Raw genomic sequence first — 57,671 nt, forward strand, 5'->3', positions numbered from 1 at the left:
TCGTCGCTGGTTGCAGTACCGACAAGGACAGAACGACCACCGCGCAATCGAGAACGACCACCGCCGCGAACGCCGTTGACGTGCAGGCCATTCCGAGATCCCCGTTGCCGCAGGCCCCCGCGGCCAACTCCCCCGCGGCGGTGGCAGCCCGGCACGCGGGTGCCCAACCGACGCGGTGGGGCATGGAGATGGACGGCATCACAAGCACTTTCGCGGCGGCCGGCAAACAGATGGCGGTCACCTTCGACGCGTGCGGCGGGCCCGGAAATAACGATATCGATGAGACATTGCTGAATCTGCTCATCTCCCAGCAGATTCCGGCCACGCTCTTCCTGAATAAACGCTGGATCGACGCGAATCCCGGTCGCGCCGCGCAATTGGCCGCCAATCCGCTGTTCGAGCTGGCTAATCACGGTGTGGCGCACAAGCCGCTGTCGGTGACCGGCCGGGCCGCCTACGAAATCCCGGGCACCGGCTCGCCGCAGGAGGCCGCCGACGAGGTCTGGGCCAATCACCAACGGCTCACTACCCTGCTCGGCAAACCGCCGCGGTTCTTCCGCGCGGGTACCGCGCACTATGACGATGTCGCGGTCGCGATCGTCAACGAATTAGGTGAGCGGCCGGTCGGTTTCAGCATCAATGCCGACTACGGCGCCACCGCGAGCGCGACGCAGGTGCAGAATGCGATGAAAGCCGCCGCACCCGGTGCCATCTCGCTGGCGCATATGCACCGGCCGAATTCCGGAACGGCCGCAGGCATGACGGCGGCGCTGCCCGCGCTGCGATCGGCGGGGTTCACCTTTGTCCATCTCTGAGCACCGTTGCCACCCGTAGCCGGGCTCGGCACGCCATCGTGCCGGTGAGCCGCGGGGTGCAATTATTACGGTATGGAGTGCACGCCCCCGGGATCGCGCCAATAACGCGAAACCCCGGCGGCAAGCCAGTATGGTACCGATGCTGACCGGTGTCCCGATGTCAGCCGACCGCCTGCCGGTCGCTCGAAAAAACAAAGGTGAGACGGATTGCGGCCGTGCACCGGGCATTTCGCCAGCGCGAGGTGACCGGATCGGCCCGATCCGAGCGGAAGGCGGTATGTAGGGTGGCGCAGGGAATCTTCGCGCACACTCGATGGCGGAATCTCGAGCAATGGCGAGTCCGCTGGAAAGTCGGCGCGGCCGTTGCACTTCCGCTGGCCGCGGCCATTCTGCTCGGCGGTCTGCGCCTGACGGTCTTCTTCCGCGATTACTCCGAATACGACAGTGCGGCCGATCGCATCTCCGATATTCCGGTGATCACCGCACTCGAATCGGCGGCCTCGACCGTCGCAGGCGGGCAGGTCTACGGCACCACCACCGACCAGGACCTGGTCGAATTGTCAACGGCTATTACCGAAGCGACGGTTCGTGCGGGACGCAAGGGCATCGATGCGACGGTCGCCAGGGCGCTGAAGCAGATGACCGCGACCAGCGAGGTCATCCGCTCGGGCGGTAAGGGCGGCGGCGATCCGGTGAAGGCCATCGAGCTCAACAACGCGATTGTCGCCGATGCCATCGGCACCGTGGACAAACTGCTCACCCCGATCGGTGTCGGCTCGGTCGTGGCCGCCAAGGCGCAAATCTCCGATGTGCTGGCCGGCAAGGTCGAGGGCTTCAACTGGCTGATGGCAGCCATGTCGGCCGTCCAACAGCCGTCTCAGGCCGAGAGTTTTCACACCGCGCAGGGACGCATCCTGGCCATGGGCGATGCTATCGAGCGGGTAATGCCCTCGGCGAAGCCCGACCTCGACCGGGTGGTGCGGCCAAATAATGCCGTGCTCAAGGACATGATCGAGTCCGCGATGCACACGCACGTCGTCGACTTGGTCGAATTGCGGCGGCTGGCCATCGAATCCCGCGATGTCTTCACCGGATTGACGCGCCAGATCGTGCAGGGCGTCATCCACGATGTCGACGACAAGGTCGCCGAGGCCCGATCCGCGGCCGTGCAGGCCTCGCTGGTGGTGCTCGGGACCGTGGTCGCGGCGCTCGCACTCGCGCTATGGGTCGCCCACTCACTGCTACAGCCGCTACGCAGGCTGCGGGCCGGTGCCAGCGAACTCGCCGAGATCGACCTCCCGAGCGAGGTCGAACGGATCATGCGCGGCGCCCAGCTCGAGGACATCGAGGTGAAACCGGTGCCGGTGCACACCGGTGAGGAGATCGGCGAAATCGCCCGCACCGTCGACGGTTTGCACACCCAGGCACTCAAACTCGCCGCACAGCAGCAACTGCTGCGCGATCAGGTCAACGACATGTTCGAGACCATGGCGCGGCGCAGCCAGACGCTGGTGGATCGCCAGCTCAGCATGATCGAGGCGCTCGAATTCGAGGAGAAGGACCCTGATCGGCTCGGCCAGCTCTTCCGGCTCGACCACCTGGCCGCGCGCATGCGGCGCAACAGCGCGAATCTGCTGGTGCTGGCCGGAACGCGGTCGCGCCACGATCGGTCCGGACCGGTCGAGGTGCGCGATATTCTGCGCGCCGCGGTCTCCGAGGTCGAGGACTATCAGCGGGTCAAATCCGGTGCCACACCGGACGGTTGGGTCGCGGGCATCGCGGCCACCGATGTGGTGCATCTGATCGCGGAGATGCTGGAGAACGCGCTGCGGGCCTCACCGCCCGACAGCGATGTCACCTTCGCCTACAGCCGGACCTCTGAGGGCGGCCTGCTCATCGAGGTCATCGACGAGGGCATCGGCATCACGGCGAGCGAACTGAACGAGATCAACGAGCGGTTGGCGACGCCGACGGTGGTCACCGTCGCGACGACCCGGCAGATGGGCATGTTCGTGGTCGGCAAACTCGCCGAGCGGCATGGCATCACGGTTCGACTGCGCCGGACCCACGATCGCGCGCTCAGTCCGGGAATCACCGCGAGCCTGCACATTCCGCCCGCGCTGATCGAGGTGCCGTCGCAGGATGCGGAGGATCCGTCGACGCTGAAGCCGGTCATTCCGGTGCATCGGGACACGCTCGGCACCAAGGCGACCGCCGAGGCGGGCGCGGGTGTTGCCGAACCCGCGGCCAAGGCGGTCACACCTGTTGCCAAGACCGAACCCCCGGCACGTCGGATCGGTGCGCCGCCGTCGGCCGCACCCAAGCCGGCCGAACCTGCGGCGGATGCGCCCGCGGCAGCGCCGGTGATCACCAGTTATGGTCTGCCGAAACGGGTTCCGGGAGTCAACCGCAAAGGTCGGCGCAAAGCGGGTGGGGCGGCTACGAAGCCGTCGAGCACCACCGCGGCGGCCGGCGCGCCACCGCGGTCGGCTAGCGTGGCCGATTCGGGTCCCCCGACCGGGCCGCAGGAGCGGGTGGCGAAGACGACCTCGTTCTTCCAATCCGAAGAGGGGGATTCGGCGGAGACAGCCGAATCCGCTTCGAACGGGTCTGCTTCGAATGGATCGACGCAACCCATCGAGGGGGAAGCGGCAACGCCGATTTTCGCCGGCATGATGTCGGCGTGGTTGGCGGATCCGACTACGGGGGAGCTACCGGTTTTGACGAATTGGCATTCGGCGGCGGATGAAGGCTGGTCTGCGGCAGAGCGGGCAGCGGATCCGACAATCACGGAAAGGACAACGTCCGGGCTACCGAAACGAGATCCAGGGAATCAGTTGGTGCCGGGTGGGGCCGAATCGGGGTCGGCGGCAACGGAATCTGCGGCGAGCACACGCCGCGACCCGGAAACGATCCGCTCAGGATTGAACCGGTATCAGCGGGGGGTACGTGACGGAAGAGCCACTGGTAAGTTGAAACCCCTTGCAGCCGAGGATGTTCGATGACCGCACCTGAACAAGCACCACCCGAGACCACATCCCGCGCGGTCTCGGCGAAAATCGTGATAGCCGGCGAAATGGGGGTCGGCAAAACTACGCTGGTCGGCGCGGTTTCGGATATCGTTCCGCTGAAAACCGAAGCGCTGATGACCGATCTGAGCTCCGAAATCGACGACACCTCGGCGGTCCCGGACAAGACGACCACCACGGTCGCCATGGATTTCGGTCGGATCACCCTGTCCGACGATCTGGTGCTGTACCTGTTCGGCACGCCCGGACAGCACCGGTTCTGGTTCATGTGGGACGACCTCAGCCTCGGCGCGATCGGCGCGATCCTGCTGGTCGACACCCGTCGAGTGGACGAAAGTTTCGCCGCGGTCGACTATTTCGAAGAACTCGGACTGCCGTTCCTGGTCGCGGTCAACGAATTCGAAGGCGCCCCCAAGTTTCCCGAGGAGGCCATCCGCGATGCCCTCTCGCTATCCGCCGATGTTCCGGTGATGATGATCGACGCCAGGGACCGGGAATCGGCCAAGACCGCGCTCATCGCCCTGACCGGACATGCGCTGGCGCGGGTGAAAGCCAAGAGTTAGCGAAACGGCGGCTCGAATACCGAGCCGCCGCCTAATCCTCATCGAGGGAGGCAAGCCAGTCGACCGCGACGGATTCGCCGCGGTCGACGGTGAAGAAGGCGACCTCCAGATGTTGGCCCAGATCGACGAGGCCGATCGCGGCCAGCGGTACCGGTTGGATCAGGCGCACGCGCCACGGTTTCGCCTCGTCCCAAGCGCGCAGTTCGAGGTCCAGGCGCAGCACCGGGTCGTCGCGACCGGCGTAGTCGGCGGCGACCGGCGCGGCGGCAAGCACAGTGGCATCGGCGCGGCGGCCGTCGGAGAGGATCTTCGAAATGCTCGCCCGGCCGGTCTCGGCGATATCGGGCACATAGAGCACCAGTCGGTCGCGATCGCCCGGATCGACCCGGCAGCCGACCACGTCACCGGGCTGCATCCACTCCAGGTCGTCCTCGCGCATCCGCTGCCGCACCCGGGTTTCGTATGGCAGCGCGCCTTCGGCCTGCACTCGAATCCAGAAAACGTGTCCGGGTTCACTGCGCTGCGGCCGCACACCGAGGATGGTCGCCGAGCCGATCGCGCCGTGCATGAGCAACTCGCGCCGCTGCGCATCCGATAGCGCGCCCGTGCGCAATCCGAAGTTCCGCGGCCCCCTGCTGCGCTCTCGCCACCCCGTGTTAGCCGACGCAAGGTTCATGGGCGATAACGTTAGCCGGAGTGTGGTCAGAGTCACAGCATTACCACCGTCTACCCTGATGGCCATGACCGCTGAGTTCCCGATCATTCCCGACGATCTCAAGCCCGCCGACGGACGGTTCGGCTGTGGCCCCTCCAAGGTGCGCCCGGAGCAGTTGCAGTCTCTGGTATCCGTCGGCGCCTCGGTGTTCGGAACCAGTCACCGGCAGAAGCCGGTCAAGGATGTGGTCGCACGCGTGCGCAGCGGCCTGCGCGAGCTCTTCGCGCTGCCCGACGGCTACGAGGTGGTGCTGGGCAACGGTGGCACCACGGCGTTCTGGGATGCCGCCGCCTTCGGTCTGATCCGTGAGCGCTCGCTGCACCTGACCAACGGTGAGTTCAGCTCGAAGTTCGCCGCGGTGGCCAAGGGCAACCCGTTCATCGGCGATCCGATCGTGGTCTCGGCGGAGCCGGGCAGTGCGCCCGAGCCGGTTTCGGACCCGTCGGCCGACCTCATCGGCTGGGCACACAACGAAACCTCCACCGGTGTTTCGATCCCGGTGCAGCGTCCGGCGGGTTCGGAGAACGCGCTGATCGCCATCGACGCCACCTCCGGTGCGGGCGGTCTGCCGGTCAACATCACCGATGCCGATGTCTACTACTTCGCACCGCAGAAGTGCTTCGCCTCCGACGGCGGCCTGTGGGTCGCGCTGATGAGCCCGGCCGCGCTGGCCCGGGTCGAGGAGATCAAGGCTTCGGGTCGCTGGACCCCGGAATTCCTTTCGCTGCCGATCGCGATCGACAACAGCACCAAGGATCAGACCTACAACACCCCCGCACTCGGCACCCTGCTGCTGTTCGCCGACCAGATCGAGTGGATCAACGGCAACGGCGGACTGGACTGGGCGGTCAAGCGGACGCTGGATTCGTCGTCGCGGCTGTACTCCTGGGCCGAGTCGAGCTCCTTCGCCACCCCGTACGTCGCGGATCCGGCGCACCGCTCACAGGTCGTCGGCACCATCGACTTCGCCGAATCGGTCGATGCGGCCGCCGTCGCCAAGGTGCTGCGCGCCAACGGAATCGTGGACACCGAGCCCTACCGCAAGCTCGGCCGCAACCAGCTGCGCGTCGGCATGTTCCCCGCCATCGACCCCGAGGATGTTTCGCAGCTGACGCGTAGCATCGACTGGGTCGTCGAAAAGCTGGGGTAAATCGAGCTCGGTCATTGCGACACGCCCACTTTCGACACGCTGTAACTTGTAGCGCAGCGAGTTGAATAGAGCAGATTAGCGGGGCGCGGAGGGTCTTTCGCAGATTTCCGCCCAGCGTGTCTTGCCTCGAGATCATCAGTAGTGCACTACTGTTTCGGAAAGTGGGCGGTGTCGCGAGCCGACGCGATAAGGAGGTAACGGTGCGTGAACTTCGAGTGATCGGGGTGACGCCCGACTCCACGCACATCGTGTGCATCGACACCGAGACCGGCACCAAGTACCGGCTGCCCGCCGACGACAAGCTTCGAGCCGCGGCACGCGGAGACCTTGCCCGATTCGGCCAGATTGAGATCGAGATGGAAGCAACTATGCGTCCCCGCGATATTCAAGCTCGTATCCGTGCCGGGGCATCCGTTGAACAGGTCACCGAAGAATCCGGTATGCCGCTGAGTCGCGTGGAGCGGTTCGCCTATCCGGTGCTGCTGGAGCGGGCCCGCGCCGCCGAACTCGCGCAGAAGGCGCATCCGGTGCGCGCCGACGGTCCGGCCGTGGAAATCCTCATCGATATCGTCACCGCCGCGTTCACCGAGCGCGGGCACACACTCGAGAATGCCGAGTGGGATGCCTGGAAGGACGAAAAGGGCTTCTGGGTCGCGCAATTGCAGTGGCAGAACGGCCGTTCCGAGATCGCCGCGCATTGGCGCTACCAGCCCGACGCGCACGGCGGCTCGGTTTCCCCGCTCGACGATCCGGCCTCGGATCTGATCGATCCCGACTTCGGCCGTGCCCTACGCGGACTCGCCACCATCCTGCCGCCGCAGGCGGAGATCGAGGCGCCGGCGGCGCCCGAACCGCCGGTTGAGACCCGGCCGGTGGAACCTCGTCCGGCCGAGGCACGTCCGGCGCGCGAGGCCGCGGCGGCACCGGCGCGTCCGGCGGCCCGGACCCAGCCGACGTTGGACGAGTACTACGAGCAGCGTTCCGTCGCGGCCGGCGGTAGCAGTACGCCGGTCAGCGCGGGTGGCGCGGCAGCCGCGATTCCACCCGCCGCGAGCACGAATGCCATTCCGGCCGCGAGCGGTTCCGCTTCGGTCACCGCTGGGACGAATACGGCTCCGGCGGCCGGTGGTGCTCCGGCCGGTGCGGGCACCCCGGCTGCGCCCGCCGCTGCCGCCCCGGCCAAGGCGTCGAAGCCTGCCCCCAAGCCCGCTGCTACCGAGGAAGCGCCGAAGAAGGCGCCTGCGAAGGCAGCTCGGAACAAGCGGGGGAAGGCGCCGATGCCGTCCTGGGAGGACGTGTTGCTCGGGGTGCGTAGCTCGGGCCACTGAGTTTCGTTCCTGCGCCGCGGTTTCGAGCTGAATCTCGGAGCGCAGGGATCGGCGCTCCGAAAGCGATGGATTCCCACAGTCTCGGCCACTTCAGGTTCGGAGCCAGCCGTGGGCGCCCGCCCCGACCAAGATCAGGTGGACATGGTGGCGGGGGCTTCTCGGGGCGATGTCGCCCTGGAGTCCACCTGATCTTGATTCCGGGCGCTGTCTACTGTGAATTCTGGGGGCTGCTGGCGTGTTCGAATGCGGAAGGGCCGATGTCGGGGCCGGAGTACGGGTAGATTTTTCGGTGTGTTGTCGACTTGATGAGTCGACGTCGGGCGGTTCACGGTAGCGGGAGTTGCTAGAGGACGCCGTGGGTTGCTCAAAGTTTGCGGAGCTGTTTGGTGCAACCATCGGGAGGTGCCGGAAATGCTGTCCAAGGCTTCGTCTCTCTGGTACGTCGACGCACAGGATCCGTTGGCGGTACTCCGCGCGAACCACGATCCGGACCCCGAAGCGGCGCTCGCGCTGGCGAAACAGTTGCACACGGACCGTGATGTCAGGCCGATCATGGTCGGCACGCTGGCCGGTTGCGCCGGACCCGATGCCGACGAGGTGTACATCGGCTGCTATCCCGGGGTCACGGTGGTGTGCTCGGCACAGGCCGCACGTGCGCATCCGACGGCGCTGGCGGAGTTGCTGGTTCGCCCGCTCGCCTCGGAGCACACCTATCTGATCTCGTTCGACGCGCATCGCGGCTGGGGCGCGTTCGCGCATTGGGAGCGTGGCGAATTCCGGCGCTCGTTCAGCTCGACGCGGGTGAACATCCTGGAGGACGAGGGCCTCCCGCTGGTGTGGGAGCGTTCGTATTGGGCCGGTGATCATCCCGTGCGGTGGCAGGCCGGGGAACTGCCCGACCCGCAAACCCTCCCCTTCGACCCACCCGATTTCGCCGACGCCGCCAATAACGAATGGCTCGGCTTCCACTACCGCGCCCCAGCCCCCGAAGGCGCACTGGTGCCAGGCGATATCGCGGTCTGCGGATTCACCCTCTACCCGAAGGGCCAGGCCCCCGACCCCGCCGACCTGATCCCGCTGGAGCAGCACAACGGCGACACGAAACCGAGACGAGGTCTGCTCGACTGGCTGCGCGGCAAGGACCGCGTCTCGTAAGGGGCTGCTAACTCGACAGGCCGCCGATGATCAGGACCAGCCAGCCGAGCAACACACCGGCGGTGCCGCCACCGATGACCCACCGGGTCACCGGTGCCAGGCGCCAGCGCCAGGCAGTGGGTGCGGCGCCACCGACCGCCACCAGGTTGACCAGGATCGCCAGCAGCGGATGGACCTCCGCCAAGGCCGAGCCGAATGCGTACACCGCGACGGCCGTCAGCAGTGCGACCATGGTCGCGACGGTGAGCCCGGCGGCCCACGGGGTCGGATCCTGGTACGGCTGGTATGGCCGGTACGCCCCGTTCGGGAAGTAACTCACGACGTCCTCACCCGTTCATAGAACGCCATGGCGGCCGCGGTCGCCACATTGAGCGAATCGGTGCCGGGTGACATCGGGATGCGGGCTCGAATGTCGGTGGCCCGCATGGCTTCCTCGGTCAATCCGGGTCCCTCCGCGCCGAGCAGCAGCGCCACCCGCTCCCCTGTCATCGCCGTCGCCAAATTCACCGCAGCCGGGTTCGGGGTGAGCGCGATGATCTGGAATCCGTTGCTCCGCAACACATCCAGCCCCTCCGGCCACTTCGGCAGTTGCGCGAACGGCACCCGCAGCACATGCCCCATCGACACCCGCACCGCACGCCGATACAGCGGATCGGCGCACCGATCGCCGAACAGAATCGCCTCGACGCCGAGTCCAGCGGCATTACGGAACATCGAGCCGAGATTCTCGTGATCATTCACGCCCTCCAACACCGCGACGGTGCGGGCCCGCTCGATGACGTCGTCCACGGTCAACTCCGCGGGCCTGCGCGCCACCGCGAGCACTCCGCGATTGAGATGGAACCCGACCACCTCCGCCATCACCTCGGCACTCGCCCGGTAATACGGCACATCGATCCGCGCCAGATCCTGCGCGAGTTCCACCCGCCGCTTCTCCACCCCGAGCAGCGCACTCGGCCGAAACCGCGAGTCCAACATCCGCTGGACGACCACCACCCCCTCCGCGATCACCAACCCCTTGCGCCCAGGCAGATCCGGCCGCCGATCCGCCGACTTCAGATCGCGAAAGTCATCGACTCGCGGATCAGCGGGATCGTCGATATCGATCACATCAGCCACGACATCATCCTGCCGCGCCGACCCCGCCCGGCCACAATCGGATCCATCATCGGCCGACACCGGTGACGGTTCTCGGTCGGCAACGCCGGTCGGCGTACACATCGGCAAGAACACAGGTCAACGTCGTCGATCGGCTGTACGGACCGGACACCTGCGGTCCGTACCGTGCGAGCGTCGATCCGTACGAAGTGGCGGTAATTCGGGTGCGGGCGGGTCGGGGAGCGTGCGATCGTCGAGGGATGACGCTGATACCCGGCATCACCATTCGGTCGGCCACCGAGGATGACGTGGCGGCCATTCAGTTGCTCGGCGACACCTCGTTCGGGATGCGCGGTGATCCGGCGCATGCGCGATTGCGGGCGCAACTCTGGCCGACCGAGGAGGCGATCCTCGCCATCGATGACGGTCGCGTCGTCGGACATGCCAGGTCGACTCGGATGACGCTGACGGTGCCCGGCGAACGCACCGTCGAGGCCTGCGGAATCGCCGGCGTCGGAGTCTCGCCGACGCACCGACGGCGCGGGATTCTGCGGGCCATCTACACCGAGCAGCATCGACGCACCGAGGCGGACGGGCTCGCATTGACCATCTTCACCGCGAGTCAGGGCGCCATCTACGGTCGGTTCGGGTACGGACCGTCGATTCGGGAGAACGCGGTCTCGATCGATCGGCGCTTCGTCGAGTTCCTGCCATCCACACCCGATCCGGGCGGCGTGGTGCTCAGCACCCTGGCCGACGCGGGCGCGCCGATGCGCGCGATCTACGACCGGTGGCGGCGGCTGGTGCCCGGTGCGCAGGCACGTCCCGAGGCCCGCTGGCGAATGGAGCTCGACGATCCGCCGGCGTTCCGCAACGGCGGCACCGACCTTTTCGCATTCCTGCACCCGGACGGGTATGCGCTGTACCGCTATCACCGGCGCGAACACGGGATGGTCGCGGTGGTCGAGAACATGCGCGCGGTGACCCCGGAAGCCGATATCGCGCTGTGGCGGGCGCTATTCGGATTGGAGCTGTGCAGCCACGTCGAGGCGTCGATCACCGACAACGATCCGCTCCCGTATCTGCTCACCGATCTGCGACTCGTGCGCACGAAGGCGCGCTACGACACACTGTGGTTGCGTCTCATGGATGTTCCCGCCGCCCTGACCGCTCGCTCATACCTCCGCGATCTCGATATCGTTCTCGCAGTACAGGATCCGTTCCGCAATGCAGGCGGCACCTTCGCGCTCACGGTGCGCGACGGCATCGCCGAATGCACACCCACCACCCGCACACCCGACTTCGAACTCGGCATCGACGTTTTGGCCTCGATGTACCTGGGCGCCTACCCGGCCCGCGTCTTCGCAGCCGCCAACCGCCTGCAAGCCAAGGACGCCGTGCAGCTACGCGCCCTCGACGAGGCATTCGGGGCGGAACGAGACGCGGTGCTCGGCTGGTTCTTCTGAGCTGGGCTGTCGCTGTTGGGTCAGCTCGGCCCCGCCGGATCGGGTTGGTCCGCCAGCCGGTCCGCTCCCGCGGAGCTGGGTCGTCGCTGCGGGCCGGCCTGGTTCAGCCGAATGGGACTTGTCCCGCCAGTTGGTCTGCTCCCGCGTAGCGGGCCGTCCCTGCCGCACGCCCGGTTCTTCATTCGAGTTGAATGGGTGAGCCGCCCAGCCGCAGTTTCGGGGATTTCTGAGAGCCTGGCTGCCTCGGGGCCTGCGTTTGCCGAACTGAGCAGTTCTGAGCGGCCGAATCCGCTGATGACCGCCGTGCCGAGGCGGCCGGTCAGGCGCTGGTTTCGCTGATCGGGGATATCCCTGAGCCGACCTCGTACTCGGGAGTGATGTCCGGAGGCGAGGTGGGCTGGCATGCTGGATTCATGAAGCCGATTCAGCTGGTGCTCAATATCCTGTGGCTCGTAATCGTGGGGTTCTGGATGGCGCTCGGCTACATTGTCGCGGGCATCATCTGCTGCGTTCTGATCATCACGATCCCCTGGGGTATCGCTTCGTTCCGGATCGCGACCTATGTGCTCTGGCCGTTCGGACGCACCACGGTCGAAAAACCTTCCGCGGGTGTCGGTTCGATGATCGGCAACATCATCTGGTTCATCGTCGCCGGTTGGTGGCTGGCGCTCGGCCATCTGCTCACCAGCATCCCCTTGTTCATCTCGATCATCGGCATCCCCTTCGGCTGGGCGAACCTCAAGCTGATCCCGATCTCGCTGTTCCCCCTCGGCCGCGAAATCGTGGACAGCGACCAGCCATTCGGCGCCCAATACACCCGCGGTGGCTACGTACCTCGCTAGCAACCAGGGTCCAGGATGGGTTCGGCTACTCCGAGTCGTCGACGAGTTGCTTCATGATGCCGACGGCGCGCGTCAGCACGACCAGTTGTTCCTCGGTGAGGGTGGAGAGCTGTTCGGTCATCCAGGCCTCGCGGGCACTGGTTTCGTCGGCGATCAGTGCGCGACCCGCATCCGAGAGCGACACGATGATCTGGCGGCCATCGGTCGGATGCGGCTTGCGCTCCACCAGTCCCAGATCGGAGAGCGAGGCGATTACGCGCGTCATCGAAGGCGGCTGTACGCGCTCCTTGGCGGCCAATGCGCCCGGCGTCATCGCCCCTTCTCGATGCAGGGTGGCGAGTGCGGAGAGCTGCGTCAGCGAAATCTGCGCGTCGGCGCGCCGCCCCCGCAGATGTCGCGTCAAGCGCACCACCGCGAGCGACAGCTCGCCGGCGAGAGCTCGAACATCCGATGGCGTTGTCACAGAGCAGAACGATACGGGACACGCTGGCCGGTGACCGCCTCTTCCCGCAGCTACGCTGTGACTGTGCCCCCGAATGTCCCGCAGATCCCGCCGCGCTTCACCGATCCACGGCCGGTCCTCGCGGTCGGCAGCGCCCTCTGGCTGATCGCCACCGTCGTCGTGTGGACCAGCGACCGCTGGGAATCCGCCCGCCCGGTGTGTCTGATGGGTATGGCCGTCGGCCTGCTCGGCTACACGATCTTCGCGATCCAGCGCCGGGGCGCCCGCCGCGGCGACAAAGGTGCGCAGACCGGACTTTGACCGCCGGTCTCAGCTCACTTCGAACTCGTTGGTGATACCGGTGAAGGGGTGCAGGGCCCCGTCGGGGCTGAGACTGTCGGCGAAGTGTTGCATGCGGTAGGTGCCGGGGGTGGCGTCGGTCGGTATGTCCCAGGTGAAGCGAGCTACGGATGCGGCCGGTCCGCGCTTGCTCCAGTAGAAGCGGACGGCCCATTCGCCCTCGTTGGCGACGCGGACCCAGTCGCCGGATGCATTGCGGCGTTGCACTTCAAGGAAGGTGCCGTTGCGACGGGGGTTGTGTTTCGGGTGGGCGGAGACGAATTCGGCGGCGGCCTGGGTACCGGGCGTGTGCGAGGCGGCGGGCTGGGCCAGGACATCGCCGAATCCACGACCCGACGGTGTGGTGTCCGGGCCGGGTGCGGGTTGGAAGTTCGGCTGCAGGTTGGATATGTCGCGCGGCGCAGGACCGCGCGGGACCTGCTGTCGAGCGGCGAAAGCCGTTGCCAGACGGGTGAACTCCTGCTGGTAGGCGGGCAATGTGTACCGGCCGAAAAGGGTTGAGCCGCCCTCGTACTGCTGAGAGTCGTATTCCTCAGGAGTGGTGACGTATTCGTGGTACGCGTTCGCGTAGCCCTGCATCAGCACCTGCTCGACCGGAACGCCGAGCGCGGCGGCAACAGCTCGACGGATGCGCAGTCCGGCGACAATGGTGAATTCTGCACCGCCGCAGGCCAAGTAGAGCTCACCGATCCGAACAATCTGTATCGGCACCACATTCGGCACCCACGGTACCGGCGGCAACAGCCCGAGCGGCGCGATGATCGCCTTGGGCGCCTGCGCATCTGCCAGCCAAGACGGTGCGGGCCGGCGCGGATCGCCGAGCGCATCGATGAACGGATTGCGCACACCCTCGGGGATCGGAATGCCGGGCAGGCCTGGACCATCCTCGACGCTGCCCGCGATGAGAGAGACGCCCGCGGCGGCGGGCGCGGTGTGGCGCGGTTGGCCGTCGGGTGTGAATCCGCCGTCGACGGCGGTATCGGCCAGGTCGATATAACAGAGCATCGAATCGACCGGACCGCTGATGGACTGTGCGCCCGACAATGCGGTTTTCGACGCGCGGTACTGACGCTCGCCGATGATGCGGGTGTTGTCGAACTCGTTCTCGGTCGGTCCCGAGCCGGGTTTCAGATCGAGATTCGGAGACATATCCCCCGCGTTGGTCTGCGCGAACGCGGCGACGAAATCGCCCGGACCGTCGAGATACCGAACGCCGTGCTCGGTGTGTTCATACGAGAACGAGGCGTAACCCTTGTTATCCGCGCTGATCAGTCGGTTCTGGTTGGTCATCGACGTGTTGTGCGTAGCGAACCAGGTGATTGCGCCGACTGGTTTGCCGCCCTTGACGAATGACAGTGCGGTGACCGCAGGGTCGATGGCATTCGGGAACTGCTGTTTATCCACATCCGGATTGCGTTCGAAGGCAACTCGTGATCGGTTGACGCTCGCGTCGTGCAGTTCGGCGCGACCCAGCGAAAGCGTGCCCGGTCCGAGATCGGCATGCGCGGCGGCGATCGCCTCCACAATGCCGTTCACCTCGGCGTCGTATACCTGCTGTTGAAAACCCAGAATCGACAGGTTGTACGCGTAATCGTTGCTGGAGCCGCCACAGGTCGCATGCGAATGCGTCGAGGTGAGCGCGACGTTCTGTTCGGTGTACAGATCACCGAAGCGGCGGGCGAGTTCGAGCATGACGCCGCGATGCACGGACTGGAAAATCATGCCGTTCTCCGCTACTGCGAACACGATTCGATGCGCACCGCTATCGATGATGAATGCGCGAGCGCGCGGGCGCAGATGGATGCCCGCCGTCTGCTGCTCGAACTGTGAATAGCCCATCATTCCGCATTCGGCGGCCGGGCCGGTGATATCGGAAAGCCCGAGTCCGATGAGGTAGCCGTCTGATTCGGGAGCCGCGGCGGCCGGTGCGCCGAGCGCCGAAGTCACACCTGGCACCGTGGCCGCAGTCGCGAGCGCGGCGGACCCCGCCGCGGTTCGGGCCAGCACTGTTCTGCGTGACACCGGCATACGCGTCTCCCTTCGATCCCGTGCTGAAGCGAACCACACAACTGGACAATCGTCCAGTCGAGATTTTCGGCCCTGCGAATTGACTGTGGCGGAGTTGCGGACTTAACTCCCTTGGGTGTCCTCCCGATTGAGCGTCGAAGAACGACGGGCCCACCTTATCGAGGCAGCCATCGGCCTTGCCGAGAAAAAGGGCGTCGCGGGCGTGACCACGCGCGATGTCGCTCAGGCAGCCGGTGTTTCGCTCGGTGTGGTGCATTACTGTTTCGAAAACAAGGACGCGCTGATGACCGAGCTGGTCAAGGCGTTGTCGATGGAATTACGCGATTCCGTCGATGCCAACGAAACAGTTTGGCAAGACGTCGGAAGTGGAAAAGAAGCGCTTCAAAAATTGGTGCGCGCCGGGCTCGAACTGATGTGGCTCAACATTGAAGCAACACCGGAACGACAACTGCTCACATACGAAACCACGACATATGCGCTACGCGAAGGGGAATCGACTCCCGCGAAACTCGCGATAGCGCGCGAACAGTACGCATTCAACGACACGACGGTCGCCGACATCCTCGACCATGCCCGCGATGCCACCGGTTGCCGGTGGTCCGTGCCGGTGCCGACGCTGAGCCGCTTCACCTTGAATGTGATCGACGGTGTCGTGCTGCGCTGGTTGGTCGACAACGACAGCGAAAGTGTGCGCGGGCAACTGGATCTGCTCAGCGAGATGGTTGCGAACTACGCGGTGTAATTCGGCCGGGCAGCTATGTAGCTGTAGTCAGGCCGGATGGTGCGGGGTTCGGATGTGGGTGGTTGCGCCGTCGCGCCACCAGGGAACCGAGACGGTGGCTTCCAGGGCACCGCGCAGGCGGATCTGGAGATCGTCGTGGAGCACCAGCTCGCCTTGTACATCGGGCAGGATGAACAGTTGGCGGAGAACGATTCCCAGTGGTTCGGCGGACCACGTGGTACGGCGGCCCTGGCTCATCACCTCGGCCGTGATCACATCGGAGACCATGGGTAGATCGAGCAAGGTCGCGAGGGCGGGCGCGGTAGCGCAATCGCCTGCTACCAGGTGATCCACGGGAACAGCGAGGCCGAACCACGGCTGGTCGAGTACCCAGGCGTCGTTGGGGTCGACGACTGCCGAGGAGAGGGCGCGCACGCGCTCGGGGAGCTCGAGTTCGGTCAGGTCGAGGTGAGCCACGGCGGCGGCGAGGCGGGCGTGGGTTCGGGAAACCACATCGGGTGTAGGGGTTTTCGATGGGTCGGCGAGGGCGTCCAGTAGTGCGGCGGCCAGTTCCTGGGTGATGGCATTCGGGTTCGCCAGAACTGCATGTAAGGCTTCGGAATCCAGGTCGGAAAGTTCGAATTCAGGGAGTAGGCCGGCGAATTCGGTATCGGCGGGGTGACGGAGCAGACCGAGAGGGGTTCGGTCTATGCGCGCATGTCTGCGCAACCACCAGGTCGTGTAGCCGTCGGGATCGGTGAGCAGTTCGCGGGTGCGCGGAGTGGACGCCAACTGCCGCAACGCCTCTGGCCAGCAGGACTCTTCGACGAGGTCCAGGTCGCGGACGGCGGCCAGTTCCGGCGGATCCTCGGGCAGGTCCGACCACCAGCGCTCCTCGTCGTCCAGGTGGTGATCGGGGCCGGTGGGATCGGTTTCGACGACAATGCTGAAATCCCAGCCGACGCCCACCGCACGCAGCGCCTCGGCGCCGTAGCGGTCCACCAGATCCGTCGCGACAGTGCCGAACGGCGAATCGGGCACCAGCAATGTGCTCAGCGGTGCGTCGGGGAGCAGCAATTCGTCGGCGGGGAGCAATTCCCCAGTAGTGTCGGGTAATTCGAGGAGGCCGAGCCAAGACGGGAGTGCCGACGGATCCGCATGTGCGGCGAGGCGCAGCACGGCATCGGTGGTGTCGGGATCGCCCGGCTGATCCTCCAGTTCCGCGCGTAATCCGGGATCGCTCAACAGATCCTCGGCGGTGGCCGAACGTGCGCCGAGTCGCGCGAGGAGTGGATGCACTGCCTCGGGGTGCACCAGACGCGCCCAGTGCACCGGTATGGCGAAATCCAGCTGGTCATCCAAAACTGCTGTGCGCGGGCCGGTTACCAGCCGGCCGTCCGCCAGCGGCACCGCGAGCGCGCCGAGTTCTTCAGCGGCCAACGGATCGACCACGTACGGCTCCAACGCCGTGTACAGCGAATGCCACCACTTCGGGGATCGCTCGAGCCCGGCCGAAAGTTCCGCCAACCGAGCAAGTCCCAGTCTGTGCACATCCAGCACAGCCAGCGCCTCGCTGTGTGCGCGCCCCGACAACTCGGGTACTACCAGCGGTCCGACGATGTCATCGAGCAGGTCGGCCAATTCCCGATTCAGGCCGGTGAATACGCTCGCTCGCGTTGGCACTGCGTGTCTTGTCCGGGACGCGGACGAGCGCGCGTCGCCGGGAAGGTCTGCGGCGGTCCAGTCGTCAGTGCCGAGCTCGGCAGCGCTCTCAGCGGCCGTGCGCACCGAAAAGGCTTGGTCAGCAACGGCTGACCGGGTACCGGCCGACGCCGACTGTGCGGCGGTTTCGCCAGAGGCTTCCGAGCGGGTCGTGACGACCGGGAGCCAGGGGTGAGTCTGCAGTTCCCGAATCAGGGCCTCGCGCAGGATGCCGTCGACCTCGCTGCGCGCGAAGCCCGGGGTGGGAACCAGGACGAGTCGATCGCGCGGCGGGAGTGCGCGGGCGAAATCGGCATAACCCTGCGCGAATTCGGCAAGGCGAGCACCGGGGAGGACGCGGCGGCGGTCCGGCTGCATCGGTATGTCGGCTATCAGGAGAGCTGGTAGCGACAGCTCCTCGTCGGATCGCGTCGGTGCGCGCAGCACATCATGCGCAGCGGACACCGGCCTGCCATCTTGCAGCGGCAGCAACCAGCGCGCCCGCGCAGTCCGGTACTCCCACCAAACCCGTCGCTGCGATCCGGGGCCATCGATGCGCAACTCCCTGAGCCCTGTCCCTGCGGATCGGCCGCTGCTCGGGTCGGTATGGCCGCGAGTTGGGGTCGCGAGGGTGTCTCCAAGGCCGTCTGGCACGCCTTGGCGACTGTGCGGATGCGAAGCGCCGCCGCCGAAATCCTCGCTGACGTGTGCGGGGTGGGGATCTTCGTGCTCGCGCTGGTGCAGACCTTCGGTGGGCAGATCGGTGACCGTGCTGGTGATCTCGTCGTCGCCGATTCGGATGCTCTGCAGGGCGGGCAGTTCCAGGAGGAGGTCGACGGCTTCGGCGCGCATTGCGGCGAGTAGGGATCGGGGGTCGATGTCGGGGTGCAGGCGCAGGACGATCTCGGTGTCTGCGTCTGGTGGCGGGGTGGCGTCGGTCGGCCAGGCCAGGCGGAGGACGGGTGGGCTGAAGGCTTCGGCCGGCTCTGGGACGGTGATCGCGTTGTCGCGCAGGGCTTTCCAGGTGAGATCGTGGGAGAACCGGATGGAGCCGGTGGTCGATCGGACCTCGATCTCTTCGCTTACCGTGCGTACGGCGGTGAAGCCGACGCCGAAGCGGCCGACGTTTGCGGCCGGATCCGCCTTGCCGGAAGCACGCAGCGCGGTCAGCGCGTGCACGCCCGAAAGATCCAGCGGTGCACCGGTATTCGAAATGTGCACGGCGCCGTCGACGAGACGCACCACCACTCGGCCCGCGACACCGGCCTTGGCCGCCGCATCCGCGGCATTCTGCGCCAATTCGGTCAGCAGCCGATCCCGGTACCCCGCCCGCACCAGATCCGCCTCGGTCGCCGCATCCTCCCGCAACCGAGTAGGCGAATCACGCCAAGCCGCAAGCACCCCCGCCCGCAGCCCCGACGTCCCGAACGGATCCGCCGCAGATACCGCGCTCACCCCTGCAGCGATGACCCGAACTCCGGCCGAGCCGCAGCCCCGGGCCCACTCCCACCCGCACCGTCAGCAGCTTGGTCACCGGCTCCGGCGACCCCGCCGTCAGCGTCTGTGTGCCCACAGTCAGCGTCCGCTACCGCACCGTCGGCATCGGCCGCCTCGCCACGAACGGCAGAGGCCCCGCCATCAGAGTCCGCAGTCGAACTGTCAGCGCCGGTGCCCTCGCGCTCGGCACCAACAGTCTCGCTGCCGGCATGCGCAACGCCACCGCCGATGTCCGCACTCGCACTGCCAACATCGGCGTCCTCGTCATCAACGCCCGTGGTCTCGCTGCGAGCATGAGCAACGCCACCAGCATCCCCGCCGACAGAGTCGACAGACGCGCCATCAGCACCGGCAGTCTCACCGTCAGCGTGAGCAGCGCCACCGTCGATGTCCGCATCCCGACTGACAGAGTCGACAGACGCGCCATCAGCACCCGCCGTCGCTCCGTCAGCGTGAGCAACGCCACCATCGACACCCGCATCCCCGCCGACAGACGCGCCATCAGCACCGGCAGTCTCACCGTCAGCGTGAGCAACGCCGCCATCGACGTTCGCACTCGCACTTCCTGCGCTGGCCACCTCGTCGTCAGCGCCCACTGCGTCGGCGTCGGCATCGAGAGCGCCACGATCAGCGTCGGCACTCACGCCGTGCGCGTCGGCCGCCTCGCCTCGAACGGAGGAAGCTTCGTCATCTGGAACTTCAGCTTCGCCTACGAAGTCTGCCGCCGCACCGGCCGCGCCTGCACCCGATTCCGGCCGCGGCACAGCGCCTTCAATGCCCGGTTCGATCACTGCGGCTTCAGCTTCGGCCGTCGCATCGACAACCGGCTCAGCCACGCGGTCGACGTCGGATGCCAGAGCGCCACCCGAACCTTCGGACACGGCCTCGCCGACGCTCGACTCACCCGCAGCGACGCCACCTTCTGCACCAATGGCCAACGCCCCGTGAATCGCCGCACCGACGGCATCACCGACCTCGGTCGGCCCGGTCGCGAAACCAGCATCCGATTCCGGCTGCGGCACAGCAGCTTCAGCATCCGGCTCGACCACGACGGCACCGGCCGCTGCGCCGACCCCCGACCCCGGCTGCGACATGCTCACGTCAGCACTCGACTCAACCGCGGCGTCGTCGCCCGCCACAACCTCGGCAGGAACCGCCACGCCACTCCCGGCAATCGCACCAGACGCGACCTCAGCGCCCGATTCCGGCTGCGACGCGGCCACTCCGGTGCTCGACTCAGCTGCAGTATCCGGCAGGTGCGCAGCGTCCGACTCGACGGCGCTGGGCGACTGGCTGCCGAAAGGCGAAGCAGCAGCGCCGGGCTCCGGGAAGGTCGGCTCAGCAATTGCCGCAGTCCGAGTTGCGGTAGCCGCATCATCTGCCTCGGTGCCGACACTCGGTGCCGCAGCATCCTCGCCGACCGCCGAATCGGGCTCAGTCAGCGAGTCGGCTGTCAGATTTACAGCAGCGTCACTGGGCTCGCTGACCCCGCTCGGCGCGATGGCATCGTGCGCGGCGACCGTATTCGATTCAACCGCAACATCATCCGACGCGGCGACAGCACTCGATTCGACAGCGCTGGGCGACGCGGCCGCGACATCACTCGACGCACCACCGCCTGGCTCGACGGTCGACTCGACAACATCGCCCGTCAGACCTTCAGCAGCCTCGGTGCTGGGCTCGCTGTCCACACCACCTGCGGAGAAATCGACCGCAGCATTCGGCTCGGCGGCGACATCATCGGACGGGAGAGCATTCGGCTCCACCGCGCTGGGCGACTCAGCCGCGACATCACTCGACGTAGCACCGCCTGGCTCGACCGAAGTCGGCTCAGCGGCCTCACCTGTCAGATCTTCGGTGGCCTCGGCATCGGCCTGACTGTCCGCGCCAGGCACCGAGACATCGTGCGCGACCGACGCATTCGGCTCAGCCGTGACATCATCCGACGAGATGGCAGCCGACTCCACTGAGCTGGTCGCAACATCGCCCACCGCTGCCTCGCCCGGCTGGGCCGCAGTATCGGATGCGCCACGATCGCTCGGCTCGACCGTGGCCGGTTCGGCCGCGATCGCAGCATCACTGATGCCCGGCGCGGTGGAAGACTCACCCTCGGTGGTCACCGCGTCAGGTGCGGCGGGCTTGCGCAACGCCTCGACCGGGATCACGTCGAACGCCGCGTCGTCGAACGCCTCGTACAGCGGCGATCCGCCGCCGGTGGGGACTTCTACGTCGGAGTGCGCGCCGCAGCCGTATTCGGCGTGGACTACGTGGCCGTCGGCGCCCATGGCGTTGCCGCAGACGCCGAAGGCGGAGCGGAGGGCGCCGGCCAGGGGGAGGTAGAAGCCGCAGCGGCCGCAGGTGGATGGGGCGGCCTTCGCCATATCGGTTTCAGGGCCGTATTCGGAGTACCAGCGTTCGGCGGCTTCTTCGCGACCCTCGCGACTGAGCACCTTGGTGCGGCCCAGGCCGATTTCCAGGGCAACCTCGTCGACGGCCGGATCGCCGCTCGCGACGTAGCCGGGCACCAGCCGGGGATCATCAGCAGGCGGGGCGAGCAGGTCGCCGGGCGCCAGATCGCCGGGGCGGACGCGCTGCTCCCACGGGACGAAATCGGGTGCGACCAGTGCGTCCGGACCGGGCAGCAGCGCCGATTCGCTCACCGTCGCGTACTGCGCGTCCGGCGGGGCGGCCACCACGACCGCCCACTGCCAGCCGCGATAACCGGGCAGGGTGGCCTCGAACCGGTGGGTTGCCGCGGCCTCGTCCTCGGCGGCGACACCGATATGCGCACCGACGCCGGTCGGCTCCAGCTCCAGGAGCGCACGGCGGGCCACGTCGACGGCATCGGCAAGGATCGGCCGCACGCCGGACTGCGAAACAGATACTGCGCTCACGGCCTACATTTTGCCGTATGGAGCGCAATCGGCGTTCGTTGGCCGTCGTTGTCCTGGTCAGCCTGCTCGGAATCACCGGGTGCGGCGGCTCCGACGACGATCCGCCGCGACTGCACATCGAGGTGGTCGGCACCCGTCCACACGATCCACGGGCGTTTACCGAGGGTCTGGAGGTCGACGGAACCGTGCTCTACGAAGCCACCGGCATGCCGGGCGCGTCGGGCGTGCGCGCGACCGATCTGACTACCGGCCACGAACTGACCAGAGCCGAACTGACCGCGCCCTACTTCGGCGAGGGCGTCACCAAAGCCGGTGCCACCCTCTGGCAGCTCACCTGGAAGGACCGGATCGCGATCGCCCGCGATCCGGCGACATTGGCCGAACACGCCAGGGCGTCCTACGAGGGCGAGGGCTGGGGGCTGTGCACCCGCGCGGGCGAATTGGTGATGAGCAACGGCACCGACACCCTCACCTTCCGCGATCCGCTCACCTTCGCCGTGACCGGCACGGTAACCCTCACCACCCGAAACCGCGCCCACCTCAACGAACTCGATTGCGCCGCCGATGGTTCCGTCTACGCCAATTCCTATCCCACCGACGAGATCCTGCACATCGATCCCGAAACCGGCCGCGTCCTCGCGGTCATCGACGCGAGCGGACTGCTGCCCGCGACCGTGCGCGCGCGCACCGATGTGCTCAACGGAATCGCGCAACTGCCCGGCACGGACCGCTTCCTGATCACGGGCAAATACTGGCCGACCATCTTCGAGGTCCGATTCGTACCGGACTGAGCGAGCCAAGCCACCTTTCCGGACGGCTTGGAGCGGCAATTGAACCCAAGTCGGCGATGTACGACAGAATTGAGGTTGTGACTACTCCCCGCGATCCCTCCGGTTCCGACCGCGGTCCGTGGGATGGCGAGGAGTCCCCACCGATCCAGCGTCACCCCGGTTACGACCGCTACCCGCCACCCCACACCCCGCCCCGGCGGTCCTCGCTACCGCCCCTCTCGCCCGAAACGCCGCAACGCCGCGAACCCCCGCCGACCAAGCCGCTGCCCGGTGGATCCGCGAAACCGGAAGACCCGCCGCAGCCCGAATTCCCGGCCGAGCCCCCGCGCGTTCCACGCAAGCTGACCGTCACCCGGGTCGCCGCCATGCGCGGCCGTGAACTCACCTCCCGCGGCGTCGCCACCTTCCAGCGCGCCGCCAAGGCCGACGGCGCCGACAAATCCGGCCTCACCGCGCTGACCTACGCCACGATGGCGAACTTCGCCTTGGACGCCGCGATCGCGGTGGCTTTGGCCAACACGCTGTTCTTCGCCAGCGCGACCGCGGAGAGCAAAACCAAAGTCGCGCTGTACCTATTGATCACCATCGCCCCGTTCGCGGTGATCGCCCCGCTCATCGGACCGATGCTGGACCGACTACAGCGCGGCCGCCGCCTCGCCCTCGCCACCTCCTTCGCCCTGCGCGTGGTGGTCGCGGTGGTGCTGATCATCGCCTTCGACAGCTGGGCGCTGTATCCGCTCGCCCTGTGCATGATGATCGGCAGTAAATCGTTCTCGGTGCTCAAGAGCGCGGTGACGCCGCGTGTGCTGCCACCCGAAATCGATTTGGTGCGCACCAACTCTCGGCTCACCGTGTTCGGTCTGGTCGGCGGCACCATCGGCGCGGGCGCGGTCGCCGCACTCGCCGCCGCGATCGCCGGTTCCAATGGCGCACTGGTGCTGGCCGCCGCGATCGCGATCGCGGGAACTTTCCTGAGCCTGCGCATCCCACGTTGGGTCGAGGTCACCGAGGGTGAGGTTCCCGCGACCCTCAGCTATCACGCGAAAACCGAAGTGTTCAGTCCGGCAACCGAAGCCACGGTTCCGCCGCGCAAGCGCAGGCAGCCACTGGGCCGCGCCGTCGTGACCGGACTGTGGGGCAATGGCGCCATTCGCATCTTGACCGGCTTCCTGACGTTCTATGTGGCCTTCGTCGCCAAGGCGACCGAACACGGTGGCTGGCAGCAGGCCGCCATGCTCGGCGTGGTCGGCGTGGCCGCGGCGATCGGCAATTTCGCCGGCAATGCGACCGGCGCCCGGATCAAACTCGGTAAGCCGTCACTGATCGTGTTGGGCTGCACCGCGGCCTGCTGCGCGGTCGCCCTGCTCGCGGTCTTCCTCGACAATCTGCTCGGCGCCGCATTGGCCACCCTGGTCGCGGCGGGTGCGAGCGCACTGGCGAAGGTGTCGCTGGACGCCTCCATCCAGGACGATCTGCCGCCGGAATCGATCGCGTCCGGCTTCGGCCGGTCCGAGACCGTACTGCAGCTCAGCTGGGTTCTGGGCGGCGCGGCGGGCGTGCTGATGCCGACCACCTACTGGCAGGGTTTCGCGTTCATCTCCGCGGTCCTGCTGTTCGGGCTGCTGCAGACCTTCATCAGCGACCGCGGCCACTCCCTGCTGCCCGGCCTCGGCGGCCACCGCCCAGAACATGCCGAGCAGGCGGTCGCGACAACCCGACACGCCGATGCCGACCGAGCCGCACAACGTGGCAAGGAGCGCGGTGGCGACACTAAGCACATGCAACGAGGCACAGGAGACCCGATCTGGTGAACAAGCTCAGTACCCGCACCGTCGTCGCGCTATGCGTGGCGGCCCTACTGGTGTTCACCGTCGCCTTCGTCGGCGTGTTGACGGTGTTCGTCCGCAACGCGGACCACCCCGACCCGACCGTCACCGCATACGCGCACGGCAAGACCGTCACGGTGTCCCCATTCCTGTACTGCACAGTGAAAATGGAGAACTGCAAGTACGGCGAGACCGTCACCCTGGACGTCCCCGCCGGATACCCGCTGCAGCTGTCACTGCCGAAGAAGATCGCCGACGCGCCCTGGCTGGCGCAGCTGGTCTACGCCATGCCGACCGGCGAGAAGGTGGACCGGGTGGTGAGCCGCAACGACTATCCCGAGGGCGCACTCGCCGTCACCATCGATTCGAAGCCGGAGCCCGAATTGCGGCTCGTCGGTATCGAATTGCAGCTGCCGATCCTCGCGCGCGACGAGACCGGCCGCGAGTTCTACGTCCCGCACGCGGCCTGGTCGATCAGCACCTCGCCGTAGCGACTGCTTGCAGGTCGCTCGAAAAGGTCGGCAGCGACTGCTTGCAGGTCGCTCGAAAAGGTCGGCAGCGACTGCTTGCAGGTCGCTCGAAAAGGTCCGTAGCGACTGCTTGCAGGTCGCTCGAAAAGGTCGGCCCTGAAAACGATTCGCGCGCTGCCCGGTAGGCCGGGCAGCGCGCGTAATTCGTTATCCGCGAACGTCAGTGATCGAGTTCGCGCGCGACCGCCCGCACCACTTCCGAAATGCGCTGAGCCGTCTTGCGATCCGGGTACCTGCCCTTGCGCAGATCGGGCTGCACCTTGGCCTCGAGCAGGGTGATCATGTCCTCGACCATCCCGTGCAGCTCGTCCGGCGTGTGCTTGCGCGCGGCCGGCTCCTTGTGTGCATTGCGATCGCGCTCCTGGCCCTGACGGACCGAGGGCGGCGATTCGAGTACCTTCAGACTCAGCGCCTGCGGGCCACGGCGACCGGCGGCCATGCCGAATTCGACCCGCTGGCCCGGCTTGAGCCCATCGACGCCGTCGGGCAGCGCGGACGAACGGACATAGACATCCTCACCCTCGTCCTGGGAAAGGAAGCCGAAGCCCTTTTCGACGTCGTACCACTTCACCCTGCCGGTCGGCACTGCACTCACCCGTTCGTCATCGAAACTCGGACCCCACTGGCCCGAGCACATCCGTCTGCCCAGGTGCTCGTCCGGCATACCGCCTCGGACAGCTCCTGTCAGTTTGCGAAAAGAACGCGCCCCACAGCTGTGCAGGACGCGATTGACACAGAGTCTACCCCGGTGCGAATAACGCAAGCACATCAGTTTTACGGTCGAGCAGTGACGAACCCATCCGCGCCACCGCCTCCGAGCCGCTCACCGCGCCGCGCCGGCGACCGGTTGCTGTACGTGGCACTCGGTCTGTTCGCGATCGGCTTGCTTGCGATCGTCGCCATATTTCTGACGCCGGTCCTCAGCGATTCCGACCCGGGCCTGTGGCTGTATCTGCTGGCGATGTTGGCGCCGCTCGGCTTCCTCTGCGCGATCGTTTTCGCACTGTGGTCCGGCCGACGATCGCGGTAAACCGGTTACCCCTGCTAATCGTTACCGAACCGCCAGTGTGATCCTCATCACATAACGGCGCGATAACGGAGCGGTAGTCGCCTGTGACCGGCCCGCCCGCACCATGTCTCAGCTGCGCGGAAGCTTCTCCGCCGCAATCGATACCGGTCCGAGATCCGCGCGGACCCGCCGGTTACCAAATAGTGATTTTTCGCGCCGATCGTCGTACGGTCTTACCCAGCCGGGACAACCGGCAACCACCGGCCCGCCGCATCAAGCCTCACCCCGCGGGTACCGGACCCCAACGGAAGCAGGGGTGGGGGCGGGACGGACGACCTCTCAGTCCGGACCACGTGCAGATGCGTACGAGAGGCAGAAGAACCCGATATGAGTGGACGCCATCGCAAGCCAACCTCCACCGGGCGCACCGTAGCCAAGGTCGCCGTCACCGGCGCGATCATCGGCACCGCAGGTGTGGCTCTCGCTGGAAACGCCAGCGCGGCACCCGACCAGGATTGGGATCGCCTCGCGCAGTGCGAGGCCGGAGGCAACTGGGGCATCAACACCGGCAACGGTTTCCAGGGCGGACTGCAGTTCTCCCCCTCCACCTGGAATGCTCACGGCGGCGGCGAATACGCCGCGACCGCCAACCAGGCCACCCGCGAACAGCAGATCGCGGTCGCCGAGAAGGTCCTCGCCAGCCAGGGCTGGGGCGCTTGGCCCTCGTGCTCGTCCTCGCTCGGCCTGAGCAGCGGATCCACCCCGCGCACCGCCCCCTCCTCCACCGAGACCCCGCGCTGGAACCCGGCCCCCGCAGCTCCCGAGCAGGCCGTCGCCGACCCCAGCCAGCAGGTGTTCGACGCGATCGACCGCGCCGTCGCCGTCGTGCAGGGCCAGGGTGTGCAGATCCCGCAGGAAGCCCTCGATTTCTTCAATGCCGCCAAGGGCACTCAGCTCGACCCGGCAGTCGTGAGCTTCTACGAGGCGAACAAGGGCGTGCTGCCCTCCTGAGTCGTCACAAAACGCAGACCATACGAAGAAGGTCCCCGCATCATTGATGCGGGGACCTTCTTCGTATCCGCGGGTTTTCCGTCCGGTTACCGAGCGATGTGCCGCTCAGCGGTTGATCACCGTATTCGGGTGCATGTACGGCAGCTGATCGGCCGGGAGCGGAAACTCGGTGTCCTCACCGAACGGCGAGAGCCCACCGGAACGAGTCGACGACAGTTCGGTGACCGCATGGCCACCGTCCTCCACCGAGGGCCAGCCATGGTCGACATAGGGTTTCTTCGATTTGTTCACCACGACCACATTGTGGCATGCGAGCGACCCGCCAGCACTCCGCCCTCCGCTGCTGCCGACGCCCGGCCACGGATAAAGCGACATCAACTAGGCTGACAAAATCGACAATATTCGGACTGCGACGCAACGATTGATCTCGAGAGCACATGGGTAACTTGTCGGGGACGCCCAAAGCCGGACCGGGCACACCACCGTCGGCCCGCGACGGCAGTCACGCGAAACTCACGACCGGCAAACGGTCCGGGGAGGCGGGGAAGCCTGCGACCGAATCCCTGGCCGGGTGGCTCGCGGCCCGCAGCGATGCGCAGCTGGTGGCCCTGCTCGAACTCCGGCCCGATCTGGCCGTGCCATTGCCCTCCTCCATGGCGGTGCTCGCGGCCCGCGCCGAGCAGCGCGCTTCGGTCCTGCGTGCCACCGATGACCTGGACACACTCGAGTTCGCGATCGTGGAAACCCTTGCGGTGCATCGGGCGACGGGTTCGGGCGGAACGCCGATGAGTCGCAAGGCATTGCGCGTGCAGTTGAAAGATCGGGTCAAGGTCGCGGCGATCGATGCCGCGCTGGCCCGCCTATCCGATCGCGCGCTGGTCTGGAACGTCGGTGACGACCTACATCTGATCCCGGCCACCGCCGAGGCGCTGCCGTGGCCGATCGGCAGCACAACCGAAATTCCGGATGCGCTGACCGAGCCCGAGGTGTCAGCGGCCCTCGCGGCCGCCTCCCCCGCCGAACGTGCGCTGCTGGACAAGCTGGCCACCACGGGCCCGCGCGGACGCACCAGGGACGCGGCTCCGGGCACGCCGGCCGACCGCCCGATCCAGCAACTGCTCGGCCGCCGATTGCTGCACTGGATCGACGAGGAGACCGTCGAGCTCCCGGTCACCGTCGGCCAGGTGCTGCGCCGGGAGCCGGTGACCCACCCGCACGCGCTGAAACCGCCGGAGCCGACACCGACGAAGCACAGCCCCACCGAAGTGAATGCGGTCGCGGCGGGCGAAGTGGGCGAGCTGCTGCGGCACTGTGCCGACATTCTGGAGGCGCTCGGCCAGGCGCCCGCGCCCGCATTGCGCGCGGGTGGTCTCGGAGTGCGGGAATTGCGCCGCATCGCCAAACAGACCGGTATCGACGAGCCGCGCGCCGGACTGCTCGTGGAACTGCTCGCCGCCGCCAAACTCATCGAGAAGGGTATGCCGGACCCGCCGCCGGAATTCGACGCCACCGACGACTTCTGGGCACCGACACCGGCCGCCGACGGCTGGCGCGACGCACCGCCCGCGCGCCGCTGGGTGGCGCTGGCACAGGCCTGGCTGGACCTGGACCGCATGCCGTGGATGATCGGCATGCGCGACGCCAATGACAAACCGCTGGCGGCATTGGCGATCGAACTGCGCACCCCACACGCGCCGCGCGACCGTCGCATCATGCTGAATCTGCTCGCCGAATATCCGACCGGCACCGCACTGGTCCCCACCGATATCGGCCGACTGCTGGCCTGGCGGCAACCGCGGTGGCGCAGGCACTTTCGCGCCGAGGCGGTCGAGCACACGCTGGACGAGGCGGCGACGCTCGGTTTCATCGGACGCGGCGCGCTCGCCTCACCTGCGCGAGCCTTGCTGCACGACTCGCCGACCAGCGCGTCCGATGCCGAGGCCGAGATGGAATCTGCGCTGCCCGAGCCCATCGATCATGTGCTGGTCCAAGCGGATCTGACCGTCATCGCGCCCGGTCCACTGACGCCGGAGCTACAGGGCCGGGTGGCACTAGTGGCCGATATCGAATCCGCGGGTGCGGCAACGGTTTACCGGATCAGTGACACATCGGTGCGACGTGCGCTCGATGCCGGGATGACCGCGGCCGAACTGCATACGCTGTTCACCACGCATTCGCGCACACCGATCCCGCAGTCGCTGACCTATCTGATCGATGACGTCGCGCGCAGGCACGGCCAGTTGCGGGCCGGTATGGCGCAGTCGTTCATACGCAGTGACGATCCGGCACTGCTCGCTCAGGTGCTGAGCTCGCCGGTGGCGAGCGAACTCGCGCTGCGGGCCATCGCCCCCACCGTCGCCATCGCCCAGGCTCCGCTCGGCGAATTGCTCGAGCGATTGCGCGCGGCCGGATTCGCCCCGGCCGGTGAGGATTCCGCCGGCACCATTGTCGATCTGCGCCCGCGCGGCGCCCGGATCGCGGTGCGTCCGCATGCCAGGCAGCCGTATCGCCCGACGCCGCCGAGCACCGAACAGCTGACTCTGCTCGTCGCGGAGCTGCGTGCGGGTGATCGGGCCGCCAGCGCCCGCAACGGCCAGGCGGTGCGCCCCGACGGCACCAGAACGAGTACCGCCGCAACCCTGGCGCTGCTGCAATTGGCGGCGCGGGTGCGGCGGTCGGTCAATATCGGTTATGTCGACGCCCAGGGCGTCGCGTCCCAGCGCGTGGTCGAACCGTTGAAGGTCGGCAACGGCCAGCTCGACGCACTGGACCCGGTGACCGGCGCGATCCGGCATTTCACCTTGCACCGGATCGCGTCGGTCGCACTACTCGAGTAATCAGCCCTTGGCTGCGCCGAGGCAGAAGGTTACCTTCGGGTCCGGGACGGTCACGAAGCTGGTCGCGTCGGCGCCACACTGCAATTCGTCGGCCTGACCGTCGATGCGCTGCACCACCTTGAACGTGGCTTCGGGAGAGGAGCAGTCCACGTACTTGTACGGGTTCGTGCCGACGTCGGCGTAGCAGCTGCCCTGCTTGAAGTTCGGCGCGAGGCACATGTAGGCCTGGCCGCCACTGACCAGATCCTCGGTGTAGGTGGTGTATTCGGCCGCGCATTCGATCTTCTTGTCCGCGGTCTGGAATACCTTGTAAACCGCCTTCGGCGACGAGCAGTCGACCGGCTCGGACTTGGTGGCCGATGACGAACTGTCGGTGACGTTGATGCAATCACCGACCTTCGCCTTGGCGGTGTCGGACTTGCTTGCATTGTCGAGCGCCGAACAACCGGTCACCACGGCCACCAATGCGCCCACCGCCAGGAGGGCGAGCACAATGCGTGCCAGCAGCCTCATTCCTGGGAACTTCAACGTGAAACCCTCTCTCACCGAACGTGTTCACGACAGATGTGAACGCGGTGAGGATACCGTCACGGTCGCCCGAACCGCATCAGCAGTTCGGACAACCGACCAACAGGAGGCGCGGCTCAGTACTGCCCGTAGAGTCCGGTCAGGCCCATCAGCGCGAGATTGACGAATTTCGGGATCAGGTTGACCAGGACCATGATTCCTGAACTGTTCACTATCAATGCCTTTCGCATGACGAACACATGGACGTTTGTCCAGCATGTGCAGTCTGTCGCTTCCGGAGACCCAGTCGTTACGCTTGGCAAGTATGAGGCTCGAAGAGGTCGCCGTCGATTTGTACGGATTAGACCCTGGTGAGTTCATCGCCGCCAGGGCGGCACGCGTCGCCGAGGCCAAGGATGCGGGCGATAAGGCGCTCGCGACCGCCGTCGGCAAACTGCGTAAACCGACGGTGGTCGCCTGGACGGTGAACCTGCTGGCCCGTGCCGCACCCGATGATGTCGATGCGCTACTGCAACTGGGGACCGCGCTGCGTACGGCGCAACGGGAATTGTCCGGCGATCAGTTGCGCACACTGACCACGCAGCGGCAGCAAGTGGTCAATGCCCTTGCCAAGCGGGCGGGCGCCCTGGCCGCAGATCGCGGGCACCCGGTCACCGAGGGGATGCTGCGTGAGGTGGGACAGACGCTTACAGCGGCGCTGGCCGATGACGCGGTCGCCGAGCAGGTGCGCAGCGGGACGGTAGTGACGTCGGCGAGTTATGCGGGTTTCGGACCGGGCGGTGCCGTGCTCACCTCGGTAAGCGGAACGGGCACAAAGAAATCCGCCGAACCCGTCGCAGCGGACAATGCCGGTCAGGAACTCGATGACGCACTCGAAGCCCTCGAAACTGCCCGTGCAGCAATGGATTCAGCGCAGGCCGCCGCTGCCGAGACGGCAAACCGATTGACCGAGAGCGAATCCCGCATAGACGCACTGCGCGAAGAGCTGGCGCACGCCGAACAGCAGAAGCAATTCGCCCGCACCGCCGATCGCGGTGCACAGGACCAACTACGCGCGGCCCGGAAACAACTCGATCGGGCAGAGCGCCGGGCGGAAAAAGCCCGCGAACGCGCCGACTGAACGTCAGCCGCGCAGTGCGCCGGGGAAGAGGTACTCGTCCGGGGGCATTGTGGTGCGGTTCAGCCAGGCGTCGAAGAAGCCGGTCAGATCGGTCTGGGATTTCGACTGCATGAAGGTGCGGAATTCGGGCATCGAAGCATTGCCGTAAGCGTGCGCGGCATTGAATTCCCGGACGGCCGTGAAGAACACATCGTCACCGATTTGTTTGCGCAGGGCATGCAAGAAGAGCGGGCCGCGATAGTAGACGGACGTGAATTCATTTCCGACGCCCGGATTTTCCAGCGGAATATCCCAGAATTTCGGGTCGGAACGGTGTTTCCGAATGGTCTCGCGGTAGGCGGCGTCGACGTCCTTGCCCTCCATCCGCTCCGGCCACAAATAGTCGGCGGTATAGCTGGCGAAGCATTCGTTCAGGCAGATATCCGACCATTGCCGCACCGAAACCGAATCGCCCCACCATTGGTGCGCGATTTCGTGCACCGCGGTCGGCAGATCGGTCCACGGTGCGTAGATCGGACGGGTCTGGGTCTCCAGTGAGAACTCCAGATCCGCGTCGACGTAGATGCCACCCCCGGTATCGAACGGATAGGGGCCGTAGAGCGCCTCTTCGAAATCGATGATTTCGGGCAGACGCTGCTCGGTTTCCCGATTGCCCTCCGCATTCTGGGCAAAGGCGCTGATCAGCGGAGTTCCGTTTGCGCGCCGCTGTTCGAGGTAGCTGTAGTGATCGATCGCGACCGTGGTCAGGTAGCCGAGCACCGGTTGATGCGACTCCCAGGTGACGTTGCGCTGCGCACCGGCGACCGCGTTCTCGGTCCGCACACCGTTGGAAACCACCTCCCATTCCGCGGGAACCGACGCGTGCAGGGTGAAGGTGGCCTTGTCCAACGGGGTGTCGTTGAGTGGATACCAGGTGGTGGCCGAATGCGGTTCGCCCGCGGCGAAGGCGCCGCCGCTGGGTGCGTAGGTCCAGCCCTCGCCTTCGGTGTTCCTGGCTTGCCCGGCGTAGTCGACGGTCACCGTGAAGGGCAGGCCGGGCAACAGCGGCAGCAGTGGGGTCACGGTCAGTTCGTGGTCGCCATTGCGGTCGAAGGCTGCGGGCAGGTTGTTCACCGAGACCATGCGCACGTCCGGGCCGTTGAAGTCCAGATTGAACATCCGCAGGGCCTGGGTGGCGGTGGCCTCGATCGTGGTCGTGCCGGTGAGCTGATGGCTCGGCGGGTCGTAGTCAATGGTGACCTCGTAGTGGCCGACGTCGTAGCCGCCATTGCCGTCCAGTGGGTAGTACGGATCGTCCAGACCCGGTGTGCCGACGAGCGGATCGGCGTTCGCCGGCACCGGGGCGGCGACCAGCGCGCCGATCACGGCCGCACACAACCAGCCGGACCACCTCATACCACCACCCCTTTCATGGCCCACCTGACCGCGGTGGATGGTAGTCGCTTCAGTCGGCGCTACCGCTGAGTGCCACCGACGCGCCGAGGCCGAAGATCATCGCACCGCCCGCTCCGCCGACCGCCTCCAGTCGTTGCGGCGAGCGCGCGAACCAGGTGCGTGCGGATGCGGCGAGCAGGCCCCAAGCGCTGTCGGAGATCAATGCGATTGCCAGGAAGATGGAGCCGAGGATCAGGAATTGCAACTGCAGCGAACCCGCCGCCGGTTCGGCGAAATGCGGCAATACCGCCGAGAAGAAGACGATCGCCTTGGGGTTGGTCAGTCCGACGAAGACGCTCTGCCGAAAGACCTTGGCATCGGCGGGGTCGATCTGCGCGTTCAGCGCCGCCCGCAGCGTCTTGCGCTCGCGGATCGCCTGGATGCCGAGGTACATCAGATAGAGCGCACCGGCGAACTTGACCACGGTGAGCGCGAGCGCCGAGGCCGCGAGCAGGGTCCCCAGGCCCACCGAGACCAGCAGTAGCGCGATGAAAACGCCCACGGAATGACCGAATACCGAGACCAGGGCGGCGCGGCGGCCGAGTGCGAGGGCCCGGCCGATGGTGAAGAGCACACCCGGTCCGGGGATGACGATGATGACAATCGATGCGGCGGTGAAAGCCAGCAGGTTGGACGCCGGAACCATTTACCGAGTCTATTCGGCGGCGCAAGGGAATTCGGCTGATCAAGACCCCAGGTCACCGGGGAGCTGGTGCGGGTCGAGCAGCAACCGTTTGGCAGAGGTGCGCCGCACCTTGTCGGCGAGTTCCAGATTATCGGTGAGCAAACGCCATTCGACCTCGCTGATGGCCGCCCGCGCCCGATCGATGACGGTGCCGTCACGGGTGCCCCAGGCGATCGGCATGGCGCTGACCGACTGCCAGCGCTCGCCGACCTGACGCGGCGCCCGATCGGTGCGCACCGCGACCGACGGCACCCGCTCACCCGCGCGCTTCTCGTGCCCCGGCAGGTCCCTGACCTTCCTGATCACCAGGGCATAGCGCGGGTCGTGGGTCTCCGGTTTCGAGACATCGACCAGTGCGAGCAGCACCACCCCGCCCGGATGCGTTTCGGACACGACCGCGGGCACCAGCTCACCGTCGGCATAGAGCTTGTCGATGCTGGAGCGGTGCGGCGTCCAGAAGGCCACCCACAGCGCGACGACCGCGCCGAGTGCGAATGCGATCGCCAGCAGATAGGCCCACGGATGGTTGAGCCAAATCAGGAAAGCGGTGCCGAGTCCCAGCAGGATTGCGGCACCGATCGCCGCCGCTCGTTGTCGGCGCAAACCTGCGACGACTTCGTTGACCGCGCGGGCGTGCTTGCGGTCAACTATGAAATCGAAGCGTCGCACGTCACCATTCCTACAGCGTGTTGTACAGGTCGTCCAACACCACCCTTTTCGGGTGTTCCTGCACCGTTGCCGATGCAGGTTCCTGTTTCACCGAGTCCGGTTTCGCCGTCCAACAGTGGCCGGCCAGAGCCGAACTCTCCACAGGCTTTGATAACCCGACCTCCCGCTTGAAGGTTTGGGGTGTCGTTGCGGACACGGGCGCTACTCTACCGAAGGGCACCGACAGGTTCCTCCGCTTATCCGATGGCCGGTCCCAGCAAGTCGTCGGCATCCGTAATGCGATACGCGTAACCCTGTTCGGCGAGGAAACGCTGCCGGTGCGCGGCATATTCGGCGTCCAGGGTGTCACGCGCGACTACCGAATAGAAGTGGGCTTGACCACCATCGTGTTTCGGCCGCAACAGTCGACCGAGCCGTTGCGCTTCTTCCTGGCGCGAACCGAATGTTCCCGAAACCTGCACCGCGACAGAGGCTTCGGGCAAATCGATGGAAAAGTTCGCGACCTTGCTCACCACCAGCACCGGAATCTCACCGCGCCGGAAGGCATCGAAAAGTTCTTCGCGCTCTTTGGTTTTCGTCGAACCTTGAATTACCGGCGCATCGAGATCCGCGCCGAGCTCGTCGAGTTGATCGAGATACGCGCCGATCACCAAGGTCTGCGCGTCCTTGTGCTGAGCCAGAATCGATTCCACCACAGGGATTTTGGTGCGCGCGGTCGAACAGAGCTTGTAGCGCTCTTCGGGCTCGGCAGTGGCGTAGGCCATCCGCTCGGCATCGGTGAGGGTCACCCGAACCTCGATGCAGTCGGCGGGCGCGATCCAGCCCTGGGCCTCGATGTCCTTCCACGGCGCGTCGTAGCGCTTCGGTCCGATCAGCGAGAACACATCTCCCTCGCGGCCGTCCTCGCGCACCAGCGTCGCGGTGAGACCGAGCCTGCGCCGCGATTGCAGATCGGCGGTCATTCGGAAGACCGGTGCGGGCAGTAAGTGCACCTCGTCATAGATGACCAGGCCCCAATCGCGGCTGTCGAAGAGTTCGAGGTGCTTGTATTCACCCTTGGTGCGGCGGGTGATCACCTGATAGGTGGCGATGGTGACCGGACGGATCTCCTTGCGCTCGCCGGAGTATTCGCCGATTTCGTCCTCGGTCAACGAGGTCCGGGCCAGCAGCTCACGCCGCCACTGCCGTCCGGCCACCGTATTGGTGACCAGGATCAGCGTCGTGGCCTGTGCCTTGGCCATCGCGGCCGCGCCGACCATCGTCTTGCCGGCACCACACGGCAGCACCACGACACCCGAACCACCGGCCCAGAACGAATCGGCCGCCATCTCCTGGTAATCGCGCAGATGCCACTTCCCGCCGGTGTAATCCAGTTCGATCGGATGTGCCTCGCCGTCGACGTAGCCGGCCAGATCCTCGGCCGGCCAGCCGATCTTCAGCAGCATCTGTTTGATCCGGCCGCGCTCGGACGGATGCACGACGACGGTGTCCTCATCGACGCGGGCGCCGAGCATCGGTGCGATCTTCTTGTGCCGCAGCACTTCCTCGAGCACCGCGCGATCCAGACTGACCAGCGTCAAGCCGTGCGCCGGATTCTTCACCAGCTGCAACCGGCCGTACCTGGCCATGGTGTCCACGATGTCGACCAGCAGCGGCTGCGGCACCGCATACCGCGAGTAGCTGACCAGGGCATCCACCACCTGCTCGGCATCATGACCCGCCGCCCGCGCATTCCATAGCGCCAGTGGCGTCACCCGATAGGTGTGCACATGCTCGGGCGCCCGCTCCAATTCCGCGAACGGCGCAATGGCCTGCCGTGCCACCCCGGCCAACTCGTGGTCGACCTCCAAGAGCAGCGTCTTGTCACTCTGAACGATCAGCGGACCGTCGGTCACGACTCCGCCTCGCTGACGCTCGGCTCCGCTGCGACCGCAGGTGCTGTGCTTATGGTTCCCTCGCTGCGCTCGGTCACGATCTCTCCTCGTATGCGGCGCGTCCGGCATTGTCGGATCGCTCGTGCGACTCCGGTCCATTGTTCCCGACGCCACCGACAACCCATCGGATGCGGCATCGATCCTGCTCCCGACGGGCGTAGCTTGCGTTGGCTTCGCACATACAGCGTGCGAGCAGCCTGTTTTGTTCCGGGACGATGCACCGACCGCCGATTCTCGTCCGGATACCGCGGGATCCCGCTGGATCGAGACACGACTGGGCGATGACGTCACCTGGTCGGTCCAGCGGTGTCCGACTGGACCGAGACATCGACAGGGAGTGCGGGTGAGGATCGGGGGCATGATCGAGACTGCTGCGTTTTTCGGTGTGGCGGCGGCCGCGTTGGGGATGGTGCTCACACCGGGACCGAACATGATGTATCTGGTATCGCGCAGTGTTTCGCAGGGACGGCGGGCCGGATTGGTGTCGCTCGGGGGTGTCGCGGCCGGATTCGGGGTCTACTTGGCGGCGGCCACAGCGGGGATCACCGCCGTGTTCGCGGTCGTGCCCGGCCTGTATCTGGCGGTGAAACTGGCGGGCGCGGGATACCTGCTGTGGCTGGCCTGGCAGGCGGTGCGGCCCGGCGGGACCTCGGTATTCGCACCCGCCGAGCTACCGCCTGATCCGACGCGGCGACTGTTCACCATGGGATTGGTCACCAATCTGCTGAATCCGAAGATCGCGATCATGTACATGGCCTTGATCCCGCAGTTCGTAGCGCCCGAGCACGGCCGGGTGTGGTTGCAGAGTCTGTGCCTCGGGTCGGTGCAGATCGCGGTGGCATTGACGGTGAACGGGCTGATCGTGCTCGGCGCGGGCGGGATCGCCGCCTTCCTGACCGGTCGGCCGCTGTGGCTGCGGATCCAGCGCTATTTCATGGGCACGATGCTCGGCGGGATCGCGGTACTGGTCGCGACCGACCGTGCGCGGCCGATGCCTGCCTGACGCCGTGAGCCGCTGAATATGTGATCGTGTGCGCATGGCGCATTTCGATTCCGCGGTGAATACCGCGCAGCATGTCGGGGAGCTGTTCGGCGTCTTCGCCTTCGCGACCTCGGGGGCGCTGCTCGCGGTGCGGCGCGGATTCGACGTATTCGGGATCGTGGTGCTGGCCTGCAGTACGGCGCTCGGTGGCGGTGTCATTCGGGATCTGGTGATCGGCCGGACACCACCCGCGTCGTTCGTCGATCTCAGTTACCTGTGGACCGCGCTGCTCGCGGCCGCGATCATCTTCTTCTGGCATCCGTCGCCGCGCGTGACCGGCGGTCCGCTCGGCGTGGCCGATGCCTTCGGGCTCGGGCTGTTCTGTGTGACCGGCACGGTGATCGCCTACAGCCACGGTCTCGGCGCGCCATCGGCCACACTGCTCGGATTGGTCACCGCGATCGGCGGCGGAGTGATCCGCGATCTGCTCGGCGGGCACACGCCGAGTGTGCTGATACCCGAGCAGATCTATGCGGTACCAGCACTTTTCGGTGCCACGGCGACCGCGACGCTACTGCATTTCAATGCCTACAACCCGATTACCGGCGCCTGCGCCGCGCTCGGCGCCATCGTATTTCGCCTGCTCGCGATGCGGTACGACTGGCACGCACCGCAGGCGCGACGGCGTCCGCAGGACCGAGCCTAGCCGACTCGGACACCCGCGCGAAGTCGGCGCACGCCCTCGTCGAGGGTTTCGTCGCGTTTGCAGAAGGTGAAGCGCACCAGGTGATTCCACGCATCGACGTGGTCGGCGAAGGCAAGCAGCGGCACGGCCGCGACACCTAGCCGAGCGGGCAGTTCCCGGCAAAAGGCCAAGCCGTCGGTTGCGCCGAGCGGCGTGATATCCGCGCAGATGAAGTAGCCGCCCGCACTCTCCTTCACCCCGAAGCCGGTGTCCTTCAGCGCGGCGGCGAGCCGGAGCCGCTTGTCCGACAGCGTATCTCGCAGCGCGGCGACCCAGTCGAGTTCATTGTTCAGCGCGTGCGCGACAGCCGGTTGGAACGGCCCACCCGCTACGAAGGTCAAGAACTGTTTGGCCGCGAGGACACCATCGATGAGTTCGGAGGGACCGAGCGCCCAGCCGGTTTTCCAACCGGTGACGCTGAAAGTCTTTGCCGCACTGGACACCACGACGGTGCGCTCGGCCATACCGGGCAGGGTGGCGAGGCTGATGTGCTCGTTGCCGTCGTAGACGAGATGCTCGTAGACCTCGTCGGTGAGCACCAATAGATCGTGCTCGCAGGCGATTTCGGCGATCGCGGTCAGATCGGCGCGGTCGAGCACGGTGCCGGTCGGATTGTGCGGTGAATTGACGATCAGCATCCTGGTCGCGGGCGTGATGGCGGCACGCAGGCTGTCCAGGTCGAGTACGAAGCGGTCACCGTCGGCGACGAGATGGGCGGTGCGCCGTCGCGCTCCGGCCAGCGCGATCGCGGCCGCATAGGAGTCGTAGTAGGGCTCGATCAGCACGACCTCTCGACCGGGCTCGACCAGACCGAGCACAGCGGCACTGATCGCCTCCGTCGCACCGACGGTGACCAGGACCTGCGTGTCCGGGTCGTACTGGGTGCCGTAGCGGCGGGCCCGGTCGGCGGCGATGGCGCGCCGCAGGATCGGCATACCGCGGCCGGGCGGGTACTGGTTCAGCCCGTCGGCAATGGCCTGACGCGCGACCTCGAGCATGCCCGCGGGGCCGTCGGTATCCGGAAAGCCCTGACCCAGGTTGATCGCCTCGTGCCGGACGGCTAATTCGGTCATCTCCGCGAAGATCGTGGAGGCGAAGGGGCGCAGGCGGGCGACGGTCGCGGGTTGCGAGGACATATCCGGAGGGTAGCCCAGCGATCGCCATTGTTGCCATCAGATAGCGAAAGGCTATATTTCACTTTTGGATTGGCCTCTCTACCTGCATAGTTGTGCGGTGTCCCAACGGCGGCTAGCCTCGCCGTGTTCTACCTCACAAACCGCCGACCTGCGGCGGTAGCTCGAAAGGGGCGCTTATGGCCTCGTATCTGGACCTGGTACTTCAGCCGGCCGCGTCGGAGGTCGCCGGAACGGTACTGGGTTTCCTTCGAAATATCGCACACGACCTGATCGCCGGCTTCGGCTCGTCCACCGGCGATTGGTTCAACGGCTCCTCGACCGGCAATAGCGGCACCGGATCGTCGACCGGGGACTGGTTCCTGGGCTCGTCCACGCCATAATCCGATGGCGGTGTCAGGCCTGGCGATGAGGGCCCGGCCTGGCACCGCCTCACCCCAGGCGGACGTGGGACAGTTTCTCCGGATTCGCGAGATCGTAGGTACCCCAGACCAATCCGTCGCGAACCGCGAATCCGATCACCCGGGGCGGACCCTCGAGCCGACCGTAACCCGGGCCGACCCGATACACGACCAAACCCAATTGACCATTGACCGTGGCGAATTCGAATTCCAGTGTCGGCTCCGAGGAGCCGTCCATACCGTACTTGCGCATCAGCCCGAGGAGGAAGCGGGCGACCTTGTCCGCACCGGCGATGACATTGATCGCGGTGGACGTGGTGCCGTTCGCATCGCCGATTATTACCGAATCCGGGTGCAGCGCAGCGGTTATCGCGGCGATATCACCGGCGGACAGCGCGGCGACGAAATTGCGCACCGCGGTCGCGTGCTCGACATCCGGGACCGGCGGCGGGGCCTGTGCGACGGCTTTCCTGGCCCGCACGGCCAGCTGACGCGCCGCCTCCACCGAAATGCCCAGGATTTCGGCGATCTCGTCGAAGGGCACCGAAAGCCCGTCGTGCAGAACGAATGCCACGCGCTGCGGTGGCGTCAGACTCTCCAGCACCACCATGGCGGCGAGGCTGCATTCCTGTTTGCGGACCACCGCCTCCAGCGGATCCGGCATGGTCGATGGGGTGGTACCAGTGACGACCGGCTCCGGAAGCCACTGCCCGACATAAGTTTCCCGGCGCACCGCGGCACTTCGCAGGCGGTCCAGGCAGATTCGGCTGACCACGGTGGTCAGCCACCCTCGCAGATCCTCGATCTCGGATTGATGCGTACCGGCCAGCCGTAGCCAACTCTCCTGCACCGCGTCCTCGGCGTCGCCCGCACTGCCCGTCAGCCGGTAGGCGACCGAGAGCAGATGCGCCCGATGCGATTCGAACAAGTCGGCGAGAAGAGCGGCAACCATCGGGCTCATTCTACGTTCCGCGCTGATCGGCCCGACGAGCCGGTCATGACACCATGATCGTATGGAGGATCATCCGCTATCCGACACAACTATCTGGTTGTCGCGGCCGACCGAGGCCGATATCGACGATATCGTCGCATGCTGCCAGGAGCCCAGCATCGCCGAGTGGGTGACGATTCCGGTCCCGTATCACCGGAAGAATGCCGAATCCTTCCTCGACGATATGGTCGCGCCCGGCTGGACCACCCGCAGTCCGATCTGGGCGCTGCGGACGCGCGCCGACGGTCCGGTCGTCGGCATGATCGATCTCAACGCGCGCGACGAATCGGCATCGGAAATCGGCTTCTGGCTGGTCTCCGCGGAACGCGGCCGCGGGCTGATGTCGCGTGCGGTCGCCCTGGTGTGCGAATTCGGTTTCCAGCCGACAGGATTGGCGCTGAGCCGGATCAACTGGCGCGCCTTCGTCGGCAATCACGCCTCGGCCGCGGTGGTCCGCCGCAACGGTTTTCACTATGAGGGGATGGCGCGGCTCGGCAGCATGCAGCGCGGCAGCCGCCGCGACACCTGGCTGGCCGGACGGCTGGCGACGGACCCGCCGGGCCCGGTCTCGGATTGGCCGCCCGGGATCTGACCGAACCGCCGACAGGGGCGCGCGACAGTCGTAAATTGCCCATATGGCGATCGATGCCCGATTCGAGTGGATCGCCGAGACCATGCACCTGCGGCCCGACGACCGGATCCTGGAAATCGGTCCCGGCTCCAGCGACTCGATCGCGTACCTGGCCGCACAGCTGGATGGCGGTCGGATCGTCGGCGTGGACCGTTCGCCGACGGCCATCGCCCGCGCGACGAAACGCCATGCCGCACTGATCGAATGCGGCAAGGTCCACCTGTTGCACGCCGGACTGGAACAGCTCGACCGAGCCCGGGTACTCGCCGAAATCGGACCGGCCCGCGGCTTCGACAAGGTTGTCGCCGTCAACGTGAATCTGTTCTGGACCAAGCGGCCCACCGCCGAACTCGCACTGATCCGGCAGGTCCTCGCACCCGGCGGCACGCTGTATCTGTTCTACGGATACGGACAACCGGACGGGCCCACCGGCACCGGTCCGAAACCCGCTCCTGGACATCTCATCGATTATCTGGCCATCGCGGGCTTCGACGGCGCCACCGTCTGCTCCGGCGACATCCTCGGCGTCGTCGCGAAACCGCGGCGAAATCCGTAGCCGCGCCCCGGCTTTCACCGAGGCGACAGGCTCGGAGTATCAGTGCTCGCGGCGCTGCCGCACCGCGTCGGCTAGGCGATCGAGCTGGGCGGCCGTGGTCTCCCAATCGATGCAGGCATCGGTGATGGACTGCCCGTAGGTCAGCGCGTCGGCGTGCCCGAGGGCCAGATCCTGGCGGCCCGCGACGAGGAAGCTCTCCAGCATCACACCGACTACGCCCGGCTCACCCGCGGCCAACCGGCCCGCGATATCGGTGACCACATCGACCTGCTTGTTGTGATCCTTATTGCTGTTGCCGTGGCTGGCGTCCACCACGATCCGCTCCGGTAGCGATGCCTTCTCCAACCGGATGCAGGCCTCGCGGACCGAGGCGGCGTCGTAGTTCGGGCCGGTGCTGCCGCCGCGCAGGATCACATGGCAGTCCGGATTGCCGGTGGTGCGGATCAGCGCCGAGCGGCCGTCCAAGTCGGTGCCTGGGAAAACGTGGCTGGCCGCGGCGGCCCGCACGCCGTCGACGGCCACCTGCACATCGCCGTCGGTGCCGTTCTTGATGCCGACCGGCATGGACAGTGCGCTGCTGAGCTGGCGGTGCACCTGGCTGGCCGCGGTGCGCGCGCCGATGGCGCCGTAGGAGACCAGGTCCGCGATGTACTGCGGGGTGATCGGGTCGAGGAATTCACAGGCCACCGGCAGACCGAGGGCGGTGATATCGACCAGCAGCTTGCGGCCGATGCCCAGTCCGGTGTTCACGTCGAAGGAGCCGTCCAGGTGCGGATCGTTGATCAGCCCCTTCCAGCCAAGGGTGGTGCGCGGCTTCTCGAAGTACACCCGCATCACGACATGTAGCCGATCGTCGAGTTCGGCCGCCTTGGCGGCCAGGCGGCGGGCGTAGTCCAGCGCGGCGGCCGGATCGTGGACCGAACACGGCCCGACGATCACCATCAGGCGATCGTCGGTACCGTTCAGCACGTCGACGGTGGCTTTGCGACCGGCACGGACCACGTCGGCCAGCGCATCCGTGATTCGGTGTACCTGGCGGACCTCGGCCGGTGAGCGCAAAGGGCTCACGCTCAGGGTGCGTTGGTCGTCCAGATCGGAATGCCGCGCGTCGACGTCGGCTGCGGTAGTCATCGTTTGTGGGTTCCTTTACTTCAAGGCCGACCCACGGACGTGAAACCCGTCGAGCCGGTCCATCCTCCGGCTCGGGGTGAAAATGAGGTCAGCGCAAATGGTTGCCGCAGACCGACCCACCCAGGGCCGGCTTGCTAAACCAGAAATAGACGCGCTGCACGACGGTGACTGTACCAGGGACTATCCCGAGGTAACCGCGAGGCCAACTTTCGTGCCGAAACTCACCCGAGCTGACCTGGGACGTAACCACCGGCCGGGGTGCGGACGATCACATTCATCCGGTTCCACGCGTTGATCGTCGCTATGGCCGCGATGAGCGCCGCGGTCTGATCGTCGTCGTAGTGCTTGCGCACCTGCTCCCAGGTCTCGTCGCTGACGCCGCGACCGTCACCGATGCGGGTGGCCTCTTCGGTGAGGGCGAGGGCGGCGCGCTCGGCCTCGGTGAAGACGGTGGCCTCGTGCCACGCGGCGACGAGGTTGATTCGCACGGCGGTCTCGCCCGCGTGCGCGGCATCCTTGGTGTGCATATCGACGCACATGCCGCAGCCGTTGATCTGGCTTGCGCGGATCTTGACCAGCTCGTAGGTGGCGGCGGGCAGGGAGGACCCGTCGACTACCTTGCCCGCGGTGATGAGCCGCTTGACGTAGCTACCGGCGACGGGGTTGGCGTAGAGGTCGAAGCGCTGTTCCATGATCTGTGCCTTTCCATTCGGTTGGGTTCACAGAGAGGACGACGCGGCCCACCACAGTGTGACATTCGCGAATGTGACCTGGATCACGGTGCCGCGCATCGCCGTCTTGGGCCGGATCAGTACTGGCTCGCAGTGATTTCATTCATCGCGCTCAAAGCGACCGGACCGCCGCGCTTCCTGAGTTATCCTGCGCCGCGGGAGATTCCGCTACTTGCCGAATGTGTAGGTTACGCCGGTCAGCTTCTCCGACAGCTCCCACAGGCCCCGCGCGACCTGCTCGTCCTTGGATGCCGCGGTGGAACCGGACAGCCCGGGATAGCCACGCATGCCACCCCATCCGTCCGGGCCGTAGAACGCGCCCGGCTCGACCTGCTCGGTCGCCGCATAGATCTCCGGCAGCGCACCCATTTCGGCGCTCTGCGCCAGCAGCCGGTTGCCCAGCGCCATGACCTTGTCCTGAATGGATTCGGTATGCGACTGCAGTTCCGTTGCGGCATAACCGGGATGCGCGGCCACCGAAATCTTCGACGAACCCGCCGCGGTCAGCCTGCGCTGCAACTCGTAGGCGAACATCAGGTTGGCCAACTTCGCCTGACCGTAGGCGGACCAGCGCTGGTACTTGCGGCGCTCCCAGTTCAGGTCGTCCAGATCGATCTTGCCGGCCCGGTGCGCACCGCTGGAGACCGTGACCACCCGGTCCGAAATCTTTTCCAGCAGTAGCCCGGTCAGCGCGAAGTGACCGAGATGGTTTGTGCCGATCTGCATTTCGAAGCCGTCGGCGGTCCGCTGCTGCGGCACCGCCATCACACCCGCGTTATTGATCAGTACGTCGGCCCGGTCCACCGCATCGGCGAAGGCACGCACCGAGGCCAGATCCGCGAGATCGAGTTCGCGCACCTCGGCGCGCGCACCGATCTCCCCTGCCACTTTCTCGCCCTTGGCCAGATTCCGACAGGCCAGGACCACCTGCGCGCCCGCCCCGGCCAGCGCACGCACCGTCGCCGCCCCCAGACCGCTGTTCGCGCCGGTGACGATGATCGTGCGGCCACTCTGATCGGGAATGTTCGAGGTATCCCAATGGCTCATGACCGGAAGTCTAGTGCGCGCGGCGATCGTTCTCAGGCAATGCGCACAGGTCACGCCTGGGCCAGGATCTCCTCGTCGGTCATCGCCACCACCTCCAGGTACAACTCGGCCACGGCGGCCAGTCGATCGGGCGTGCCACGACCGGTCTCCCGTTCGACCAGCCGCCCGGCCAACCCGGCCACCGTCCGGCCGACGAGCAGATCGGCGACCAGCGCGTGGTCGACCTCGAGCCATTCGCGGATCCTGGCGACGGCCGTGGTGGCCAGCACCGAGTCACCGCCCGCGCCGAAGAAATCGTCGTGCACGCCGATCCGCTCGGTACCGAGCACTTCGGCGACGATGGTGGCCAGCGCGGCCTCCAGCGGCGTGCGCGGGCGCGCGTCCACCGCTTCGGACGCGTCAGGTTCCAGCAGTGCCGCCACCGCGCGACGATCGAGCTTGCCGTTATCGGTCAACGGCATCTGCTCGAAAATATCGATGCGAGTGGGAATCATGTAGCCGGGCAACACATCCCGCACGGCGGCGACAATATCCTCGGCGGAGCCGACCTCGCCCGAAACCGCCGCGACCAGCTTCGGCGCGCCCTTGCCGACCACGGCGGCCACCGCGTGCCGCACCCCCGGCGCGGTACGCAGTCCGCTTTCCACCTCGCCCAATTCCACCCGGTAACCGCGGATCTGGACCTGATGGTCGGCGCGACCGAGGAATTCGATGGTGCCGTCGGGCCAGTAGCGCGCCATATCACCGGTGCGGTACCAGCGCAGATCGTCGTGGACGACGAACCGTTGCGCGGTGCGCTCCGGATCATTGCGATAGCCCGCCGCGACATTCGCACCGCCGACCCAGAATTCGCCGGGCACCCAGTCCGGGCAGTCGCGGCCCGCCGAATTCACCACGCGGCAGCGCACATTGCGCAGTGGCACGCCGAACGGGACGGTGGCCCAATGCTCGGGCGGGTCGGCGACCTCGCAAATGGTGTTGTGGATGGAGGTTTCGGTGGCGCCGCCCAAACCGGAGAACCGGCAGCCCGGCACCTGCCGGGCCAGCCGCCGCGCCAGATCCGCGCCGACCCAGTCACCGCCGAGGGTGACCGCGCGCAGCGAATCGCCCAGGTGGTCACCGCCGATCTCCAGGATCATGTCGAGCATGCTCGGCACGCAGTTGAGGATCGAAACCCGGTGGTGGGTCAGCAGTTCGACCCAGCTGGTGGCCTCCTCGCGCTGTGCGGCCGACAGCGCGACCACCGAGCCGCCGACGGCGAACATGCCGAACATGTCGTAGACGGAGGCGTCGAATTCCAGCGCGGACAGCCCGAGCACCCGGTCGGCCGGGCCGACCTCGAACCACTCGTTCACCGCGTCGATGGTGTTCATCGCACCGCGGTGCGGCACGTCGACCCCCTTCGGCACACCGGTGGAGCCGGAGGTGAACAGCACATAGGCGATCGACTCCGGATCCGGAATCACCGGCTCGGCCAGCGGATTCGGATGGGTATGCGCCGCCGACAGCGGCAAACACGTGATATCCGGGCGACCCAAATCGGCGCCGTCGACGGTGAGCGCGGCGAGCACGTCACCGGTGCGCAGGATCTCCGCGCGCCGCCCGACCGGCTGATCGAAACCGATGGGCACATAGGCCGCACCCGCCGCGAGCACACCGAGTACGGCGAGGATCTGATCCGGCCCCTTCGGCAGCTGCACCGCGACGGTTGCACCGGGCCGCACCCCGATCTCACACAGCGCGGCCGCGACCGAAAGCGCTTGTGCGGCAAGCTCACCGTAGCTCCAGCCGCCGTCCACGCCGTCGTGGCGCCACAGTACCGCCGGTGCGTCGGGCGTGCTGCGGGCATGGTCGAAGAAGCCCTGGTGCAGCGCTCGTCCGGAGACCGGACCGTCGGTCGCATTCACCGCGGCGCGCACGGCGGCCTGGGCGACCGGCAGGTGCACCGCGGCCTCCGCGATCCAGCCCGCCTCGCCCGCGCCCAACCTGCCGATGGCCTCGGTGTAGCTGGTGAACATGGCGTCGATCATTCCCGCGGGGAACGCGGATTCGCGCACGTCCCAGTTGAGTAGGAGGCCGCCGCGCACCTCGGTGACCTGCGCGTCCAGTAGCACCTGTGGTCCCTGCGAGATGATCCAGACCGGCTCGCCGAAGGTCTCGGTGACCGCGGTGGCGAACAGCTCGCCCAGGTTGAGCGCACTGGTGTAGACGATCGGCGCGAGCACCGGCTCGCTGCGCTGCCTGCCGAGATCGCGCAGCACTTCCAGCCCGGAATACGCGGTGTGCGCGCCACTTTCGTGCATCGCACGCTGTAGTGCTTTCGCCCGCTCGGTGACCGTCACGTTCTCGGTGACGTCCACCTCCAACATGATCGAGGAGGTGAAATCGCCGATCACCCGGTCGATATCCGGATGCACCGGTTCCCGGTGGAACAGCGGCACATTCAGCAGGAAGCGGCTCCGCGCCGACCAACCGCCAATCGTCTCGGCGAATACCGCGGCCAATGCCATTGCCGGTGTGATGCCGCGGGCGTGCGCGGCGGCGAGTAGCCGCTCCTTGACTTCCGGCTCCAACCAGTGGTTGTAGCGGACGGTCCGCTGCGGTTCGGCACGCTCGCTGACCGGAATGGTCGGCAGCTCCGGTGCGCCGGGCAGCTCCGGCAGCCGATCGCGCCACCACTGCTTATCGCGTTCCCTGGCAACGGCATCCACTGTGCGCTCGGTGCGATAGCGGCGATAGCTGTAGCCCTGCGGCGGCACCGTGCCCCCGTGGTAGAGCTCGGCGAGGTCGGCGACGAGCACGCGGTAGCTCATCGCGTCACCCGCGATCATGTCGACATCGAGATGCAGCCGGGTGCGACCGTCGGCGAGCAGGCTCAGCGTCACGTCGAGCACCTGGCCCTCCTCGATGGCCAGCCGCTGATGAGTCTTGCTGTCGCGCAACCGCTCCAGCTCGGCCTCGGCCGCCGCAGGAGCGTGCGCGCGCAGATCGACGACCGAGAACACCGGCCGGCCCGGCTCGAGAATGGTCTGCTGGGTGCCGTCGGGAAGGAACCTGGTGCGCAGCATCGGATGCACGGCAACGAGATCCGTCACCGCCCGCGCCAAACGTTCGGGATCGACCTCGGCACCGTCGAATTCGACATACAGGTGTGCCGCGACACCACCGAGATCCTGCTCCTCGGAGCGACCGATCCAGTAGGCGTGCTGCATCGAACCCAACGGGAACGGCGCGAATTCGTCTTCGGAATCAACGTTTTCGACGGGTTCGATCTCCGCAACCGCCGCGACGGATTCGTCGACGCCGAGCAACCGCGCCCACTCCGCGACCGACGGCGCCGCAGCCAACTGCGCGAAATTGATCTCCAGCCCGCGTTTGCGCCAGCCGCCCGCCAACTTCATGGTGCGAATGGAGTCCAGTCCGAGCTGGATCAGATCATCGCCGTCGGCGATCGTCTCGACCGGTACGTCGAGCTGCTTGGCAATGGCAGCGCGGATTTCCTCCCGGCCGATCGTCATCCCCGCCCCGTCCCCCGGTCGCTGTGCTGGCTCCATCTGGCGCTGTCACTCCTTGGTCGCCGCCGCATCCGGCGGATCGTGCTCGGCGGTAGCCTATCGCATTGAGATAGGGTTGCCTAACCTATGTTATGAGACCCTAATCGTGCAGCAGATCTTCCAGTGAGGCAGACCGTGACTTCGACATCCACCTCGCCCACCCATCGCGACGGCTACGTCCCCTTTCCCACCGCCGAGGCCGCGACCTATCGCGCGGCCGGCTACTGGACCGGCCGCCCACTCGGCGACCTGCTGCGCGCGACCGCGACCCGGCACTCGCATCGCACGGCCCTGCTCGATGCCGACAGCGCGCGCACATACGCGTGGGTCGATGCCGAGGCCGACCGAATGGCGCACGGTTTACTCGCACTCGGCATCGCCCCGGGTGATCGGGTGGTGGTGCAACTGCCGAATGTGCCTGAGTTCTTGACGGTCCTATTCGGATTGCTGCGCGCCGGCATCATTCCGGTACTGACCCTGCCCGCGCATCGCCGCGCCGAAATCGAGCATCTGGCCGGACTTTCCGAAGCGGTCGCGTACGTCGTGGCCGACCGGCTCGGCGACTTCGACTACCGCGAACTGGCCGAAACCGTCCGCTCGGCCATACCCACCCTGCGTCACATTCTCGTACTCGGCGATCCGGGAACCTTCACCGATCTGAATTCGATTCCCCGCGAGGGCGGTTCACTTCCCGACATCGATCCGAGCGATATCGCGCTGATGCTGGTCTCCGGCGGTACCACCGGCCTGCCGAAGCTCATCGCGCGCACGCACGACGACTACGTCTACAACGCCACCGCGAGCGCCGAGGTCTGCGGACTGACCGAGGACGACGTCTACCTCGCGACACTGCCCGCCGCACACAACTTCCCACTCGCCTGCCCCGGCATACTCGGCATCGTATCGGTCGGCGCGGCCGTCACCTTCATCACCGATCCGAGTCCGGAGAGCGCCTTCGCCGCCATCGAAAGCCATCGCGTCACCGTCACTGCGGTCGTGCCGCCGCTGGCCCAACTCTGGTGTGCGGCAACCGAATGGGAGGACGCCGATCTCGGCTCACTGCGCCTGCTCCAGGTCGGCGGCGCGCGGCTGGCCGAGGTGAACGCCCGCGAGGTTGCACCCGCGCTGGGCGTCCAACTGCAACAGGTCTTCGGCATGGCCGAGGGCCTGCTCAACTACACCCGCCTCGACGACACCGCCGATATCGTCTGCACGACCCAGGGTCGTCCGCTCTCGCCTGCCGACGAAGTGCGGGTCGTGGATACCGACGGCAACGATGTCGCCCCGGGCGAAGAGGGTGAACTACTCACCAAGGGCCCCTACACAATCCGCGGCTACTACCGCGCCCCCGAACACAATGCCCGCGCCTTCACCCACGACGGCTACTACCGCTCCGGTGATCTCGTGCGGCGACTGCCGAGCGGTCATCTGATCGTCTCCGGCCGCATCAAGGACGTCATCAATCGCGGCGGCGAGAACATCTCCTGCGACGAACTCGAGGAACATCTGCTGGCCCATCCGTCCGTCCGGCATGCCGCCGCCGTCGGCCTTCCCGATGCTGCGCTGGGTGAAAAGGTCTGTGCCGTCTTGGTTGTCGACGGCGAGATGCCGACCCTGGTCCAGCTCAAGTCCTTCCTCACCGAACGCGGACTGGCGACCTACAAACTCCCGGACCTGCTCCGCCAGGCCGACGAACTGCCGATCACGGCCGTCGGCAAGATCGATAAGAAGGCCCTGCGCGCCGACCACGGCTGACCGGAACGATCGGGGGTGGCGCGAGTCCGATCTCGCCACCCCCGATCCGAACCCCGGATAACCGGGTGCCCCAGCAGATGATTCGGAACGCGGGCCGACCCTGATGGGTATGAGTTTTGCTAGGCCTTGACTACATAGGGCGCGACACTGCCCAGTTTTTCGCAGGTCTCCTCGAATTCCCGCTCCGGCCGCGACTGCCCGACAATGCCTGCGCCCGCCCGCAGCCACGCGCCTTCGGTGGTCTGATAGACCGCACGCAGCACCAGCGTCGCCTCCATCGCTCCACTGGGCGAAATCGTCACAACGGCACCGGAGTACAGACCACGCGGCGCACCGTCGAGACGGAACACCGAGTCGACGCCCTCCCGCTTCGGAATACCGGACGCCGTGACCGACGGGAACAGGACCTCCAGCGCATCCCAGCTGGAACGGTCCGCAGCGAGCCGCCCGCGCACCGTGGAGGCCAGATGCTGCACGCTGCCACGTTCCCGAACCGCCATGAAATCGGAGACCGCGGGCGTGCCGGGATCGGCCACCTCGGTGATCTCGGCAAAGGAGGTCTGCACCGAAATCGCGTGCTCCACGATCTCTTTGGGATCGGTGATCAGCTCCGCCCGAGCCGCCATATCGATGGCTTCGCCGAGCCCGAAGGCGCGCGTCCCGGCAAGCGGCTCGGTGGTGACCACCCGATCCTCGTCGACGGAGGCGACCAACTCCGGACTGAATCCTGCCGCCTCGAGTCCACCGAGGCGAAGCAGGAACGACCGCGCCGGAGTGTTGTTGGCGCGGCCGAGCCGGTAACTGGCGGGGACATCCACCGCGAACGGCAGATCGACCTTCCTGGACAGAATGACCTTCTGATAACGACCGGAGCGGATTTCCGTGACCGCCTCGGCAACCCGATCGCGATATCCGGTCGGATCGAGACGCACATCGACCGGATGTGCCTGCGGCAGCTCGGTCTCCTGCGAGGCGGCGATGAGATCGTGAATGTCATCGGCCTCGGCCGGTGTCGCACCGGAAATCCGGACGCCGAACTCGCCGACTCGCACCTCGATGCGCGGAATCATCAGATGGGCCAGTGCGGTTCGCGGATCCAGATGCCGCGTCGCATCCAATGCCCATGCGCAGAACTCGAATCCGATCCAGCCGTAGGCCCGACGCCCGCCGAGCGGCAACGTGGCCAGGGCGTTGTCGATGACCCGCGCCGGGCTGCCCTCCCAGGCACTCGTGGTGCCGCGTCCGTCCCAGGACACGCGCAATTCGTTCGCGTCGAGTTCGACGCCGCCGAGCGGATCGGCCGCGAATACCCATTCGCCGGGCCGTTCGTACATCACGTATTCGCCGAAGCGCTCGGCCGCCGCCAGCCGGGACATCGCTGCCGCCGGATCGGTCACATACTCAACGCGCAAGCGCTCCGTGGTCGACAACGATCCTCCAAGGTTATGCTGACCTAACTTAGAAAGGTAAGGTTAGCATTACCTGTCTAAACCGGGGCTGTGCTGCAGACCACAGCAGAGGGTTACTCCGCAGGCACCGCGAGCGCCGACCGCTCGACGCTCAACAGACTCTCCGTGCTGTGCTCCGCGTGATACGCGGCCCCGCCGCCGCGCACACCGAACAACCGCTTGCTGTAGACCAGCCACACCACCGCCGCGATATTGATCAGCAGCGCGCCGATGCGCAGCACGGTGATCTTCTCGGTCAACTCGTAGATTTCCAACGGCAGGAAGATGCTGGTCGCGACCACCGCGAAGTACTCACCCCAGCGCTTCACCAGCCACAGCCCCACCGCCTCGATCGCCTGCAGCGTCGCATAGGCGAGGATGCCGATGGCCACCCACAGCAGCGTCGTATTCGACAGCGAGAACGCGTCATCGATCAGATGCACGATCTTGGATCGGTCGATATCCCAGCCGATCTGATCGGCCAGCGGGCGCAGCAGCGGCAGTTCCTCGTCGAAAGCCGCACGCATATCCTCGCGCGAGGACCGGAATTTGAAGACGGCGAGCGCGGCGACCACCAAGAGCAAGCCGCGCACCAACCGCTCGATCGCCAACGCCCGCATCAGCCAGCGGTCCCGCAGCAGTCGCCCGCGCGGCACCTCCGGAGCATGGTCGGCGGGCCCGGAGCCCACCGGTTCGCCGGGTACGAACGTGCCGCAGCGCAGACACCGCCACGCGACACCGGCCACTGTCTGAACATGCAGTCGCTGCGCCAGATCCTGCTCGTCCGGCGCGTAGGTGTAGTGGCCGTGCCAGCCGCACGCGCGTAACGCCCAATCCATGCGCGCAGCCTAGTTCGCCATCGCGATCGGCCGCGATCGCAAACGCCGTGTCGATACCCGAAGCCCAACTCGCCCGCCGGAGTTCCTGCGCGGAATCCACTGGCGGGCTTCAATAGGAGTCATGATCGATCACCGCGGGGATTCGCCCGCTCCAGCTCGAGCGGCAGCCCCCGATTCGGTGGTGGCACTGATCGATGCGAGCTCCGGCGTGGAACGCGAACTCGTCGGCGCCTGGCTGGCCGACGGCGGACTGAAACACGAACTCGGCGTCGACGCACCGATCACCCAGTTGGATCTGGATGCGGATGCGATCGGCGATCGACTGGTCGGACGACGCGACGATCCGCTGGTGGTGCCGATCCGGGTGCTGTGGCTCCCGCCGGAGCGCGACGGGGTCCGCCGCATCACCTTCGCCGACCTGGCCCTGCTGACCAATCCGCGTAAGCCGAACCGACTCGCGCAACGCCGGTTGGTCGGCAAATCGCCGGACCGTCACGTGGTGCTCACCGGGCAGCCCGCTCTGCTCAGCGAATTGCGCGCCAATAATCCGGAGGCCGCGGCGCTGCTTCTGAAGGGCTCCGCCGAGCCGTTCGCGCGCGCCATCGTGCGCGCCGCGGTGGTCGCCCTGGAACGCGCCGAACGTTCCATCATCGGTGACCGGTACAAGGTGCCGCGGCTGGTGGCCGAGGAGATCCTCGACTCTCCCGACTTCCTGCGCAGGCTCGAACTCATCGCCGATCAGCTCGGTACAAGTCCGCACGAGGTGTACCGGCGGGCCGAGAAGGCGCTGAACGAACTCGTCGCCGCCCAGAGCAGGCTGGTCTCGGATCTGTTCACCCAGGCGATGCGCCCGATCCACGCCTCGACCTGGAAGGTCGACTCCGACGACTCCGGCCTGGACGGATTGCGCGCGTTGAACCGCAACCATCCGCTGGTCTTCCTGCCCTCGCACCGGTCCTATGTCGATGCCTTCGTACTCGGTGATGTGCTGGCCCGCAACGACTTTCCACCGAATCATGTGATCGGCGGCGCGAATCTGAGCTTTTGGCCGATGGGTCCGATCGCCCGGCGCACCGGCACCGTCTTCATCCGGCGCAGCTTCGGTGACGACGAGGTCTACAAGGCGGTGGTCGAGGAGTACTTCGCCTACCTGTTGGCCAAGCGATTCAATATGGAGTGGTACTTCGAGGGCGGCCGCACCCGCACCGGCAAGCTGCGACCGCCGCGCTATGGACTGCTGAATTACCTTGCCTCCGCGGTCCGTTCGAATCGGATCGACGATGTGCTGCTCGTCCCGGTATCGATCACCTATGAGCGACTGAACGAACTCGGCGCCATCGCCACCGAACAGGTGGGCGGGAAGAAGAAGCCGGAGGGCCTGGCCTGGATGGCGCGCTATATACGCAGCCAACAGCATTCGGCCGGACACGTCTATGTGCGATTCGGCGAACCGCTGTCGGCGCGCGATCGCCTCGCCGCATATGGGGATCCGCTCATTCCGACACCGGCGATCATCCCGCTGCACCGCACCGAACCCGCGGGAACCGAACCGAGCAATGTCACCGAGTCGGCGGAGGTCGCCGAGCTGGAGCGAAAAGCCGTGCAGCGGTTGGCCTTCGAGGTCGCCGACGGTATCAATCGGGTCACCCCGATCACGGTCAACGCGCTGGTCACCTTGGCGCTGCTCGGTGTGCACGAGCGTGCGCTCACCCTCGGCGAGGTGCGTAATGTGCTGGCCCCGGTGCTGCGGTACATCGAGAAGCGCGAGTTGCCGCGCGGCGAACTGGCGGCGCTGCGTGATGAGCAGAGCCTCGCGGTGGTGCTCGAGCAGTTGTCGCTGGCCAAGGTCGTGACGGTGTATCGCGGTGGCCTGGAGCCGGTGTACTCGATCGAATCGGGTGCGCATCTGGAGGCCGCGTTCTATCGCAATAGCGCGGTGCATTGGTTCATCAACCGCGCCATTCTCGAATTGTCGATCCTGTCCGCCTTGGAGACGCAGGCGCCGGATCAGCTGCGGGCGGGCTGGGACGAGGCATTCCGACTGCGCGATCTGCTGAAGTTCGAATTCTTCTTCCCGGAGCGGGCGGAGTTCTCGGCGCAGATGACCGCGGAAATGCTTCTGGTGGACCCGGATTGGCACCAGCACACCGCGGCGGACACCCTCGGCGAGGATGTTCTGCACAAACTCACCGCATCCGGATTCATGATGGCGCACCGCGCGCTGCGCGCATTCATCGACGCGCAACTGGTGGTGGCCGAGCGGCTGGCGGCTCACGACAGCGCCGAAGAGATCGATCGCAAGGAGTTCATCGACGAATGCGTCGCGGTCGGTAAGCAGATGCTGCTACAGCAGCGACTGCACAGTCCGGAGTCCGTCTCCACCGAACTGTTCTCCAGCGCACTCAAACTCGCCGACAATCGCGGGTTGTTGACCCGGGTGAGTCACGACTCTGCCAAGCCGAGGGCCGAATTGACCCGGCGCAGAAATGAGTTCGCCGACCAGCTGCGCATCATCTCGACCCGGATCTCGCAAGCCGCCGCACTCGATCCGTCCAATATTCCGCTGCGGGGGGCCTGATGGCCGAACAAAGCCGCGCGGTTCCAACGGATCTCGCGGCGGCCATCGCCGCGATCCGGTCCGGGCCGCAGGGGCCGGAAGTCGCCGCGGTCTTCGACTTCGCCGCCGTTGTCGATGGTTTCGGGCCGCTGTCGCGGTGGACATTCCGGCGCGATAAGAGCCGAATTACCGCGGATATCCTGCTCGGCAGCATCCGCAACGGACTCACCGATGGCGAATACAGCCGGTTCCTCCAGCAGGCCATGCGGACACTCGCCGAGCAGCCCGAAGACGAGCTGGACGAGTTGGGCACGCTGCTGTTCCGGAAAAAGATCTACGGGCACCTGTATCCCGAAGCGTGGCAGCTGATCCGGACGCACGAGGCCGCCGGGCACACCGTGGTGCTCGCCACTGCGCTGACCCGATTCCAGGTCGAACCCGCCGCGGCCGAACTCGGTATCGAGCACGTGCTGTATACCCGGATGGCGACCACTGATGGCGTGCTCACCGGTTACGCCGACGGAAAAACCCTGTGGCGCAATGGCAAGGCTGATGCGGTTCGCGAATTCGCCGGCGCGCATGGGCTGCATATCAGCCGCAGCTACGTCTACGCCGACAGCATCGCCGATCTGCCGCTGCTCTCGGTGGTCGGGCATCCGGTAGCGGTGAATCCCGAGCGAAAGCTCGCTACCGCTGCCGCCGAACAGAATTGGCCGATACTGACGTTCCGTCCGCGCCGACCACCACGCCCGACCGACTATCTGCGCACCGTCGCCGGATTCGCCGGGCTACTGGCCGGAGCGCTGCTCGGCGTGCTGAGCAAGTCCTACACGCGTCAGCGCCGGAAGATGGCCGATGCGCTGATGGCCTACGGAACCGCTGCCACGCTCGGTGCTACCGGTATCCGGCTGCGGGTCAGCGGTGCGGAAAACGCCCGCGCCCCGAGACCCGCGGTCTTCCTGTTCAACCATCAGAGCCAGTTCGACGTGATCATCGTGCCCAAGGTGCTCGAAGGCGGGGTCACCGGAATCGGCAAGAAGGAGCTGACGAGGAATCCGATCTTCGGTCCACTGATGCGGTTCGTCGGGGTCACCTTCATCGATCGTGCCAACACCACGCAGGCCAAGGCGGCACTGGCGCCGGTGGTGCAAACGCTGCGCGGCGGACTGTCGATCGCGGTCTCACCCGAAGGCACCCGGTCGTATACACCGCGCATCGGCCCGTTCAAGAAGGGCGCCTTCCACATCGCGATCCAGGCCGGGGTGCCGGTGATCCCCGTGGTGATCCGCAACGCGGGTGAAATCAACTGGCGTAACTCGATGGTCGCGCGCAAGGGCACCGTCGACGTGGCCATCCTCGACCCGATCGACGTCGGCAGTTGGGACGCGAACGATATGGACGACAAGGTCGAAGCCGTGCGTCAGCTGTACACCGACACCCTGCTGAACTGGCCGTCGCCGGACCGGTGATGCCACCGGCACCGTCAGCACCCCGTACGCCGGGGGCTCCGCTCTACCGGATGCCCGGTCGGCGGACGGATATCCGGTCGGCGAACCAATGCCCGGCCAGCGCAACCGATACCCGGCCAGCGAACCAATGCCGGACCAGCGAACCGATACCCGACCAGCGAACCAATGCCCGACCAGCGAACCGATACCCGACCAGCGAACCGATACCCGACCAGCGCAACCGATACCCGACCAGCGCAACCGATACCCGACCAGCGAACCGATACCCGACCAGCGCAACCGATACCCGACCAGCGCAACCGATACCCGACCAGCGAACCAATGCCCCGTCAGCGAACCAATGCCCGGCCAGCGCAACCGAACCCGCGTGGCGAGGTCGCGCGCGGCGGCCGCATTGCGCTCCGACAGGCGCGAATCGCCGATCGCCTCGACGGTGATCACTTCCGCACCACCGTGCTGACCGATCCGGCCGCGCTCGCGACGCTCGACTCCATCAACCTGTACGCACTCGCGGTCGTGCTGTGGGAATTGCTCACCGGCCGACTCCCCTTCGACGACGAACGCAGTGCAGGCGAATCGGATACCTCACTGGAACGGATGATCGAACTGCGTCGCCAGCCGGTCCCCGACCGCTTCGCCGCCGATATCCCGCCGGACTGCCCGCCGGTGCTGCGGCATGCCCTGCTCATCACCCCGAGAATCTTGCGCAACGCGCGGCGCCCGGCCTAGTCGAAGGGCGTCGCCTCGCCGCGCGCCAAAGCCACGGCGAGTGCGACCGCTTCCGCTGCGGTGAAGTTGAGCGGCGGCAGCCACGGATACCCGGCTGGCGGACGGATGCCGATCAAATGGCAGACCGGGTACCCGGCCGGCCAATGGGTGCCCAGTTAGTTGGTGGGCGGGGTGCCCGGTTGACGGACGCTGCCCGGCTGCTTGCCGGACGGGATGCCCGGCTGACGGACGAATCCCCCCGTTACCTGGTGCCCGGTCGTCACCGGGTGTGTCAGACCGAGCGCCCGAACAGCAGCTTCCACGGCATCAGCGCGGATTCCAGTTGCACCTTGAGGCTCATCTTGGAGGCGCCGAGGGTGCGCTCCTCGAACCGGATCGGTACCTCCGCGATCGTGATGCCCTTCTTGACGGTGCGGTAGTTCATCTCGACCTGAAACGAATACCCGTTGCTGCGAATCGAGGCCACGTCGATGGCGCGCAACGTATCGGCTTTCCACGCTTTGAACCCGGCGGTGGCGTCCTTGACGCTCAGACGCAGGATCAGGTTCACGTAGAAGTTGGCCCACGCGGACAGCGCCTTGCGGTACCACTTCCACTCCTCGGCGGTGGACCCGCCGGGCACGTAGCGGGACCCGAGCACGACTCCGGCATCGGTGGTATTTAGCTTCTCCAGCATCGCCGGAATGACCTCGGCGGGATGCGACAGGTCGGCGTCCATCTGAATCACCACATCGGCGCCCTCGTCCAGTGCCCGGGTGATCCCGGCCACGTAGGCGCGGCCCAATCCGTTCTTC

The 57,671-nt window shown here is 66.5% G+C and carries 49 protein-coding genes (2 of these 49 only partly in view); 26 read left to right on the forward strand and 23 right to left on the reverse strand.

What is annotated here, in order from left to right; all coding sequences use genetic code 11:
* From ACQPYR_RS40325 to ACQPYR_RS40335, 3 genes are all read left to right on the forward strand, one after another.
* Positions 1–815 carry the 3' portion of a polysaccharide deacetylase family protein gene (locus ACQPYR_RS40325; RefSeq protein ID WP_433624918.1) on the forward strand. The gene continues 46 nt to the left of window position 1, outside the view, so 815 of the gene's 861 nt are visible here — the last part of the coding sequence; the start codon falls outside the window, past its left edge; it ends in the stop codon at positions 813–815.
* A gap of 284 nt (positions 816–1,099) precedes the next feature.
* Positions 1,100–3,820: an ATP-binding protein gene (locus ACQPYR_RS40330; protein WP_433624920.1), complete on the forward strand. Its 2,721-nt coding sequence runs from the start codon at positions 1,100–1,102 to the stop codon at positions 3,818–3,820.
* Positions 3,817–4,407 (forward strand): GTP-binding protein, encoded by a 591-nt coding sequence (locus ACQPYR_RS40335; RefSeq protein WP_063047681.1) that lies wholly within the window; start codon positions 3,817–3,819, stop codon positions 4,405–4,407. The genes ACQPYR_RS40330 and ACQPYR_RS40335 overlap by 4 nt, the downstream gene beginning before the upstream one ends.
* A gap of 31 nt (positions 4,408–4,438) precedes the next feature.
* On the opposite strand, the gene ACQPYR_RS40340 is transcribed toward ACQPYR_RS40335, so the two are convergent.
* Positions 4,439–5,083 (reverse strand): hypothetical protein, encoded by a 645-nt coding sequence (locus ACQPYR_RS40340; protein ID WP_433624922.1) that lies wholly within the window; start codon positions 5,081–5,083, stop codon positions 4,439–4,441.
* Positions 5,084–5,147: 64 nt separating this feature from the next.
* On the opposite strand from ACQPYR_RS40340, the gene serC reads away from it, so the two are divergent.
* From serC to ACQPYR_RS40355, 3 genes are all read left to right on the forward strand, one after another.
* Positions 5,148–6,272, forward strand: coding sequence for a phosphoserine transaminase (gene serC, locus ACQPYR_RS40345; RefSeq protein ID WP_433624924.1), 1,125 nt, complete (start codon positions 5,148–5,150; stop codon positions 6,270–6,272).
* Positions 6,273–6,472: 200 nt separating this feature from the next.
* Positions 6,473–7,600 carry a septation protein SepH gene (sepH, locus tag ACQPYR_RS40350; protein WP_433624926.1) on the forward strand — a complete coding sequence of 376 codons (1,128 nt, stop codon included), beginning with the start codon at positions 6,473–6,475 and terminating at the stop codon, positions 7,598–7,600.
* A 411-nt stretch (positions 7,601–8,011) separates the two neighbouring features.
* Positions 8,012–8,755 (forward strand): DUF6928 family protein, encoded by a 744-nt coding sequence (locus tag ACQPYR_RS40355; RefSeq protein ID WP_433624928.1) that lies wholly within the window; start codon positions 8,012–8,014, stop codon positions 8,753–8,755.
* A gap of 7 nt (positions 8,756–8,762) precedes the next feature.
* Here ACQPYR_RS40355 and ACQPYR_RS40360 read toward each other — a convergent pair whose 3' ends face one another.
* Positions 8,763–9,074, reverse strand: coding sequence for a DUF2537 domain-containing protein (locus ACQPYR_RS40360; protein ID WP_433624930.1), 312 nt, complete (start codon positions 9,072–9,074; stop codon positions 8,763–8,765).
* The gene (locus ACQPYR_RS40365) at positions 9,071–9,874 is read right to left on the reverse strand and encodes a TrmH family RNA methyltransferase (RefSeq protein WP_433624932.1); all 804 of its coding nucleotides are present in this window, start codon (positions 9,872–9,874) and stop codon (positions 9,071–9,073) included. Before ACQPYR_RS40365 ends, ACQPYR_RS40360 begins: the two co-directional genes overlap by 4 nt.
* A gap of 239 nt (positions 9,875–10,113) precedes the next feature.
* Here ACQPYR_RS40365 and ACQPYR_RS40370 point away from each other — a divergent pair, with 239 nt between their 5' ends.
* Positions 10,114–11,319 carry a GNAT family N-acetyltransferase gene (locus ACQPYR_RS40370; protein WP_433624934.1) on the forward strand — a complete coding sequence of 402 codons (1,206 nt, stop codon included), beginning with the start codon at positions 10,114–10,116 and terminating at the stop codon, positions 11,317–11,319.
* Between the two features lie 413 nt (positions 11,320–11,732).
* Positions 11,733–12,161: a YccF domain-containing protein gene (locus ACQPYR_RS40375; protein WP_387286236.1), complete on the forward strand. Its 429-nt coding sequence runs from the start codon at positions 11,733–11,735 to the stop codon at positions 12,159–12,161.
* A 25-nt stretch (positions 12,162–12,186) separates the two neighbouring features.
* On the opposite strand, the gene ACQPYR_RS40380 is transcribed toward ACQPYR_RS40375, so the two are convergent.
* Entirely contained in the window at positions 12,187–12,624 is a 438-nt protein-coding gene (locus ACQPYR_RS40380) for a MarR family winged helix-turn-helix transcriptional regulator (RefSeq protein WP_433624936.1), read from the reverse strand.
* Between the two features lie 63 nt (positions 12,625–12,687).
* Here ACQPYR_RS40380 and ACQPYR_RS40385 point away from each other — a divergent pair, with 63 nt between their 5' ends.
* Positions 12,688–12,924, forward strand: coding sequence for a DUF2530 domain-containing protein (locus ACQPYR_RS40385; protein ID WP_433624938.1), 237 nt, complete (start codon positions 12,688–12,690; stop codon positions 12,922–12,924).
* Between the two features lie 9 nt (positions 12,925–12,933).
* Here ACQPYR_RS40385 and ACQPYR_RS40390 read toward each other — a convergent pair whose 3' ends face one another.
* Complete coding sequence (locus ACQPYR_RS40390; protein ID WP_433624940.1) at positions 12,934–14,991, reverse strand: neutral/alkaline ceramidase; 2,058 nt, start codon at positions 14,989–14,991, stop codon at positions 12,934–12,936.
* A 127-nt stretch (positions 14,992–15,118) separates the two neighbouring features.
* On the opposite strand from ACQPYR_RS40390, the gene ACQPYR_RS40395 reads away from it, so the two are divergent.
* Positions 15,119–15,733 carry a TetR/AcrR family transcriptional regulator gene (locus ACQPYR_RS40395; protein WP_387286241.1) on the forward strand — a complete coding sequence of 205 codons (615 nt, stop codon included), beginning with the start codon at positions 15,119–15,121 and terminating at the stop codon, positions 15,731–15,733.
* Positions 15,734–15,760: 27 nt separating this feature from the next.
* Here the strand turns inward: ACQPYR_RS40395 and ACQPYR_RS40400 are convergent, their stop codons facing one another.
* Both ACQPYR_RS40400 and ACQPYR_RS40405 read right to left on the reverse strand, forming a co-directional pair.
* Positions 15,761–18,868: a sacsin N-terminal ATP-binding-like domain-containing protein gene (locus ACQPYR_RS40400; RefSeq protein WP_433624943.1), complete on the reverse strand. Its 3,108-nt coding sequence runs from the start codon at positions 18,866–18,868 to the stop codon at positions 15,761–15,763.
* Positions 18,865–21,804: a DUF3027 domain-containing protein gene (locus ACQPYR_RS40405; protein ID WP_433624945.1), complete on the reverse strand. Its 2,940-nt coding sequence runs from the start codon at positions 21,802–21,804 to the stop codon at positions 18,865–18,867. The genes ACQPYR_RS40400 and ACQPYR_RS40405 overlap by 4 nt, the downstream gene beginning before the upstream one ends.
* Before the next feature lie 17 nt (positions 21,805–21,821).
* Here ACQPYR_RS40405 and ACQPYR_RS40410 point away from each other — a divergent pair, with 17 nt between their 5' ends.
* From ACQPYR_RS40410 to ACQPYR_RS40420, 3 genes are all read left to right on the forward strand, one after another.
* Entirely contained in the window at positions 21,822–22,595 is a 774-nt protein-coding gene (locus ACQPYR_RS40410; protein WP_433624947.1) for a glutaminyl-peptide cyclotransferase, read from the forward strand.
* Between the two features lie 77 nt (positions 22,596–22,672).
* Positions 22,673–24,406 carry an MFS transporter gene (locus ACQPYR_RS40415; RefSeq protein ID WP_433624949.1) on the forward strand — a complete coding sequence of 578 codons (1,734 nt, stop codon included), beginning with the start codon at positions 22,673–22,675 and terminating at the stop codon, positions 24,404–24,406.
* Entirely contained in the window at positions 24,403–24,912 is a 510-nt protein-coding gene (locus ACQPYR_RS40420; protein ID WP_433624951.1) for a DUF2771 domain-containing protein, read from the forward strand. Before ACQPYR_RS40415 ends, ACQPYR_RS40420 begins: the two co-directional genes overlap by 4 nt.
* A 199-nt stretch (positions 24,913–25,111) precedes the next feature.
* Here ACQPYR_RS40420 and ACQPYR_RS40425 read toward each other — a convergent pair whose 3' ends face one another.
* Positions 25,112–25,537, reverse strand: coding sequence for a cold-shock protein (locus ACQPYR_RS40425; RefSeq protein ID WP_433635374.1), 426 nt, complete (start codon positions 25,535–25,537; stop codon positions 25,112–25,114).
* A gap of 201 nt (positions 25,538–25,738) precedes the next feature.
* Here ACQPYR_RS40425 and ACQPYR_RS40430 point away from each other — a divergent pair, with 201 nt between their 5' ends.
* Both ACQPYR_RS40430 and ACQPYR_RS40435 read left to right on the forward strand, forming a co-directional pair.
* Positions 25,739–25,981 carry a hypothetical protein gene (locus tag ACQPYR_RS40430; RefSeq protein ID WP_387286249.1) on the forward strand — a complete coding sequence of 81 codons (243 nt, stop codon included), beginning with the start codon at positions 25,739–25,741 and terminating at the stop codon, positions 25,979–25,981.
* 366 nt (positions 25,982–26,347) lie between these two features.
* Complete coding sequence (locus ACQPYR_RS40435) at positions 26,348–26,971, forward strand: resuscitation-promoting factor Rpf1 domain-containing protein (RefSeq protein WP_433624953.1); 624 nt, start codon at positions 26,348–26,350, stop codon at positions 26,969–26,971.
* A 105-nt stretch (positions 26,972–27,076) separates the two neighbouring features.
* Here the strand turns inward: ACQPYR_RS40435 and ACQPYR_RS40440 are convergent, their stop codons facing one another.
* Positions 27,077–27,265 carry a hypothetical protein gene (locus ACQPYR_RS40440; protein WP_063044417.1) on the reverse strand — a complete coding sequence of 63 codons (189 nt, stop codon included), beginning with the start codon at positions 27,263–27,265 and terminating at the stop codon, positions 27,077–27,079.
* A 143-nt stretch (positions 27,266–27,408) separates the two neighbouring features.
* Between ACQPYR_RS40440 and ACQPYR_RS40445 the strand changes: the two genes are divergently transcribed.
* Positions 27,409–29,808, forward strand: coding sequence for a helicase-associated domain-containing protein (locus tag ACQPYR_RS40445; RefSeq protein ID WP_433624955.1), 2,400 nt, complete (start codon positions 27,409–27,411; stop codon positions 29,806–29,808).
* Here ACQPYR_RS40445 and ACQPYR_RS40450 read toward each other — a convergent pair whose 3' ends face one another.
* On the reverse strand, positions 29,809–30,321 hold the full coding sequence (locus tag ACQPYR_RS40450) for an LppU/SCO3897 family protein (protein ID WP_433624957.1): 513 nt from the start codon (positions 30,319–30,321) through the stop codon (positions 29,809–29,811).
* Between the two features lie 319 nt (positions 30,322–30,640).
* Between ACQPYR_RS40450 and ACQPYR_RS40455 the strand changes: the two genes are divergently transcribed.
* Positions 30,641–31,456, forward strand: coding sequence for a hypothetical protein (locus ACQPYR_RS40455; protein WP_433624959.1), 816 nt, complete (start codon positions 30,641–30,643; stop codon positions 31,454–31,456).
* Positions 31,457–31,459: 3 nt separating this feature from the next.
* Here the strand turns inward: ACQPYR_RS40455 and ACQPYR_RS40460 are convergent, their stop codons facing one another.
* The 4 genes from ACQPYR_RS40460 to ACQPYR_RS40475 all read right to left on the reverse strand — a co-directional run bounded on the left by ACQPYR_RS40460 (position 31,460) and on the right by ACQPYR_RS40475 (position 36,139).
* On the reverse strand, positions 31,460–32,851 hold the full coding sequence (locus ACQPYR_RS40460) for a M1 family metallopeptidase (protein ID WP_433624961.1): 1,392 nt from the start codon (positions 32,849–32,851) through the stop codon (positions 31,460–31,462).
* 49 nt (positions 32,852–32,900) lie between these two features.
* Positions 32,901–33,536 (reverse strand): LysE family translocator, encoded by a 636-nt coding sequence (locus ACQPYR_RS40465; RefSeq protein WP_433624963.1) that lies wholly within the window; start codon positions 33,534–33,536, stop codon positions 32,901–32,903.
* 39 nt (positions 33,537–33,575) lie between these two features.
* Positions 33,576–34,244 (reverse strand): DUF3239 domain-containing protein, encoded by a 669-nt coding sequence (locus tag ACQPYR_RS40470; protein WP_433624964.1) that lies wholly within the window; start codon positions 34,242–34,244, stop codon positions 33,576–33,578.
* 236 nt (positions 34,245–34,480) lie between these two features.
* Positions 34,481–36,139: a DNA repair helicase XPB gene (locus tag ACQPYR_RS40475; RefSeq protein WP_387286263.1), complete on the reverse strand. Its 1,659-nt coding sequence runs from the start codon at positions 36,137–36,139 to the stop codon at positions 34,481–34,483.
* 397 nt (positions 36,140–36,536) lie between these two features.
* Here ACQPYR_RS40475 and ACQPYR_RS40480 point away from each other — a divergent pair, with 397 nt between their 5' ends.
* Complete coding sequence (locus tag ACQPYR_RS40480) at positions 36,537–37,181, forward strand: LysE family translocator (protein WP_433624967.1); 645 nt, start codon at positions 36,537–36,539, stop codon at positions 37,179–37,181.
* Positions 37,182–37,215: 34 nt separating this feature from the next.
* Complete coding sequence (locus ACQPYR_RS40485; RefSeq protein WP_433624969.1) at positions 37,216–37,866, forward strand: trimeric intracellular cation channel family protein; 651 nt, start codon at positions 37,216–37,218, stop codon at positions 37,864–37,866.
* Here ACQPYR_RS40485 and ACQPYR_RS40490 read toward each other — a convergent pair.
* A complete protein-coding gene (locus ACQPYR_RS40490) occupies positions 37,863–39,041 on the reverse strand; it encodes a pyridoxal phosphate-dependent aminotransferase (protein WP_433624971.1) in 1,179 nt (392 codons plus the stop codon). The genes ACQPYR_RS40485 and ACQPYR_RS40490 overlap by 4 nt on opposite strands.
* Before the next feature lie 176 nt (positions 39,042–39,217).
* On the opposite strand from ACQPYR_RS40490, the gene ACQPYR_RS40495 reads away from it, so the two are divergent.
* Positions 39,218–39,421 (forward strand): hypothetical protein, encoded by a 204-nt coding sequence (locus tag ACQPYR_RS40495; RefSeq protein ID WP_040686425.1) that lies wholly within the window; start codon positions 39,218–39,220, stop codon positions 39,419–39,421.
* A gap of 49 nt (positions 39,422–39,470) precedes the next feature.
* On the opposite strand, the gene ACQPYR_RS40500 is transcribed toward ACQPYR_RS40495, so the two are convergent.
* Positions 39,471–40,391, reverse strand: a complete 921-nt coding sequence (locus ACQPYR_RS40500) for a sigma-70 family RNA polymerase sigma factor (RefSeq protein ID WP_433624973.1) — start codon at positions 40,389–40,391, stop codon at positions 39,471–39,473.
* Between the two features lie 61 nt (positions 40,392–40,452).
* Between ACQPYR_RS40500 and ACQPYR_RS40505 the strand changes: the two genes are divergently transcribed.
* Positions 40,453–41,022, forward strand: coding sequence for a GNAT family N-acetyltransferase (locus tag ACQPYR_RS40505; RefSeq protein ID WP_433624975.1), 570 nt, complete (start codon positions 40,453–40,455; stop codon positions 41,020–41,022).
* Between the two features lie 43 nt (positions 41,023–41,065).
* Entirely contained in the window at positions 41,066–41,617 is a 552-nt protein-coding gene (locus ACQPYR_RS40510) for a class I SAM-dependent methyltransferase (RefSeq protein WP_433624977.1), read from the forward strand.
* Positions 41,618–41,656: 39 nt separating this feature from the next.
* Here ACQPYR_RS40510 and ACQPYR_RS40515 read toward each other — a convergent pair whose 3' ends face one another.
* From ACQPYR_RS40515 to ACQPYR_RS40530, 4 genes are all read right to left on the reverse strand, one after another.
* Positions 41,657–42,748 (reverse strand): 3-deoxy-7-phosphoheptulonate synthase, encoded by a 1,092-nt coding sequence (locus ACQPYR_RS40515; protein WP_433624979.1) that lies wholly within the window; start codon positions 42,746–42,748, stop codon positions 41,657–41,659.
* A 221-nt stretch (positions 42,749–42,969) separates the two neighbouring features.
* A complete protein-coding gene (locus tag ACQPYR_RS40520) occupies positions 42,970–43,440 on the reverse strand; it encodes a carboxymuconolactone decarboxylase family protein (protein ID WP_433624981.1) in 471 nt (156 codons plus the stop codon).
* A 207-nt stretch (positions 43,441–43,647) separates the two neighbouring features.
* Positions 43,648–44,526 (reverse strand): oxidoreductase, encoded by an 879-nt coding sequence (locus ACQPYR_RS40525; RefSeq protein ID WP_433624983.1) that lies wholly within the window; start codon positions 44,524–44,526, stop codon positions 43,648–43,650.
* 50 nt (positions 44,527–44,576) lie between these two features.
* Complete coding sequence (locus tag ACQPYR_RS40530) at positions 44,577–48,080, reverse strand: amino acid adenylation domain-containing protein (protein ID WP_433624985.1); 3,504 nt, start codon at positions 48,078–48,080, stop codon at positions 44,577–44,579.
* A gap of 135 nt (positions 48,081–48,215) precedes the next feature.
* Between ACQPYR_RS40530 and ACQPYR_RS40535 the strand changes: the two genes are divergently transcribed.
* Positions 48,216–49,835: a (2,3-dihydroxybenzoyl)adenylate synthase gene (locus tag ACQPYR_RS40535; RefSeq protein WP_433624987.1), complete on the forward strand. Its 1,620-nt coding sequence runs from the start codon at positions 48,216–48,218 to the stop codon at positions 49,833–49,835.
* Between the two features lie 119 nt (positions 49,836–49,954).
* Here the strand turns inward: ACQPYR_RS40535 and nbtS are convergent, their stop codons facing one another.
* Together nbtS and ACQPYR_RS40545 are read right to left on the reverse strand one after the other, a co-directional pair.
* Positions 49,955–51,265 carry a nocobactin biosynthesis salicylate synthase NbtS gene (gene nbtS, locus ACQPYR_RS40540; protein WP_433624989.1) on the reverse strand — a complete coding sequence of 437 codons (1,311 nt, stop codon included), beginning with the start codon at positions 51,263–51,265 and terminating at the stop codon, positions 49,955–49,957.
* 92 nt (positions 51,266–51,357) lie between these two features.
* Positions 51,358–52,122 (reverse strand): DUF2127 domain-containing protein, encoded by a 765-nt coding sequence (locus tag ACQPYR_RS40545; protein ID WP_433624991.1) that lies wholly within the window; start codon positions 52,120–52,122, stop codon positions 51,358–51,360.
* A gap of 121 nt (positions 52,123–52,243) precedes the next feature.
* Here ACQPYR_RS40545 and ACQPYR_RS40550 point away from each other — a divergent pair, with 121 nt between their 5' ends.
* The 3 genes from ACQPYR_RS40550 (at position 52,244) to ACQPYR_RS40560 (ending at position 56,877) form a co-directional block, all read left to right on the forward strand.
* The gene (locus ACQPYR_RS40550) at positions 52,244–54,700 is read left to right on the forward strand and encodes a glycerol-3-phosphate 1-O-acyltransferase (RefSeq protein WP_433624993.1); all 2,457 of its coding nucleotides are present in this window, start codon (positions 52,244–52,246) and stop codon (positions 54,698–54,700) included.
* Positions 54,700–56,148, forward strand: a complete 1,449-nt coding sequence (locus ACQPYR_RS40555) for an HAD-IB family hydrolase (RefSeq protein WP_433624995.1) — start codon at positions 54,700–54,702, stop codon at positions 56,146–56,148. The genes ACQPYR_RS40550 and ACQPYR_RS40555 overlap by 1 nt, the downstream gene beginning before the upstream one ends.
* A gap of 321 nt (positions 56,149–56,469) precedes the next feature.
* Positions 56,470–56,877 carry a hypothetical protein gene (locus tag ACQPYR_RS40560; RefSeq protein ID WP_433624997.1) on the forward strand — a complete coding sequence of 136 codons (408 nt, stop codon included), beginning with the start codon at positions 56,470–56,472 and terminating at the stop codon, positions 56,875–56,877.
* A gap of 271 nt (positions 56,878–57,148) precedes the next feature.
* On the opposite strand, the gene ACQPYR_RS40565 is transcribed toward ACQPYR_RS40560, so the two are convergent.
* On the reverse strand, positions 57,149–57,671 hold the 3' portion of the coding sequence (locus ACQPYR_RS40565; protein WP_433624999.1) for a polyprenol monophosphomannose synthase. It continues 197 nt past the right edge of the window; only the last 523 of its 720 coding nucleotides appear in the window; the start codon falls outside the window, past its right edge; the stop codon is at positions 57,149–57,151.

The organism is Nocardia sp. CA-120079 (assembly GCF_050955745.1).
Classification (GTDB): Bacteria; Actinomycetota; Actinomycetes; order Mycobacteriales; family Mycobacteriaceae; genus Nocardia.

Bases quoted from the DNA above. Each gene is read 5' to 3' on its own strand.
- ACQPYR_RS40335 (WP_063047681.1), top strand. From the start codon at position 3,817: ATGACCGCACCTGAACAAGCACCACCCGAGACCACATCCCGCGCGGTC.
- ACQPYR_RS40340 (WP_433624922.1), bottom strand. From the start codon at position 5,083: ATGAACCTTGCGTCGGCTAACACGGGGTGGCGAGAGCGCAGCAGGGGG.
- serC (WP_433624924.1), top strand. From the start codon at position 5,148: ATGACCGCTGAGTTCCCGATCATTCCCGACGATCTCAAGCCCGCCGAC.
- ACQPYR_RS40355 (WP_433624928.1), top strand. From the start codon at position 8,012: ATGCTGTCCAAGGCTTCGTCTCTCTGGTACGTCGACGCACAGGATCCG.
- ACQPYR_RS40370 (WP_433624934.1), top strand. From the start codon at position 10,114: ATGACGCTGATACCCGGCATCACCATTCGGTCGGCCACCGAGGATGAC.
- ACQPYR_RS40375 (WP_387286236.1), top strand. From the start codon at position 11,733: ATGAAGCCGATTCAGCTGGTGCTCAATATCCTGTGGCTCGTAATCGTG.
- ACQPYR_RS40390 (WP_433624940.1), bottom strand. From the start codon at position 14,991: ATGCCGGTGTCACGCAGAACAGTGCTGGCCCGAACCGCGGCGGGGTCC.
- ACQPYR_RS40410 (WP_433624947.1), top strand. From the start codon at position 21,822: ATGGAGCGCAATCGGCGTTCGTTGGCCGTCGTTGTCCTGGTCAGCCTG.
- ACQPYR_RS40435 (WP_433624953.1), top strand. From the start codon at position 26,348: ATGAGTGGACGCCATCGCAAGCCAACCTCCACCGGGCGCACCGTAGCC.
- ACQPYR_RS40445 (WP_433624955.1), top strand. From the start codon at position 27,409: ATGGGTAACTTGTCGGGGACGCCCAAAGCCGGACCGGGCACACCACCG.
- ACQPYR_RS40450 (WP_433624957.1), bottom strand. From the start codon at position 30,321: ATGAGGCTGCTGGCACGCATTGTGCTCGCCCTCCTGGCGGTGGGCGCA.
- ACQPYR_RS40455 (WP_433624959.1), top strand. From the start codon at position 30,641: ATGAGGCTCGAAGAGGTCGCCGTCGATTTGTACGGATTAGACCCTGGT.
- ACQPYR_RS40460 (WP_433624961.1), bottom strand. From the start codon at position 32,851: ATGAGGTGGTCCGGCTGGTTGTGTGCGGCCGTGATCGGCGCGCTGGTC.
- ACQPYR_RS40465 (WP_433624963.1), bottom strand. From the start codon at position 33,536: ATGGTTCCGGCGTCCAACCTGCTGGCTTTCACCGCCGCATCGATTGTC.
- ACQPYR_RS40480 (WP_433624967.1), top strand. From the start codon at position 36,537: ATGATCGAGACTGCTGCGTTTTTCGGTGTGGCGGCGGCCGCGTTGGGG.
- ACQPYR_RS40485 (WP_433624969.1), top strand. From the start codon at position 37,216: ATGGCGCATTTCGATTCCGCGGTGAATACCGCGCAGCATGTCGGGGAG.
- ACQPYR_RS40490 (WP_433624971.1), bottom strand. From the start codon at position 39,041: ATGTCCTCGCAACCCGCGACCGTCGCCCGCCTGCGCCCCTTCGCCTCC.
- ACQPYR_RS40495 (WP_040686425.1), top strand. From the start codon at position 39,218: ATGGCCTCGTATCTGGACCTGGTACTTCAGCCGGCCGCGTCGGAGGTC.
- ACQPYR_RS40500 (WP_433624973.1), bottom strand. From the start codon at position 40,391: ATGGTTGCCGCTCTTCTCGCCGACTTGTTCGAATCGCATCGGGCGCAT.
- ACQPYR_RS40505 (WP_433624975.1), top strand. From the start codon at position 40,453: ATGGAGGATCATCCGCTATCCGACACAACTATCTGGTTGTCGCGGCCG.
- ACQPYR_RS40510 (WP_433624977.1), top strand. From the start codon at position 41,066: ATGGCGATCGATGCCCGATTCGAGTGGATCGCCGAGACCATGCACCTG.
- ACQPYR_RS40515 (WP_433624979.1), bottom strand. From the start codon at position 42,748: ATGACTACCGCAGCCGACGTCGACGCGCGGCATTCCGATCTGGACGAC.
- ACQPYR_RS40520 (WP_433624981.1), bottom strand. From the start codon at position 43,440: ATGGAACAGCGCTTCGACCTCTACGCCAACCCCGTCGCCGGTAGCTAC.
- ACQPYR_RS40525 (WP_433624983.1), bottom strand. From the start codon at position 44,526: ATGAGCCATTGGGATACCTCGAACATTCCCGATCAGAGTGGCCGCACG.
- ACQPYR_RS40530 (WP_433624985.1), bottom strand. From the start codon at position 48,080: ATGGAGCCAGCACAGCGACCGGGGGACGGGGCGGGGATGACGATCGGC.
- ACQPYR_RS40545 (WP_433624991.1), bottom strand. From the start codon at position 52,122: ATGGATTGGGCGTTACGCGCGTGCGGCTGGCACGGCCACTACACCTAC.
- ACQPYR_RS40550 (WP_433624993.1), top strand. From the start codon at position 52,244: ATGATCGATCACCGCGGGGATTCGCCCGCTCCAGCTCGAGCGGCAGCC.
- ACQPYR_RS40555 (WP_433624995.1), top strand. From the start codon at position 54,700: ATGGCCGAACAAAGCCGCGCGGTTCCAACGGATCTCGCGGCGGCCATC.
- ACQPYR_RS40560 (WP_433624997.1), top strand. From the start codon at position 56,470: ATGCCCCGTCAGCGAACCAATGCCCGGCCAGCGCAACCGAACCCGCGT.